The following is a 57,671-nucleotide window of genomic DNA, read 5'->3' as shown; positions in this document are numbered from 1 at the left end:
AGTTTTTGGCTTTAAGGACTCTAAAATTACAAATTATTTATTTTACAGGCTTTATGGAAACAGCAAAACCACCGCTTCGAACCATTTTAAAATTTATTTTAGATTTACTCGTGATTTGCTTTTTGTAGATGTTATAACTTTGAGGATTATCGATATAATCAGCGTCTTTTCCATCTTCATAAATGATTGCTTCGTATTTTTTTCCTTTATCTAAAAATGAAAAATCTACGGTATATTCTCGTTTGTTTTCATCGGTAATTCCACCAACAAACCAGTTTTCTGTGCCTTTTGCTTTTCTCGCTGTGATTACATAATCTCCCGGTTCTGCCGAAAGAATTTTTGTATCATCCCAATCTGCCGCAACATCTTTGATAAACTGGAAAGCATCCATGTGTTTCGCGTAATTTTCCGGTAAATCTGCAGCCATTTGTAAAGGCATATACATCGTTACATACAGTCCCAATTGTTTTGCCAAAGTGGTTTTCACAAAACGTTTATCTCCGGGAAAATAATAATCTAATTTAGTTTGGAAAATTCCCGGCGTATAATCCATCGAACCGCCCATCCATCTTGTAAATGGAAGAATTGTCTGATGATCAGGGTTATTTCCGGCAAACGCTTCGTATTCTGTTCCACGAGCGGCTTCTGCTGAAATATAATTCGGATAGGTACGACTTTCTCCTCCCGGGCGAACTGATTCGTGAGAATTCACCATAATTTTATAGTCATTCGCTTTTTCTACAATTCTGTAATAATGATTGATCGTCCATTGTGAATAATGATGTTCTCCTCTCGGGATTATATCGCCTACATAGCCCGTTTTCACAGAAGTGTACCCGTATTTATTCATCAACTGAAAAGCCTGATCTGCCCATCTTTCGTAATTCGTTGCCGAACCGGAAGTTTCGTGATGCATAATCAGTTTAATTCCTTTTGAATGTGCATATTCATTCAGTATTTTAATATCAAAATCCGGATAAGGAGTCAAAAAATCAAAAACATATTCTTTGGAGTGACCGAACCAGTCTTCCCACCCAATATTCCAACCTTCGATCAACAAACCGTCGAAACCGTTTGCAGCGGCAAAATCAATATATTCTTTAACTCTTGTAGTATTAGTTGCGTGTTTTCCGTTGGGTGTTAATTTAGAAAAATCAGTGACTCCAAGATGCACATTATCTGCTGTAGAATACGCCCACTGCGCTTTTCCGATAATCATTTCCCACCAAACTCCCATATATTTTGTAGGTTTTATATAAGAAGTATCGGTATATTTTGTAGGCTCATTTAGATTAAATAACATTTTTGAGTCCATCAACTCTTCCGCTTTTGGCGAAACAATAATCGTTCTCCAAGGCGTTATATAAGGAGTCTGAATGTAACCTTTTGCACCTTGTCGATCTGCTGTAAGATGCGTTTTAAATTTAAAATTTTGAGCATCAACCTCAAGATGTGAAGCTGCATAATTGAGAACTGCCGCTTCTGCAATATTGATATACAAAGGTTCTTTTCCGTTCTTTTTTAACATCAACGGCGACTGAACTGCATTTTTAATTAATTTCTGGGAAGCATTAGAGTCAAAAGCTTTGTCCCATCTTGCAGGAATTTCAGAGATATTGGTTTCCTGATATCTGTATTCCTGAGAATCGTAATCGGCAACCATCCACCAAGCTTTCATGTCGGTTGGAAAATCAAACTCTGAATCTTCTTCTTTAATGATAAAATAATTCAGATTTTTCTGTTGCGGAAATTCATATCTAAAACCTAAACCGTCATTAAACAGTCTAAACTTTACGACAATACTTCTGTCTGTAGAATTTTGATTCAGCGTAACCGCCAATTCATTATAATGATTGATGTAATTTTTCTTTTCACCTAAAACAGGTTGCCAGGTTTCGTTTTTTGAATCTCTTTTTTCAGAAGTTTTTACGAAGTCATTATTCAAATCAAATTTTGCATCTTCAGTTTTAGTAATTTCTGAGGCAAATGTTACCGAAGTATCTTTAAAAAGCCTTAAACCTAATTTAGAATCTTCAACAACCGTAGATCCGTTGTATTTTAAATTGTAAAAAGGAACTCCGTTTTTGAGCTGGAAATTCATTTCAAATTTTCCGTCCGGAGATTTCAGAGATTGTGCATTCGCACCTGCAAACATCATCGATAATAAAACCGCAGCAACTGTAATTTTCATTTTATTGAATATTTATAAACTTTAAAAATAAAAAATTAGAACCAACAATTGGCATTAATTCAGATAAAGATTCTTTAGTTATAAAAATTGCACACGATATTATAGCGTCTAAATCGGGGAATTTTGGCAGATTATCTTTATCTTTGCAGACTTAAAACTATACTATAAATGTCAAACAGAAAGATGATTACGGCGGCTTTGCCATATGCAAACGGACCGGTTCATATTGGGCATTTGGCTGGAGTTTACATTCCTGCAGATGTTTATGCGAGATTTCAGAGAAGATCGGGAAAAGATGTTGCTTTTATCTGCGGAAGCGATGAACACGGAATTCCTATTACCATAAGAGCTAAAAAAGAAGGTGTTACCCCACAAGATATCGTTGATAAATATCACGAAATCATCAAAAAATCTTTTTCAGATTTAGGGATTTCTTTTGATGAATATTCTAGAACAACATCGGCTAATCACCGTGAAACAAGCCAGGATTTCTTTAAAGTTCTTTATGAAAAAGGGAAATTTTCGGAAGAAATGTCTGAGCAATATTTCGATGAACAGGCTAATGAATTTTTGGCTGACCGATATATCGTTGGAACTTGCCCGAACTGTGGTAACGAAAACGCTTACGGAGATCAGTGTGAGAAGTGTGGTTCTACCCTTTCTCCATCAGAATTGATCAATCCAAAATCGATGTTGAGCGGAAACGTTCCTATTTTAAAAGAAACAAAAAACTGGTATTTACCATTAAATGAATACGAAGACTTTCTGAACGAATGGATCATTGAAGGTCATAAAGACGACTGGAAACCGAACGTTTACGGACAGGTAAAATCTTGGTTGAATGATGGTTTAAAACCTCGTGCGATGACCAGAGATTTGAACTGGGGCGTTCCTGTTCCACTTCCCGGAGCAGACGGAAAAGTATTGTATGTTTGGTTTGATGCACCGATCGGATATATTTCTTTCACCAAAGAATGGGCAGCGAAAAACGGGAAAGACTGGAAAGATTATTGGCAAAGTGAAGAAAGTGATTTGGTTCACTTTATCGGAAAAGATAATATTGTATTCCACTGTATTATTTTTCCTGCGATGATGAAGGCTCACGGAGATTACAAAATGCCGAAAAACGTTCCTGCGTTTGAATTTTTGAACCTTGAAAACGATAAAATTTCAACTTCCAGAAACTGGGCAGTTTGGGCACATGAATATGTTGAAGAATTCCCTGGACAGCAAGATGTTTTGCGTTATGCATTGCTTTCTTCAGCTCCTGAAACAAAGGATAATAACTTTACTTGGAAGGATTTCCAGACTAAAAATAATTCTGAATTGGTTGGAATTTTCGGAAACTTCATCAACAGAGTTGCGGTTTTAATTCATAAATATTATGATGGAATTGTTCCTCAAGGTGATGTAAATGCTCCGGAATTAGCGGAAATCAACAAATCAGCAAAAGAAATTTCAGGATTCTTAGAAAATTATGAATTCAGAAATTCTCTGACGGCTTTAATGAATTTAGCACGTTTCGGAAACCAGTATCTTCAGGCTGAAGAACCTTGGAAAACGATTAAAGATAATCCTGAAAAAGCAGCGCAATCTTTATTTGTCGGAGCTCAGATTGCTGTTGCTTTAGCGCAATTGTGTGAGCCGTTTATGCCTTTCAGTTCTGAGAAATTATTGAACATGTTTAATGTTCAAAAATCAGATTGGAATACTGTTGAAACAAAAACTGTTTTAATTGAAACCGGTCATCAAATCAACGAATCTTCTCTTCTTTTCTCGAAAATCGAAGATGATGTTATCGAAGCTCAGATTCAGAAATTAGAAAATACAAAACAAAGCAATAAAAAAACAAATCCTAACGCCAACCCAATGAAAGAGGAAATACAGTTTGATGATTTTACAAAAATCGACTTGAGAACAGCAACGATTATTGAAGCTGAAAAAGTAGAAAAAGCAGATAAATTATTAAAACTAACTGTTGACACAGGTGTTGATGTAAGAACTGTAGTTTCAGGGATTGCAGAAAGTTTCACCGCAGAAGAAGTGATTGGAAAACAAGTCATGATTTTATTAAATCTTGCTCCAAGAAAAATCAGAGGAATTGAATCTCAGGGAATGTTGCTATTGACGACAAAACCTGACGGAAAATTATCTTTCGTAACACCGGACGACAGCAATGTTGAGAACGGTATTGAGATTGGATAAATTTCTACATTTAGATATAAAAAAAAAAGACGCAAATTTTGCGTCTTTTTTTTGTTCTTGGTATTTCTTTAATTAATTTTCTTCGCCATATAATCGCTTTCATTTCCTAAACGGTCAATCGCTTTTATCGCAATGGCATTCAATTTTTTGCCGTCTTTAAACTTAGGAACTTCTTTTGAAAGGTTATCCAAAGTAAGTATTTCGGTTTCCCAAACTCCGTTGTACTGAGTAAAAAGAACCCAGTGAAAAACATTTCCTATATTTTTTGTACTCCAGCTCGTTTGTATAGAGCTTCCGTTATCATTGATGAATAATGTTGGTTTTTCTAAAGGAACTGCTTTTATCCAAGGACTTTTCGGAGTTAAAGCTTTTTCTTTGTAAGGTCCGTTCTTTAAAGTCGGAAGCATGTTTGAACTTTTCGTTAAACCCGCAATACTCCAATGCACTTCTCCAGCATCATCTTTTAAAATCTGTCTTGATAATTCCACCTGATTTTTAATTTCGCCCGGTCTGTCAGAAACTTTCACTTCAACCGTATTTAAGCCTGGCCAAAGATGACGATTCATTGTATTTTCAGATTTCCACCAATTTAAAAGAGAAGCAAAAGCTTGCCCTTTCGAATCGATCGGCCAATAAAGCTGTGGCGAAAAATAATCTACCCAGCCTTTATTCAGCCATAATTTAGCATCAGCAAACAGTTCGTCATACTGCGAAGATCCTACAATTCCTTCCGGATAACCTGGTTTCCAGATCCCGAATGGACTGATTCCGAATTTTACGTAATTTTTCTCGGCGTGAATTTCCTTATAAATTCTTTCTACAAATTGATTTACCTGATCTCTTCTCCAATCTGGTCTTGAAAGTGTTCCGCCAGATTTTTGATACTCGCTCCAGCTTGCATGATCTGGAAAATCAGCTCCTCTATTGTATGTTGCGTACGGATAAAAATAATCATCAAAATGTATTGCATCCAAGTCATATCTTTTCACCAAATCTTTTACAACATTCGAAACATGCCCTTGTGTTCTTGGATCTGCGGGATCTAACCAATACATCCCATTTTTCAGTTTAATGGTAATATCTGATAGTTTATTCACCATCGACTGTTTTGAAACCGGTCCCCCATTAGAATGATGCGCCCTGTAAGGATTCAGCCAAACATGCAGCTCCATTCCTCTTTTATGGGCTTCTTCAATCCAAAACTGCAACGGATCATAATTTGGATATGGTGGTTCTCCTGTTTTTCCGGTCAAGAAATAAGACCAAGGCTCCAATTCGCTTGTATATAAAGCATCTGCAGACGGACGTGCCTGAAAGATTACTGCATTAAAATTATTGTCCTGAAGCATATTCAACATATTGATTGCTTCTGCTTTTTGCTGATCTACAGAAAGATTATTTCTTGAAGGCCAGTTGATATTCGCAACACTCGCAATCCATACCCCACGGAATTCTCTTTTAATGGCTGGAAGATTAACTTTAAAATCTTCTACAACAGGAATCGCTGCGATAGGTGGAACTGTTTTAGGATCTGGATTTCTAAGCGTATTATTTTTTGAAGTTTTTACTGTTTTTACAGTACTTGATTTGGGTGAGTTTTCTCTCACAGCACATGAAGTACTGAAAGATGCAAACAAACCTAATATACAGACTAATTTTACTTTAGTGATTTTCATATTTGATTCCAAAAAAAAGGATTTCCGAATTGTTAAAAGACAAAACTAATGATATAAAGATAATTTTGGAAATATCAAACTGTAAAATTTAGTTAAAACAAAAAAGTGCAGAAAGATCCTGCACTTGAAAGTATAAAAGTTTAATTAGAATAAAATTTTCAATTAATGTATTTTGATAAGTTTTTTATTTATCACACCCTTTTTCGTTATTATCTTTAAAATATAACTTCCTTTTGGAATATTTAAAGTAGCCATTTCTTTTTTATTTGTTGATAATATTAATGTACCAGAATAGCTGTATAAATCCATTTTTAGTATTGATTTTTCTTCATCTTTAACGGTTATTGAATTACCAAATGGATTATTAACTATAATTGTATCATCTGCATTATTTTCAATGGTGCTTAAAGTAGACTGAGTTTCTGTAATATTATATTTTATAACTGAAATATTATTACCAGTTACCCCAACCACATAAATTGCATTGCCTTTGCTGTAAAGTTTCACATAAGATAAATAGGGAGGGATTCCTGAGTCCGTAAAAAATTGCTGAGAATTTACATTGACTTGATTTCCGTTTTCATCATATGCTAAAAAAGCAGGAGTGGTAGAAGTAGAAGATGGATCTATGAATTTCCGTCCTAATATGAGGTAATTTCCATTGGGAGTATAAGTAAAATCTGTACTACCGTAGTTAAAATTTGGACTTATAGGCAATTCTATATATGCAATATTCCCAAAAGACTCAGTAACAAGATTTTCATCTGTTTTCATTAATCGCACACTTGTATTCATAGAGGGATTATTGGGTGCAGGAGTAAATCTAAAGTAATAAAGACCATAATTATTTTTCGCCTTAGCTCTATAAACTTCATTGAACGAAGTACTGTTGCTATAGATTGAAGCTTCTTCTTTTTCAAGAATATTTGCACTATAAATATCCATTCTCTTTGTACCTGCAAAATTATCATAGTATAATTTATTACCTTTAGTTGCAATAGGCTCTAGAGAATAATAGTTACTATTATTGAATGCAATAACCCCATTATTGCCAATTGCTGAATCCACATTTCCTGATTGTAAATATTTTATGAATCCGTCATGTTTAGCCAATAATAGACCTCCATCTTCAGTTGAGGTAAAATAACCATCACTGATGCCGAAATTATATGAAAATACTCCATTATTGGAGAAAGCAGTATTAATAGTTCCGTTCGGATTATAGCCTACAATATGATTATTTGTTGGAGATGTAAAGGGGTCTGCATAATTAATATAGAATTTTCCCCCTGCACCTTGTAAAAGCCTATTTATAATATTAGAACTATTATCTAATTGAAGGTAGCCATTTTGTGAAAAATTGCTATCTAAAGTTCCGTCTGGTTTTAGTTTAATCAGATATCTATTGAGAACAAGATCATTCATTGGATCATTTGTTACTAATAGAGAATTATCCTCTTGAATAAACATCATTACACTACCATCGCCTCCTTGATTATAAGTAAATACACCATTATTTCCGAAGGAAACGTCTCTTTGTAATTGAATTTGCCCATTAAAAATACTGCAAAGACCAATTACACAGCCAAAAATTAAATATTTTTTCATCGTTTTGAATTTTGATTAAAGTTAAAAAAATTAATATAAAAAAAGTGCAGAAAAAAAATTCTACACTTTTAATTAAATATTGAGAAAAATATCCTATCCTTTTGAAAGCTACTTTTGCGAAATGGATGAATTTGCTGTTTCCATATTGTCTTCATCCGTCAAATCTGTTTTATAGGTTTCAGGAATAAATAAAACGTTAACGATAATAGCAATAATAACTAATAAAATAGGATAAGCCAATCCGATAAAAGGGGTTAAAGCAGCACTTACCACGAATGAAGTTTTAATAAATTCCGTGACGAAAGTTGTCGCTCCACCGATGAAACCGTTCCCCATATTCTGAGCAAATCCCATACTTGTATATCGTATTTTCGTTGGGAAGATTTCCAGCATAAATGCGCCCAGAGGCCCATAAGTTGCAGCTCCTGCTACGGAAAGCAAGAAGCTAATCCCCATAATTTTCAATGTTGCAGCCGTACTGATTGCATGAACTTCCGTTAAACCTTCAGGATTTCCGATTTCCATAAATAAGTAGAATGAGGTTGGAATCAATATTAAACTTGAAATTAAACCACCAATCAATACTTTTTTACGTCCGATTTTATCACTTAAAGCCCCAAAATACTGGTAGAAAAATGCGCTAAACAGTGTTACAACTCCAGTAATTAAAAGCACGGTTGTGTATTCTAATTTTACCGCTCTCTGCATGAAAAATAAGGTCACAAATAAACTGGTCTGCATCACAGAACTTTGGGCAGCATTTCCTCCAAGGATAGCTTTCAGCATTAATTTCACATTCCCTTTTGTGGTAAAAGCCTCTTTAACAGGCGACTTACTTGTTTTACCCGCTTTTTTAAGTTCTTCAAAAACAGGGCTTTCGTGTAATTTTTTCCTGGCAAAATAACTTAACAAAACCAAAACAGAACTTAATAGAAAAGGAATTCTCCATCCATAGCTATTAAAATTCTCCTCAGTCATTACAGAACTTGTCACAAAAATTACACTCAAACAAACCAATAATCCAATTGGAACTGTTGCCTGAATAAATCCTGTATAAAAACCTCTTTTATTTGCCGGCGCATGTTCTGCAACATAAATTACAGCTCCCGCATATTCACCACTAATTGCTAAACCCTGCATCAATCGGCAAACCAAAAGCAAAATCGGGGCTGCCCAACCAATGCTTGAAAAATCAGGGATACATCCAATTAAAAACGTAGAGGCACCCATTAAAATTAATGATAGTAAGAAAGAATATTTTCGTCCTACTTTATCCCCGATATTTCCGAAAATAAGCGAACCAATTGGTCGGAACATAAATGATGAAGCGACTACCGCCAAAGTTTCCAAAAAGTGAGAAGATCCATCTGCCGGGAAAAGATTCACGGCAAGCGAACCAGCTAAAATAATTGCCAGAAACATATCGTACCACTCAATCAGCGTTCCTGCAGATGAAGCAATGATTACCGTAAGGATATTGTTTTTAGGCTGTATTGTATTATCCATATAATTAATTTTTCATTTAAATTGTAGAAATATTTTTTTAGAACATAAAGAATGTAGCCAAATGGAAACGATTGTTTTTTGCATTGTACTCATTGCCAATTCCTCGTCCGTTATTTTGAGCATCACCCCATCTTGCTACGGTATTTTCAACTTCAAATCTCAGTTTAATTGTTTTGCTTAAAGACCAATCTACTCTAGGAACAACTCTCCAAAGCTGGTCTACACTTCTTCCGCCTGGTGTTGCAGAAACGGCTCCCCAAGAAGACGTGACGCCATAAGTTGTCGCCACTCTTCCTTCAACCGGATTATTAGCACCTTTATTCTGTACAATTCCGGCATACAATCCGAAGGCAACTTTCTTTTCGGTAGTTTGTTGAAAATCAATCCAGGCACTTCTTGTATTCATTGTTCTGAACAGGTCATAAGTTCCCGGTACAGAATATCCTACAAAACCACCCAACATTACCAAAGAAGCAGCATTTTGAGCCATCATTGCCGAAGCACTGATTGTTAAAGGTTTTGTAATAACTTTTGCATAGGCCAAAGCAGTAAAACTTTTTACTGTTTCGTTATTTACGATTGGAGGATTTCCAGAAGATAGCTGAGGTCTTAACACTTCATATTGACCTGCAATTCCTGCAACAAATTTTGCCGATTTATATTGAAATTGTAAATGTGAAGAAGGAACTCCGCTATCTCTGTAAGGCGTTGTATTTGGCGTAAAATCTCTCTGTGAATTGATGGCTGCAATAACCTTAAAGTTGTCACTTAATTTCTGAGTCAATCTAATTTGTGGATTTCTGTTTAAGGCAAAAATTGGCGAACCGGTACTGTAATTTACCACATTAGGAAGACAGTCTAAGATTACCATAGGATGCCAATATTGACCAATTCCCAATTGTGTTTTTTCCCAATCTAAAGTAACATAAGCGTGACGAAGTCTTAATTCATTGATTCCGGCTTCTGTCGACCCGAAAAATTCCGCTTCTAAAATTCCGTTAGTTTTTGCGCCTAAAACATCCGGACCTTTTACGTTAATCCCTGCACGTGACAACACAGATAGCATATGAAATTTTGGAGCATCATTAATATCTACTCCATTGATGTCTAAAGCTCTGTCTCTTGGATACAGTGGAACAATATTTTCTCCGGCACCGATATTCTGTCTGGTGTCGTAAAAAGCATCATGCCTTATAAATCCGTAGAAACTTACTTTTACTGCAGTTTCTTTAGGTATTTCTGCTGTTTTCGTCTGAATTGTTGTGAGTGAATCTGATGTTAATTTCTGTCCTGAATTTTGCTGAGCTGCAACGTAGGTTCCAGACAACAGGCTCAAACCGGCAAATAATTGCATAATCTTTCTATCCATTACTAATTTTAAGTTGAGTTTAATTTTCCATTGCTTCGGTTCCAAACATACAATAATTTTTAAAACTAACAACTGTTCGTTAGTAAAACACACCACAACCTATTTATTAACTAATCAACAAAAGCAAATTTATCTTTAAACAATTCACAATTAAAACAACTAAAAGATACTGAAAAACTACCATTTACAAGAATAATCAACAAAAATGAAAACAGAAAATAAAACTATATTAACTTAGCAAAGTTTTCGAAATTTAAATTAAAACAATTAGAAAAACTGACAAAAATCATAAATTTAAGCACAAAAAAAGCCCCGAAAATCGGGGCTTTAGATATATTTAAGAATTTAGATTAAGCTTTTGCTCCTCTTTCAATTCTTTTTCTTTCTTCTTCAGAAAGTACTTTCTTTCTCATACGGATGAAGTTTGGAGTTACCTCGATTGCTTCATCAGCTTGGATATATTCCATACATTCTTCAAGAGAGAATAAGATTTTTGGTGCAACACCTGTATCTTTATCTTTACCTGAAGCTCTCATGTTGTTCAACTGTTTTGCTTCAACGATGTTTACTACTAAGTCTCCTGGCTTGTTTTGCTCACCGATAACCATACCTGCATAAATCTCCTCACCCGGATCAACATAGAATTTACCTCTATCCTGAAGTTTAGCAATAGAATATTCTGTAGCTGGACCTTGAGTCTTAGAAATCAATACCCCGTTGCTTCTTCCTGGAATAGCTCCTTTGAAAGGCTTATATTCAGTGAAACGGTGTGCCATAATAGCTTCACCCGCAGTAGCTGTCAACATCTGAGAACGCAATCCGATCAAACCTCTTGAAGGAATTTCGAATTCCATGTGCTGCATTTCACCTTTAGTTTCCATAATGTGAAGGTCACCTTTTCTCTGAGTAGCTAAGTCGATCACTCTTGAAGCAAATTCTTCAGGAACATCTACTACCAAAGATTCGTAAGGCTCCAACTTCTCACCATTTTCACCTTCTTTCAAGATAACCTGTGGCTGACCAATCGTCATTTCGTACCCTTCTCTTCTCATTGTTTCAATTAAAACTGATAAGTGAAGAATACCTCTACCGAATACCAAGAAAGTGTTTGCATCATCAGTTTGCTGAACTCTTAATGCCAAGTTTTTCTCTAATTCTTTAGTTAATCTTTCTTTTAAGTGATTAGAAGTTACGTATTTACCATCTTTACCAAAGAAAGGTGAATTGTTGATTGAGAAAGTCATGTTCAATGTAGGCTCATCAATTGCAGTTCTTGGCAATGGCTCAGGATTTTCAAGATCTACGAAAGAATCTCCAATCTGGAAAGCATCGAAACCTACTACAGCACAGATATCTCCAGCTTTTACTTCAGTTACTTTTTTCTTTCCTAAACCTTCGAAAACGTATAATTCTTTTACTTTTCCTTTTACAACTTTTCCGTCTGCCTGAGCAAGACCAATCCATTGAGATTCTTTAATTTCTCCTCTGATTACTTTTCCGATTGCAATTCTTCCTAAGAAAGAAGAGAAATCAAGAGAAACAATCTGCATCTGCAAGTTACCCTCCTCTACTTTAGGCTCAGGAACATATTGCAAAATACCGTCTAGTAATGGGAAAATATTGTCAGTTTGCTCTAATGAAGTGTTGAACCATCCTTGTTTAGATGAACCGTAGAATGTTGGGAAATCCAACTGCTCTTCAGTAGCTTCAAGGTTGAAGAACAAATCAAATACCTGATCGTGAACTTCTTCAGGACGACAGTTTGGCTTATCAACTTTGTTGATTACAACCAAAGGTCTAAGACCTAATTCTAAAGCTTTTTGCAATACGAATCTTGTTTGAGGCATTGGTCCTTCGAATGCATCTACCAACAAGATAACACCATCTGCCATTTTCAATACTCTTTCTACCTCACCACCAAAATCGGCGTGACCAGGAGTATCGATAACGTTAATTTTTGTATCTTTATAAGTAACAGAAATATTTTTTGATAAAATGGTAATTCCTCTTTCTCTTTCAAGATCGTTGTTATCCATTATTAATTCTCCACTTTCCTGATTTTCTCTGAAAATGTTTGTAGCATGAATAATCTTATCAACCAAAGTAGTTTTACCGTGGTCAACGTGTGCGATAATCGCAATATTTCTAATGTTTTGCATGAATGATTTTTACGGGTGCGAAATTAGCGATTTTTAATGAATTAACCACTATCAATATTTATTTATTAACAAATTCATAATGAATGAATTCCATTTTAAACATCATTCTACTCTCAAACTCACCAGTTGACAACAGCCTACTTTACAGCTTAGTAAGAGATTATATATTTTTAAAATTGTCTAAAAAGAGAAATTAAATCACATATAATCCTTTAAAATATTCAGTATAAATAATTTTGTCAATTATAAAAAAACTTGAAAACCTCTCTGATAAATTATTAAATCATAAAGTATACTAAATATTTTATCAGGCAAACAGTTTTCACTTAATTTGCATAATATTAATGTAGTAGAACATGAAAAGAATAATTACATTCTGTTTTGTTTTGGCATCTTTCAGCCACATCCACTCACAACAATCTGCCGATAAGGCTCTTCAATATATTAACGAAAATCTTTCACAGGAAAATATTTATATCCTTACAGATAAAGATCTTTATCTTTCGGGGGAAACATTGTGGTTTAATGCTATGGTTTTCAGAAACTTTAGCATATCCGATCTTTCAACCAACTTTTTCATTGAGCTTTATGACAAAAGTAAAAAGCAAATTCTGAAAAAAAGATTTCCTATTTTTAACGGAGTTGTTCAGGGAAGTTTTCAGATTCCTGAAAGTTTGAGTGAAGATGTTTATTTCGTGAGAGCTTACACTCCGATGATGAGTAATCTAAAGGAAGATTTTCAGTATATAAAGCAAATACCTATATACAATCCTTCTTCGCCTAAAAAATTAGTTACAGATAAATCTTCTTCGTGGTCTGCAACAGTGCATCCGGAAGGAAATTCTTTTATTGCCGGAAACCAGACTAAAATAGCTGTGCGTCTTCATAATACCGGAACTCCACCCTCTCAATGGGACGGGTATGTAATTGAAAAAGACCATCCTGAAAAGAAAATCAGCACTTTTAAAGGTTTAGACGGAAATGTTGGCGTTTTCTCATTAAGCCCTGAAAAAGATAAAATTTACGAAGCAATAATTACAGATAATAACGGTTTACAAAAATCTGTCGCACTTCCGAAAGTTTTAGAAAAGGGAGTAAGCCTACAGGTTATCAGTGAAAAAGAAAATATTAAATATAAAATAAAAAACACTGGCGAAAGTATTCCCTATTACACTGTTATCGCCAATATCGGTGATCAGTTGGTTTATAAAGCAAAAGTGAATCAGTTAAAAGATGCATTTCAGGCGATACCCACCAATCAGCTTATCAACGGAGTTTTACAACTTACGGTATTTGATGATAAAGAAAATGTATTGGTAAGCAGAATGTGTTTTGTAATGCCTCAGCATCTAAATATTGCCGCTCCTGAAATAAAGCCTGAAATAGTCAGTGCAGAAAAGAGAGCTTTAAATTCTTTAGAAATTAAGCCTCTTAAGGATATCATCAATTATTCTGTAACCGTATTTGATTCTGAGTTTAAAAAATCTTTGCAGGATGAAAATCTTTTAAGCTCATTATGGCTTACAGGTGTTATCAAGTCTAAAATCGACAAACCTGCACAATATTTTACCGAAAAAAGAAATACAGAAGCACTTGATGCTTTATTGATTTCTGAACAATGGAAATCTTTCGACTGGAAAGAAATCATAGCAGGAAATTACCCTTCTATCATCAATAATCCTTCTAAATACATTTCATATAAAGGAAGAGTAACACTTAATGCAAAACCCGCATCTCAGCAAAATCTGCTCATGCTTATAGACGGAGGTAAATCAGGGAGCGAATTTTTTCAGGTTGAAACAGACAGTAACGGAGAATTTTTCTTCGACAATATGCTTTTCGAAAAACCTATTAAAATCACTTATCAATTAAACGGCGCAAATGCAGCTTTAAAAAGCCGAACCAATGTTTACGTAAATCCTACCAATACTTTTATTCCATTAAAAAAAGAGCTACCAGCTATTGAAGGATATCAATTGGTAGACAGAGCATCAGATTCATCACAACCCGCAGAGATTAATAAAATAATAGCAGCTCAAAAAGCAAAAAAAGAATATGATGAAAAAATAATTACCATTGAAGAAGTAAAATTAAAAGCTAAAAAGAAAAATCTTACGGCTGAACTAAACAACAAACTGAGTAGCCCGCTTTATAGAAGCATGAGTGAGACCGTTTTTGATTTTATCAATGAAAATCAGTCCGCGAGTTCACAAAATATATTACAATGGCTACAAGGTCGCGCTGCCGGATTAACAATTAGTTACGAAAATGGAATTCCAACTCCATACATCCGTCAAGCAAAAGCGAATGTTTATCTGGATGAAATGCTAACTGATGCTAGCACCCTTACTGGCTTATCTTCAGATAATATTGCTATGGTAAAAATTATTAAAGACGGTGCAATTGGTATGAGTGGCGGTGGTAGTGGCGGTGTACTTATCTATACTAAAAGAGGAGATACCAAACCTGTAACCAAAACAAACTCACTTTCAGAAATGGTGAACCTTAACTTTTTTGTTATGGAAGGTTATAATCAATCTGAAGAATACCCTGATTCTGATTACGGAAATTCTGAATTGTCTAAGATAAGCAGTGACTACAGACCTGTACTCTACTGGAATCCCAATATGGAAATAGATTCAGACACTCCTGCAAAGGTTGATTTTTATAATAATGATACTGCAAAAAAATTCCGTTTTCTAATTTTGGGATTTGATGCTGAAAAATACACTCCTGTTTATTACGAAAAGCTTTTGCCTTAATTATTTTAAGTATCAAAAATTTTAACTTACAGTTCTTTAAATTATTTTAAGGAACTTTTTTTATTTTAAAAGTAAAATTGTTTAAACTTTTTATAAAAAACTACCAATATGATTTGAAGAACAAGTATTCCAAAAAACTTTGCAAGAAATATTTTTTTAGAAATCTTATGCCTGAATATCATCATACCCATTACCGCACCCAAACTACCTCCGAAAAAACTTAGCATAAGAAGCGTATTTTCAGAAATTCTTCTTTGATGCTTTATTGCTTTTCGTTTATCTGCAAAAAACACAAAAAAAGTTAAGAGATTGATGACAGTCAGTAAATAAAAAATCATTGGTTTATAATGTTTGTTAAAGATACGTGAATTCGCACAAGAAATTCCATTTCCTAAAGATTGGAAAGGTTTTTCTATTTTTGTAATTCTCAAAAAAATTATGACAATACACGATTTGATAGGAAGTTATTCTATTCAGGGAAGCAATCAGGTAGAAAGTGATGAGGTTACTTACCAAGGAATTCTTACCCTATCTCTGGATGAAAACAACAGAATCATTGCTGAATGGATGATTGATGACCACATCCAAAATGGAACAGGTTTTTATAAAAATGAAATTTTAGTCATCAATTTCAATTACAAAAGTGATGATGAAATGATTTATAAAGGAGTTGCTGTTTACCATTGCATTAATAAAAATGTACTAGATGGCTTCTGGTCTGAGAAACACGGCAACCCACTCTATCTTGGAAGTGAGTACTGCGTAAGAATCAACACCTCTGAATTTTTGAATTAATATTTTAAATATTAAGCGTTGAAGCTTTAATATTCTAATTGCTTTCATTTTTGAGTATCTTTGAGATATAACACAACCTGGCTGAATTACGATTTAGATATAGTTGAGTTGTGAATTGCTTTCATTTTTGAGTATCTTTGAGATATAACACAACTATTTCCAACTACATCAGTACAAGTTTTACGTTGTGAATTGCTTTCATTTTTGAGTATCTTTGAGATATAACACAACAGTGTAGAAGCAATGTCAAAATCGATTTGAGTTGTGAATTGCTTTCATTTTTGAGTATCTTTGAGATATAACACAACCAATCGGCCAACAAAATGTTTATCACTGGTGTTGTGAATTGCTTTCATTTTTGAGTATCTTTGAGATATAACACAACAGAATTTCGTTGAATACATCGCAAAAAATAGTTGTGAATTGCTTTCATTTTTGAGTATCTTTGAGATATAACACAACTTTCAATACCATTGCTTTGAATGATACTGTGTTGTGAATTGCTTTCATTTTTGAGTATCTTTGTAGGGGCATGAAAATAAAAGGTCAAAAATAAAAAACGAAAAAAAACTGCAAAGTCTTTTATTCATAGGTGTTTACAAGAAAAAAAGAGACAATTACAAAAATGGTAAAAAGTAAAATTAAATACCATTATCTACTATTTTACTACCATCCTACAAAGCTTTAAATACCATAATTTAAACGCAAATACCATTATTACAGCAAAACGCCCGAAAACTGCATTATAAATAGTTTACGGGCGTTTTTTTAGTGTTTAATAAACCTTTTAACAGACCTTAAAACAATATTTCATCAACTTTACAAAATATTAAATAGTTTAGTTAATAAAACAACTTAAAGTTACATTAAGGGTTACATTAAGGGTTACAGAATTGTGCAAAAAAATCATTCAGTAAATAGTAAAATCACATAAACAAATTGTGTATTTATATAAAACAATGTTCAGTTGATGGGGGTATGATGAGTTAAAATAATTAAAACAATCAATCAATTACCTGCAAGTCAGTGAGTTATATTTATTAATTTTAATAAAGAGTATTAAATCTAACACTTGCTTTAACAAGAGCTAAAGCTTTAATGCTTTCAACAGGAAATTCGGTACTTTGATGATGTTGATTGTGAGAAATTAGTTCGATATATCCTTCACGAGATGATTTCTTTAGAAATTTACAGAAGAAATACTCATCCCCATTGTGTTCCAAGTAAATTAGATACATTTCACCCCATATAATATTATATTTATCTTGAATTGTCTTATACGCAACAATATCGCCGCTTTTTAAAAGCGGATACATAGAATCTCCTCTAATATACAACGCTCCATCACATTTAGGGAGATTTGGTATTGTTATGTGATCTATTGGCACGCTCTGCGGATTCTTAGTGAAAACTTCAAAAACACCTGCTGTTGCTTCCAAATCATACAAAGGCACTGTATTGCCATAGCTGATATCCGATTCCATACTTTTAGAATGGTGGAATCTTTCTTCAATTGCATATAGATTCGCATTCTTCAACATATTTCCTTTCCCAGTAAGCAACCAATTAGCATCAATCTCTACACACTTCGTTGATATCACTGAATAATCAATACTATTTCTTGATTTCCAATTAGAGAGTGTTTGAGGCTTAATATCTAAAAATTTAGCAAAATCAGAATCAGATTTTAAATTATAGTAAGATTTTATTTCATTAAGAATCAAAGTGTTATCCATAAACATAAACTAATTGTGTATTTTTACTTGTTTTAATAAACATTTTGTGTATATATTTGTCCTATACAAAAGACAAACAAGACAATGAACAAAACTACACAAAAAAAGACAAGCTACAATACGGTTATCCTCAGTGTTCTTGCTAATAAATACGGGTTCTCGATTGATTACATCAGAAAATGCTTGCGTGGTGATCGTACAGGATTGATGCCGGATGAATTGAAAAAGGAATATAATTCTTTAGAAAAAATAGCTAAAGATGCTATTGAAATACAAGCAAATCAATTAAAATAAAAACTATGAAAAAATTATTGCAAAACATTTTTTGTTACAAAAACATTGAAGTAACTGATGCAAATACCGGACGCAAAGAAATTGCACAGTATAGAATGATATTAGGCTTTCCCTTTAAAATCACTTATGCTCCGGTAGATACATCAAAATCATCAGATTATATAATTAATGAAATAACAGTAATTATAAGTAATACTACTCCTGTTTTGGAATAGATTTTTTTGCGACATCGAAATTTTCTTTCGTTTTTTTTAAGATTCTTTCTTTGACTTCATCAGTTGATACATTTTCAAGTTTTGAAACAACCTCACAATAATCATCCAAAATCGCCTTTGACATAGCCCAACCAGTTAAATAACGACTGAATTGCTCTGTAATAGCATCTAAATTACTCATAACTATATTTTTTGTTAGCACTCAAATATAGTGAATTTCCCGCCACGGCTTTGTGTGGTTTCGACACCATAGCGGGAACTAATTAAAAACTATTTAAATACCGTTTAAATAATGTTTGAATACTATAATAACACTTTATGCGTAAAAGGAAACTGGCTTGCTGATGTAGGTATAGTTACTGCTAACAGTCTTAAAATTCTTGCACACAGAGGGCAAATAAAACGTGCGAGAATGGGTAAAGGTCTTGGTAACTGTGCTCTTTACATATATGCAAGCCTTCCAGAGCGGTTCAAAAATATCATTGAACACGATTTAAAAATCAATCCTTATGAGCAAAAAAGCACAATCAATTTTTCAGATTACTTAGAATCGTCTGAGATTGCATTAGCATATTTTTCTAATTACGAGCTTGAAGATGGGAGATATTTATCAGAAGCCAATTCAGACATTGTTGAAGAATACACAGCAAATGTGGTTGTATTTAATGCAATTGAAAAAGTTATCGGAAAAGTAATATCAGCTAATCCAAAGATTAATAAAGCCGAATTGTGGCAAAGAATTACGGATTCTGTTCACTCAATTAGCGATGATTTAAGAATTCGCTATCCTTTTGACCTTCCGGAAAATTCGCAGGCATTAAGAGCGAAATATGAAGCTTGTTTATTAGATAAAACCTCAAAGCGTTATCCACGTCCGGGAATGGAAGGTTTGATTCACAGTAACTATTGCCACACAAACTCACTGAAAATTACGGATGAAGTCGGCGAATGGCTTATAGCATACTACTCACTTCCTATTAAATGCAGTATTCCGGAATTATTAATTGCTTACGAAAAGAAAAGACCAATCACCGGTTTTCCAAAATTATCGGAAAGCGGAGTTTTAAATTTCTTGATGAAGCCTGAAAATGAAAGGATTTGGTTAATGGCTCGTGATGGGAAAGAAGCTTGGTTAAATAGATTTGGTCACACCATCAAAAAGGATAAGGAAACTTTATTCCCGAATGCTCACTGGGCGATTGACGGAACTAAATTAGACACCATTCACGTAAAAGACAGTAAAAACAAAATGGGAGCTGACATGAATATCGATTGTGTAATTGATGTTTACAGTGAAAAAATATTAGGATGGTCATTTTCAGAATCAGAAACACATGTTGATCACTTCAAGGCTCTAAAGATGGCAGTAAATACTGCATGTGCAAAACCATATCTATTTACTTATGATGCGCAATCAGGTCACAAAACAAAAAAAATGCAGGAGTTATATAGCCGTGTAGTTTCAGGAGGAGGTACGCATTATCATCATAAAGTTGGAAGAAAATCAAATCCTATAGAACAGATATTTGATAGGTTTCAAATGCAGGTCATCAACAAAAGGTGGTTTTCAGATAAGCAGAGCATTAAATCGAAAAGAAGTCGCTCACAGGTAAATGTGGATTTCATTAAAGAATTTAAAGGAGCGCTACCTACCAAAGAAGAACTTTACAAACACTTCATAATTATGGTTGACGAATGGAACGCAATGAAGCATCCACGTTATGACAAATCAAGAAATGAAGTTTTTAATATGAAATCGGAACATGAGAGGGAATTAGATGCATTTGAACAGATATCTATGTTTTGGCTGAATGAAACTACTCCGAAAATTTATAGAAGAGAAGGGATGAAGTTTACAAACTTGGGAATAGATTATGAATTTGAGGTTTACGACACTGATGGCAATGTTGATATCGATTTCCGAAGAAAAAGAGTAAATACAAAGTTAATTATTTCCTACGACCCTGAGTATTTGAACGAATATATCAAACTCTACGAGTTAAACGAAAAAGGGCAAAAGGTTTTTGTTGCCTATGCTCAGAAAAAGAGAGAACACAGCCAATCACCTATCATTCGTAAGGCTCAACAGGACGAAAAAATGAGAGCTGATATGAATATTCGAGATATTGAAATGATGCGAGATTGGAATGAATATCAAAAAATAGCAGAACGTACAGGGATTACCCGTGAAAATCTAATTGATGAACAAAATTCAATGATTGAAAATAACTGGGAACTGGAAGCTAAATTGTCTGCTTACACTACTAAAGATGAACAAATTAAGACCAATAAATCAATTTTAGAAAAAATAAAAATAATGTAATATGGAACAACAGGAAAAAATAAAAATAGTTGAACTACTCAGAAAATTTGCCGATAAAAAAGGAAGCCAAAACAAAGCAGCTACTGCACTAAAGGTATCTTCTGCTGTTGTTTCTCACCTATTGAGTGGTAATTGGCAGCCCTACACAGATGAAATGTTTAGAAAAATAGGTGCTCAGGTTGGTCATAATGTTTTCACTTGGAAATTTGCGAAAACGAGTAATTCTGAAAAACTATTAAATGACCTTTATTTTGCTAAAACTTCCGCAAAATTACTGACAATTATCGCACCTGCTGGAAGCGGCAAATCTGAAACTACTAAAAAATTCGCAGAAGAAAATCCAAATGTTTTCAGGGTTGAATGTGGGAAATATTGGGATGCTAAATTTTTCTTAGCTCAAATTCAGCAACAGATGAATATTACATCAGAAAGCAACAACCCTGCTTATATGCTTGAGGAAATATTTCAGAAAATTTTAAAGTTAGAAGACCCTCAAATCATAGTTGATGAAGTTGATAAGCTTAATGACAAAGTATTACCCTATCTCATTACATTTTACAATCGTCTTTTTAAAAAATGCTCTATTGTAATACTTGCAACAAATCACTTAGTAAAAATGATAAATGATGGTGTAAGAAAACAAAAAAATGGCTACAACGAAATAAAATCACGATTCGGCAGATACTACGAATTTGAACAAACGACTGCTGCCGATGTTAAAATTATGTGTGAAACTCAAGGATTAACAGATTCAGATACAATTCAAATTATCGCAAAAGAATCAAGAGGAGATTTCAGGATTGCAAGAGACCTTATTGAGGAGGTAATAGAAGATTATAATAAAAAATTAATAACAGCATCATGACAGAAGAATACAGATACCATCCGGAAATTAATGGTTTAAAAGTAAATCAGGACGGCTCAAAAATACTACTTAATGAATTGCCTGTAGAATTAAAAGTGAGAAAAACCGGAAAGCATCCTTTTAAATTCTTGCTTTTTAAACAACATCAAATAGGTTTAGCAAGATTAGTTTTAGAATGTTGGAGCGGAATGCCACCCGAATGCAGACTAACCGCAAAACATATTGATGGTGATTACACCAATTATCATTACAAAAATTTACAATGGGGAACAAATGGCGGAAACGCTAAAAATTCACCAAAATTAAACCCTCAACAGAAAAAAGAGGTATTACAAAAAATTGCTGAGGGAATTGGAGATTCAGCAATTGCAAAAGAATACGGAACATCCCGAAACGCAATTTTTAACCTCAGAAAAAAACAAGAAAAATAATATGGCAAACGACTTCTTTTCGGTAGATGAAATTGAAAGCACAAAGTTTAAAGAATTTGATTTTACGGGTAAATGGGAGAAGTCATTCGGAAAACCTGCAATGTCCGGTGTTTGGATTATTTACGGGAAATCATTTAATGGGAAATCATCACTAATGATGCAGTTAGCGAAGCAATTTACAGACTTTGTAAAAAATAAAGTTCTTATAAACTCTTTAGAAGAAGGTAAGGTAAAGTCCTTCAAAATGAATATTGCACGCTCCGGAATCAATGCAGTAAAAGATAAAGTATTGTTTGGGAATCGAGTATCGATGGAAAAAATTTGCGATAGACTAAACAAGCAGCGAAGCCCTGAAGTTATTTTCATCGACTCTCTACAATATGCTAATCTGAATATTAAGTCTTTCAAAAAATTAAAAGAAGATTTCCCCCACAAACTATGGATTTTCATTTCACAAGCCGATAAATCAGGTGAACCAAAAGGTTCTTTAGCTGAAGCTATAAAATACGATGCTGATGTAAAGATTAAGGTTGAAGGTTTTAAAGCGTTTCCCGAAAGCCGTTTCGGAGGCGGTGAAGAATTTATTATTGATCCAGAAAGAGCCGCAAAATATCACGCAAAAATTAAATAACCAATGACCTACACAGAAAGCGAAAGATTTGAAAAACTAACCACGGCACTGCAATACGACAGCTATGGTGAAAAGTACCTCACTGCATTTGATAGAATTTTCATTCACAAGGAACGCAGCTCACTAATTAACTCGCAAGTTTATTTACTACCTGCCGATGTTGAAGAGAAAATAAATACAAAATTAATTTTTATAAAATCAAAAAACTGGGAATCTCCCGAAATATGAAATGAGCAAAAAAATAGATTTTTCAATATTTAAGAATTTTCTCCCACTACTTCCCAAGGCATTACAAGCATTCAATTATCAAATTGAAATTCAAACACTAATATCAAAAGAGAAATTCGAGCTTAGGAAATTGAATGTAAGCGATGAAAAAATAGTTGAACTTATTTACCTCGCTCACAAGGAAGCCATCTGTCAAGTTTCAATTAGTAATTCTCAATACATCATTAATTATTTAAGCAACTACAGATACGAAATACTTTTTGCTGAAACACCTGAGATTAAACTTGAAAAAAACATTCAAAATCTCATAGAGCAGCTTAAAAATGTAAGCGACGATACAATAGCAGATAATCTTATTCAAGAAATCAAAGAAAGTAAAAAACAATTACAACAATTAATAATAAACAATAACATATTATGACAACAATTGACATCGCACAATTAACACCGGAACAGAAACAAACAATTGCGGACCAGGTTGCACAGGAGGAAAAAAATAAAAAAGCTAAACTGGCAAAAGATAAAAAATTGCTCAAAGGTTTAGAAAACGACATTGTAATCGGACAGATAGATTATTTCATAGACAAACGTGAAGATATCGAAAATCGAATAGTAACACTTTTCTCCAATATTGAGCCTGTTATTGAGCTTCGTGCTGAAGTGTTCGGAAATAAAAAAAGAGAACAGGACAGCCACACTTTTACGCTTGACGATGGTTCTGCAAGTATTAAAGTTGGTTGGAATATGAAACCTTCTTTTAATGGAACTGAAGCTGAAGGAATCGTAAAAATCCGTGAATATATGACCTCTTTGGCTGGAGAATCAGAAAATGAAAAAGTATTAATGGAAATGATTCAGATTTTCTTGAAAACGGATGCTCAAGGAAATTACGAGCCGAAAAAAGTACGACAGCTTAACACAATGCGAGAAAAAGCAAATTCACCATTATTCAGTGAAGGAATGGATATCATTAACGATGCAATGATTGATATCAGGACAAGCCGATATGCAAGAGGTTACAAAATGGTGGATTTTGGCGATGGTATTATTAAACGTGTGAACTTTCAATTCTCAATAGACTAACAAACAAAACAATATTATGGGAATACTATTAAATAGCTATGGAACTGATGAATTAGCAACTGAAATTAGTGAATTTATCCAAAGTAAAATCAATCACTTATCAAATGAAGATTTCAAAACAGTATTAGGAGATGTTATTAGTGATTTAGAAGCGCAACTCGCTGCGCTTGATGATGATTTAGAAAGTGAATTTAAAAATGCATTAGAAGAGTAAAGTCATGGCAACACTTAAAAAATTAATGACTTTAATGTCAAAAGAAGGAGTGACAAACCAAAGAGCTGAAATAATCAGCTCTTTTACAAATGGTCGGACTGATTCTGCAAAAAACCTCAGTCCTGACGAAATTGATACTCTTTGTGATTTCTACGAAAGAAATTCTAACGAATTATTGAATAAAAAACGCAAACGAGTTATTGCAGCGATTTTTGGAATGTTCAAAAAAATGAATAAAACGGTTACTACCGAATATGTGAAAACAATTGCGTGTAGAGCTTCAAAATATCAGCGATTTAACGACATTCCTTCTACTCGATTAGATTCTCTTTATAGTGCATTTTTAAATGCTCAGAGAGATTTGCATTTCGCAGGTAGATTGGTTGAAGGACATATTTCAGAACAACAACATTATAATTAAAATACTATGAAAATTATTGCGCACAAAGTAGGAAATAAAATAAACGGTGAAGGTGCTGGTATGGCAGACGGTTTACTTCAGTTGGATGAAACAAAAACTGACCTTCTACTAAATTACTTTTTAGGCTCTTTTAAGAGTGAAGAAACCTACCAGTTTTACTCTGATTCTTATTTGGTGAATAATCTTGTTTACAAAACTATCAGTAATGTTTTTGAAGATTCAGAAGCCTTTATTCAAAAATCAAAAGATTTAGCAAGATTACTCTATGATGCAGCCGAAAACCCACGTATTCAGGGAGGTGATTTGTTTGTAGTTTATTTCTCTGCTGATAACGAAAATGATGTTGATAAAATTGGAATTTTTAAAATGGAAAAAAAAGAATCCTTTTTAAAAATATTCCCAAATCAACACGATCCTGTAGAAGTAGATCAGGGTATTAGTTTAGCCAAAATTGACAAAGCAGCTTTAATCTACAATAAAGACGGACAAAGCGGATATGTTCTTTCAGTGGTTGACAACAACAAAAACGGAGATATGTATTACTGGTTTGAGGATTTCTTAAAAGTAAAACAGCGTGAAGATGATTACTATCAAACACAAGAATCAATGGCAATCATCAAAGATTATTTCAAAAAACAGCTTCCAGTTGAGTTTGAAGTTTCTAAAGCAGATCAGGCGGATTTACTTAATAAAGCAGTTAAATATTTCCATGAAAAAGAAGAATTTAACCTCGAAGAATTTGGAAATGAAGTTTTAGAACAAAAAGAAATTATCAACAGTTTTAATGAGTTTAAAACCGATTATGAACAGGATATGCAGATAAATGTGTCTGAAGAATTTCCAATCAACACAACAGCGGTTAAAAAGTCTCAAAAGCATTTTAAAAGCATTATCAAGTTAGACAAGAATTTTCATCTGTACATTCATGGAGATAAAAAGCTTTTAGAAAAAGGAACAGATGAAAAAGGTAATTTTTACAAAGTTTATTTTGAAAAAGAAAGTTAGTGCTAAAAAAAAGAAGGACACCGCTTCATGTACTTTTTGGAGAGCGTGAAGCCATTAGAATATACCCAATAAAAAAATTAACAATGGAAGAAATTGCAAGTCCCGAAATAGAAATCCTCAATCTATTTAATCAAATAACAGGACATAAACACCGAGGTGGTAAATCGAATTTAGCAGGTATTAAGCGGGTTTTAAAAGAAGGTTACACAATAACCGAAATTCAGGAAGTAATTCAGCTAAAAACGATTCAATGGAAGAAAAATGTTGAAATGTGTGCCAATTTAAACCCTGTGACAATTTTCAGAGAAAAGAACTTTGATAAGTATATAAATCAGGTTCTTAATGTTAAAGAAAATCCTAAAATGTATGCAGAACACTTTGCCGCAATTAATAGAGTCAACACCGGAAATAATAGTTCCGGAGCGTTCGACAAGATTGATGCAATGTTTGGTAAGCGAAGATAAGTTTGATCTTATAAACGTTGAAAGGAGCTTAACTATTGAAAAATGCGTTTTAGCTCCTTTACTTATCAATCAAAAAGCTAATGAGACCGAATTAATCAAATCGATTTTTCTAATCGTAAAAAGATTCAATGATCTTGTCAATGTTAGTAAAAAACTCAACGAAGACCAAATGATTGCTTTATCGTCTGATTTATTTGAAAGATTCGCAGGTGAGAGTTTAGAGGATATAATGTTATTTTTTAAGATGGCAAGAAGCGGTGAATTTGGCGATTTATATAGACTTGACTCAATTGTGATACTTTCATGGGTCAATAAGTATTTAGATAAAAAAACGGATGCTTTTCATGAAAACAGAATCAATGAAGAAAACCAAAGAATCAGAACGGAAAATGATGCTGTAAAAAATCATCAGTATTCTGAAAAATCTAAAGAAAAACTCGAAGAACTTTCCAAACTTTTAAAAACAACCACAATCAGCAGAAATACAGGAGTAATAAGAAAAGATAATCCTTTGTTTGATTATGATTCTTATCTCTTAGCTCTTCCTGAAGCTGCAAAAAAAATGGATGATGAAAGATTGCAAACTATGATTGATAATACATCCCAATACTCGCACCCGGAAGTTTTAAAAATACTACAGGCGGAAAACCAAATACGATTAAATGATAAGAATAAGCGAAGAACTCGAAAACGTAATAAAGATGAAAATTGAAATTAATTTCACTCAATCAGAAATCTTTGAGTTTTTACAGAAGAAAGGATATGAGATTAAAAGCTGGTTGTGGGAGTTTACAGATGAAACCTTTCCAAACGGAATTGCATCACATGAAAGCTGGACGTTTACAGCCTGTAAAACTGGCGAAAACCAAAGCGAAGAAAACATCTTTATAAAGGTGTTTGACAAAGAAATACAACAAATTTTAAAACAAATTAAATAGGCTACGGAAAGCCGTATTTTTTTCTAATAACAACTTTATAATTTTACAACATGGCAGAATATAGAATACTTACAGAAAATGAAAAAATAGATGCACTTCTCGAATGTTTTGAAGATAGCATCATGGGTATGGGAATTAAAGCTCTATGCGATATCACAATAGAGAAAGGAGATAATGCATCAACAATGGTTCTGAAGACCAAAGACCCTAATACAGAATTAAAAGCAGCTGAATTTTTCACACTGGGTGTGATGATAGGTACTGATTATTTAAATGTTGATGAAAGAAATCAAAATGTTAAAATGAAAAGGGTTATTAACGCAATAAGATTGAGCGTTTCCTCCTTAGATTAATAAAAATATATTATTTTTGATTTATGAACAATGACAAATATAATTGGGATAACATAAAAATATTTATGGGTGGCAGAGAGTTAGATTTTAAACCTGTTGAAGGTCGCACAGGTGTGAACGTTTTTGAATCTGACATTACAATAACCTTAGAAGAATTAAAGAAATCGACAAAAAACACTTTTAACATAACTGAAAATTATTCACCGGAAAAACACCTCAGACAAAGACGTTTAATTGTTGATGGTGTAATATTCAAAGAAAATGAAACTTTAATAATTGGTGACAATGAATATTTAGTTGTCGCAATTTTAGATGATAAAATTATATTAAAATTAACATCCATCAAACTATGAAAAAACTCTTATTCCTTTTGACCTTGATATCCGGCTTTTTCTTTGGGCAAAATGTGAGTCACTTTGAAAATCTTGATTCCTTGCAATTTACAGATCGTATTGCTGAAGTAGTTATTCTGACCGGAAGAAATTATAAACTTTATGATTCAGGAGAATATAAAAAGAGAAAATATTTTCAATTCTCTAATGCAGACAATAAAGAAGATACTTTCACAGTAACAGGATACAAAGCTTTTGTAGGAGGTAATCCCGCTCTTGAAATCAAAGGAAAGGAAACTTGGGGTTTAAGATCGGTTGCTGGACCGTTTTTGGCCGTCTATCCATTCTGGCTCAAATTTATTGATCCTCAAGCCGACAGAGATAAAATTATTAAAGAAGGAAATGCATATACTCCAAAAGATCGTTTCACGAGAATGATTAAAGATGGTAACTCAGAAAATTACTGGATTATACAATTTTAAACTTTCTGATGCAACAAAAGAAAATCACCTTGTTTGGTGATTTTTTTTGTTTTATTTTTGTGGTTATATGGCAGTTACAAAACAAAGCATCGGGGCAAAACGCAATAGACTTCTTCGTTATCAGCAGGTAATGGAAGAGTTTAACAAGCATGATTGCCGATATACTCCTATTACTGTTATTCATAGAGAATTTATTTACCCTAAATTTCACATTTCCCGTGATACTTTATACCGTATTCTCAACACTCCTGTTGAGGAAGAATTAGTAAAAGTTACTTTACCATCTTTATTTGATTAAACATTATTAGCTTCAAAGCTGTAATAAATTGTATATTCCTGTATACCATCATCTCTTTTACTTCTCGAAAACGTTTTTCTTAGCATCTTAGTACAATTTACATCAGGTGAAAATCCGTGTAGTTTCTCATGTATTTCTTTCATTAATCCAAATATATTCCATGCCGCATCTTTCTGCGATTTTGGTGCTTTAAAACTCGTATTGGTAAGCTTCATATTGGCAAGTGTAAGCCTAACCGATAAAGCTCCATTTTGCCTGTTTACTGGTTTTTTTGATAAATCTCGTCCGATATCGCTGAAGCTACCATCATTCAAATCAATAAGACAGCACGGGAACTGCACAGGAAAATTGGGTGAATAATAATCAAGTTGCCCAGTATCTTCATCTACATATTTTAAAGATGAAATTTCCGCTATTTTATTTTGGATATTTGTTAAAATTGTCTCCATTATCTGTATAATAAAAAGTTGTTTCGAAAATCATTATTTAATTCTTGAAAGTTTCGGTTGATAATCTCTTTAATAATCTTATCTACTTGCTGATGATGCCCCAAAAACTGTCTTTGAGTAATATTCATTCTTGCACCCTTTTTTTGAAGCGCCAAAGCTTTCCATTGTGCAGCTTCATCCGAAAGCTTTTGGTTTCTTGCTTTGTTGGTAGAAGTTTTCTTTACATCATTTCTCATGGCTCCTGAGGTTTTGTAGTACATCGCCCAAAAGAACTTTCTCATTTTATCTGTTACGACAATTACTCCGCCTTCATTTAATAATTTAGCTTGTGGCTGTGAACTGCTCCAAGTGATGCCGTTAGAAACTGTTTTTGGACTTTGGATGGATCTTCTTAGCATCCCCGACCGCATCATTAATGAGCCTCTTTTATTGTGTAATTTCGATGTTGCCCATTTCTTATCAAAGAAAGCTTTTCTTTGAAAATTTTGATCGAACTCGTCACTAAGTTTAATCTTAGTATCAATCATTACCTGTTTTATGAATTCTTTAGGCTGCATAACTTAAATTTTTAATTGCGGTTTCCGCTCCTATTACTTTACTGTAAGCATTATTGGGAGGGAAGATTTTATTTTCCATTCCCGGATTAAACCTGAACATTTCTAAAGTATTTTTGTTGTCTTTATTAATACTTGTCGTTGCTTTTTCACCTATTTCAATTGCTTTTTTGCTATCTGAAACTTTATAATCAACAGCTAAAACTTCAACAGCAACGCATCTGCACCTCCAGCCATTGGGAGGATAAAAAGAAAACCAAAATGGGTCATCTTTGGGTAAAGTTGTACTATTAAGCTGTGCATGACTCGCCCGTACTTTTTCATCTCCTGCTGTTCTATACTGTAAAAAATATCTATCTGTATTGTCTTGTAGATTGCCCCAATTAGCAGCGCTTTGAGACGAAGCGACAGCAAATTCATATTCCGTCTCAAGATAAGTTACATTGTATTTTTCATTGAGTTTTAAAATATCCTGTTCAAATTTGTAGTACGGTTTTATATTACCATTTTCATCGTTTAACAAACTGCGGGCTTCTGTTAATTGCGCATGAGCTTTTAATCCTGAAAAAACAAAAGCATCCTTTTTTAAATATTCTTTCATCTTTTCAGGAACCTCGTGTACAATTGCATCGCTAAAGACTTCACCTGTTGCCTGAACTAAATCTTTATATTCCTGAACCTTTTCTAAATCTTTAGGATTGTATTTTTTTCTTTCAAATAACTTTTTAAACGCTTTTTCAGCAGTGGTTAAAACCCGTTTAAAACCCTTTTTAGGTGTAGATTTACTATTTAAATTTAAAGTTCTGCAAGATTCACAATCGCAGGGCTTATACTGCCGTTCTAAATTTTCATGCAGGGCTAAAAAATATGTTTCTGCAATCTGTTTTTTAGCCCTTAGTCGAAAAAACTTGCAGAAAGTTTTTGTTGTGATTGATTTTCTCGTTCACCAGTTATGGGAACGCCAAATTTGTCGGTAATCCAATTATTGTCAACCTCTTTTCCTGCATTTAGAAGATCTTTTGTGTAGGAAAAAAGTTTATCTAAATCATCAGCTTTGTCGTATTTGTAGAACCACTCCCCTTGAGGAATAAAACCAATCAATTGCAATGATTTTAATATTTTACTATTCCACTCCTGTTCAATCAATGAAAGATCTGATTGTACTAAATCCTCAAGCATATTCTGAGAGGTTTTCTCTTTTGAATTAGAGCCGTTTACTGTATCCTGACCGATAATTGCACCCGATATAGGCATAGATATCTCATTGTTGCAAAGTTGTATCAGATTCTTATAAACGTCTCCATTGGTAGCCACGCCTTGCGCCCATTCAAACTTTTCTGATTCATCTATAATAAACCAAGCTGCAGCACCCATGTCCTTCATCATTGTTTCAGCACGATTAAGCATTCTTTTATCTTGAGTATTGGTTTTCATTACCCTGGGCGGAATTCCATAAATCTCACATAGTTCTGACCAACATGATTGTGCAAAACGCTTGAATAAAACCTGTGGAACAACAGCGTTTATCAATCCGAAATCAGCAGATAAATTAGAATCTCCGAACTCTAAAACCCAAATACCATACTCTTTTACTTCACGATATTTTATGAATTTATCTTCTGTGTAATCCTGATAGACTAATCCTGAATAAGGATTTACATTTTGTCGAGGAATCAATTTAAATTTTAAGCGCTCATCTTCAAAAACCCATTGTCCAACAGAATGTTTTAAAAATTTAGTATTTAAAATCTCTGAATTGACTTCATTCACAAAAATCTGATTTTGTAGTAAATCTGTAATTTCCGGATTCACTTTTCCATCTTTTCCGGTAATTGAAAACGTTTGAGATAAAGATTTGTTACGTCTATTTTCGGTCTGAGATTTTAATAATGGATCTTGCGCCACTTCATCCAATAGGTTATACAAACCCCAAAAGGTGGGATTTTCATCTAACATGGCCATTTGTAAAACTTTGTTCCAATCAACTATGTCTTTTCTTGCTCTTGAAATAGATTTCGGAGCAATCTCAAAAACGTTTTTTGTAGCTTTAATAGCAACCGGCTTATCTTTCAGCCCAAACCAATTAGGAAATTTCATAATTACTCGTGATTAAATTTTGTTCGTGAACCGCTTCTGTATGGCAATGGTTCATCTGTTGTTGTGGTGGTGTCTTCAATAACTAATTCAAGATCAGATAAAGTAATAACACCTTTTGCTAAGTCTTTTAGATAAGCTACAGCTCTGTCGTAATTTTTTTGAGCTCTCTCATACATAATGTCTGCATTACATAAATCTATAAAATGAAATTTTGCAATTGTTTTAGTTTTTTGAAGCAACACAGGATTTCTAAAAATCCCTGTTTTTGCAAAAATTTTTTGCACATCATAATGAGGTCGGCCGTCGCTATATTCTTTTCTGTCGTTTTGAGTAAGATATGATCTAGCCTCTTCAATAGCGGCGGAAATCGCATCGGGCATGGCCTCATCGTTTCCATCTGCGATTTGTTCTATCTGATATTCATATATCGTAGTACCCATGTCTTTTTCTTCTAAAAATGCCATAATTCTTAATATTTTCTACTTGCTCTTTGTCCTGAGCGATAATCATTACTAAAACTGTAAGTCCTGCTTTTTAAAAGCCATACACCCCCTTCTACACCGTCAGGACCATCCATTACCTTCGCATTTGGCGAAACTCCCAAAAACTGAGCTTCCAATCTTTTCATGTGTGGATTATTTTCTTCTTTTTTATTTAAAATCAGATTTCCCAATCGGTTAAGTGGTTCTAATGTGCCTTCAATACGTGTGTATTTTTCAGGTTTACTCCTCGTATCTTCCGTTATTGGTATTCCTATACCTGTGTCAGTAGCTTTCTGTTTTATCAAAGGAGAAAGTACCTGTTCGTAAAAGGGATCTTGAAGTGAATTGTTTTCGATATAATTCCTGTAACTATCACCACCACTTTTGAAAAAGTATGAATCAGCTTCAAAAACACAATCAATGAATTTTGAATTATTCATAACATCTAACCAACAGGTGTAGACATAATATTTTAATCCTTTCCTACCAATCACCCCAACAAATTTTGATGATGGCTGGTTTTTATTAGCTGTACGGTCTTTATTGGATGTTGCCGGATCTGAGTAAACTAATACTTCATCACAATCAGTGATTTTAGGAGTTACGCCCCATGTCATTTCTTTGAATGTACTTCCTTCTATAACAGGATTATTGAAGTATTCCTTCTGATAAGATGCCCATGATACTGTACTTAATACCCTATCTATTTGTGCTTCACTGTTTTTTTGAGGCCAAGTGGATTTATTATTTTTATCTCGAATATTTACTATATCATGTTTATCAGCCTTTTTTGCCATTTCAGTGATACAGCAATAAGTAGCAATTATGTTCCCACAAGCAATAAGTAATAATGGAACTGAAATTGAACGTGTTGGTATTAAAGCCTGTTCTATCCAATTTACAGATTCTTTAATTCTATCAGGGTTCCTGCACTCTTCATCGGTATCAATATCATCAATGAGTATTGTATCAGGTCTTGCTTCATCATTTTTGGCTCCCCTTGGAGATTGTCCTTTTCCTATAGCCCTAAAAGAAGCACCATTTGCCAAAACAAATTTTTCATCTTTCCAATTTCCATAATTAAATTGGTCGCCGTAATCGCTTTTAAGTCTTTCATTTTGTTCAAAAACATTACGATAGGGTTTCAATAGCATTTCAGCATTATCGGATGAATATGACACGAGTAAAACGTTTTTCTTTTTACGAGTCATTACAAGATAAATGATATTCATCATTGTTCTTGTAGATTTTGCTAATTCGCGAGACCATGAAATTACTTCGTACCATTCAGGATTATTTAACACTCTTTTATCATGCGCTAAATGAAAAGGTGCTGCTTCAGCCGTACAAAATTTTGAGAAATACTCTTTTTTCCACTCTTCCGGATTCGCTTCCAGACGTGCGATTCTATTTTTCTTTTCCAAGGGTGTTTCGTCCAAGTGGATAGCATCCTCACGAAAAAGATTATCAGTATTTTGTTTCCAAACTTCTAATAAATGTCCAGTTTTTTTGTCCATCTATTTGATTTTGGTTTGAATGAATGTATCGAAATATCCTGAAAATTGCTTTGCAAATTCAAGATTATGAGGTTTAATAAAATTTAAAAAGGCAATGCCAGTTTCGATAATCTCACCAACATTAGTTTCGGTTTCAAGTTTTTTAATTGCAGCTGTTATTTTAGAAATTATATCAGCTTCAGATGATGTAGGGAAATTGCTAAACTTTATGGGATAATCTAACTCATTATATGTAGGATAATGAATTGATTCTACTTTGCCATCTTTTATTTTTATCGGTTTTTTAAGAGATAACGGAATATCTCTCACTAATGGCCGAGTTTTTATTTCATCATTCAATTTTTCCAATTGATTATATAAATTAACCAATTGACTCTTTTTGGTTACTAAAAGAGATTTTCTTTTTTCAGACCAGCCATATTGAGCTATCCACTTACCGAGTGTTTTTTCAGTAATACCGACTTTTTCAGCAACATCTTTTTGTGAAAGTACATCATCTGAAAGGTATATAGTTTCTGCAAGGTTTTTCAACCTTTTATCTTCTTCTCGGGTGTTTCTTGCCATCGCTTTATTGAAATTTTACGAACAAAATTCCAATTCAAAACGCATAAAAAAAAACAAGTGTAAAATCATCGTACACATTTGTAAAATGCTCTGACAGAACCGTCCGAAGATCTGACAACTTATTTTTTTTAGTAACAAACTCCCCCAATTTTGTCAAAATAATTAGCAATAAATGTCAAAGAAAAGATTTGCTTTTAACGACGAAAAGAAAAAGAATTCCTACGGTTTCTATATTCAGACTGCCGGGATAAATCTCACAAGATTTAATTTGAATCCAGTATGTCTAAATAACCATTTGAATTGGACGGAAGCTGTAATAGGTAATTGGGTTGATATATCTTCCGAAGAAGGTGTTCTTTCGGGTGAGCCCGTATTTGATGAAGCAACGGAAAGTCTTGAGAATAAAGAAACAATCAGAAAGGCGAAAGCTGGATTCATTAAAGGTTGTTCGATGGGAATTTCTTTTGATGAAGCGGATTTTATCAAATTAGAAAATGGTGATCTGATTCTAACTAAATGTGAACTTTTTGAAGTTTCATTGGTCGCTGTTCCGTCAAATGCAAGTTCAGTTACTCTCTACGATAAGAGTGGAAATAAGATGTCAGAAAATGAAGTAAAAACACTTTGTCTCTCATTAGGAAATGCTAATCCAATAATAGATTCAACTAACAATAACGATTTCAATATGAAAAAAATTCAATTGTCCCTTTTGGCTTTTGTGGCTTTGGGATTTGCCAAAAATACAAAAGAAGTAGATGAGGCAGAATTACAGGAAGCTGTTCTAAATCTAAAAGCAGATTTCGATTCTAAAACTTTAGAACTTAAAAAAGCAACGGAAGAGCTTCAGGCTTACAAGGATGCTGAAAAATTAAAACTTACTCAAGAGACTGAAACAATGGTAAATCTTGCCATTCAGGAAGGAAGAATTACGGCTGATAAAAAACAAACATTTGTTGATTTAGCTGCTCAAAACTTTGCATTAGCAAAAGCAACATTAGACAGTTTTGAGAAAAAAATTGATTTGACTGCCGGAATTCAAGTTCCCGGAGGCAAAGAAGCAATGACGGAAGAAAAGTGGCAAACACTAGATCTGAACGCTCAATTAGCATGGAAAGCAGCGAATGCTGAAGAGTACAAAAAATTATTTTCATAATCCTAAAATTAAAAAAATATGCCATTAAATTTTCCTGAAATATGGGCAAAACGTGTTATTAATAACATCGATAAAAATACAACAGCAACCTTTTTAGATGGTATTCCTGAGCTTGACGCTGACGTGACCATGATCAATGAAGGTGATGCAACGGAAATGAATAAAATTTACGTTGCGGTTACAGAATTTGATGTTGATGTATTGATTAACAATACAACCTATCCAATAGCCGCTCAGGTTTACACTGACGGAACGATTGAAATCACTTTAGATAAGCTTCAGACGAAAGTTGTTACTGTATCCGATGATGCTGTAAAAGGTTCTTCTTACCCTAAAATTGATGCTGTGACAAAAGCTCATACCAATTCAATTTCAAAAGCAAAATACAAAAAGGCAATTCACTCAATTGCTCCTGCTGACAACGCTAATTCAAATATGCCGATCATTTTGGCGACAGGTGGCGTTGACGCACTGGCTGATCCTTCAGGTAGATTGAGACTGACTTATGAGGATTTAGTTGCGCTAAAATCTGCTGCTGATACTGCAGGTGTAGCTGAAGACGACAGACGTTTAGTTCTTTGTGAAAATCATTGGAATGATCTTTTATTAGACCGAAAAAATTTCGGGAATCAACTGATTGACTATGTAAAAGGGAAACCCAATCCTAATATTGCAGGTTTTGAACTGCACAAATATGGTGCAAATCCATATTATACTGTAGCTACAAAAGTCAGAAAACCTTACGGTTCTGTTCCTGTTGCTGGTGATAGACAAGCTTCTATCATGTTCGTGAAAACAAATATTGCTAAGAAAACAGGGTCTACGAAACAATATTTCGCTCAGGCAGCAGGAGATCCAGAAAACCAAACAAACCGATTGAATTATCGTCATTATTTCGTAGCGACAAAATTCCAAAACAGAGATTGTGCAGCAATCATTTAATTAAATCATTATGAAACTATCAGAAAAAGCCCTTCAAGTGGCACTTACCCAAAATGGTAAACAAGAAAATCCGCCCGGATCAAATTGGGGTGAACCTGTAAAAACTTACCTGTTAAGTGTAGGAATCGGTTTCCCTGCTGCATGGTGTATGGCATTTGTTTACTGGTGTTTTTTGGAAGCTTCAAAAAGTTTAAAAGTACCCAATACTGCCATAAAAACAGGAGGTGTTCTTGCCGCTTGGAATAAAGCAGACAAAAAAATAAAATCTTCCACCCCAACCATTGGAGCCGTGTTTATCATGGACTTTGGCAAAGGTAACGGTCACACCGGTCTCGTTGAGAATTTCGACACCCAATACATATACACGATAGAAGGAAACACCAATGACGCCGGTAGCCGTGAAGGAATAAAAGTATTAAGAAAAAAACGCCTTAGAAGTACAATTAAAGGCTATTTAAACTATTAACAATGAAAAATATTTCTGTCATAACTTGTTTTTTATTAATTGCATTGGCTTTGGTTTCCTGTATTAGCAGGAAGCCATCACAGCCGGTGGTTATTGAAAACACCAAAACAATTACGGAAGTCGTAAAAGATACGATCTATAAAATTGAAGCCGACAGCTCTTTTTATAATGCGTATGTCGATTGTGTAAACGGAATACCTGTTTTAATCACAAATGAAATGCCCAGTCTCGGCACAAAAACACTCTTAAAACCAAAATCCGGAAAGTATTTAGAAGTTCCCAAAGTCAACCTACAAAACGGTTTACTCACAGTTAATTGCGAAGCAAAAGCGCAGGAGCTATTCAAGCAATGGCGGGAAAAATATATTAATGAAAACTCCAAAGAGACTGCAACTGTTTACGTCGAAAAGCCTTTAAAATGGTTTCAAAAATTGCTTATGTGGACAGGGGTTTTATGGTTGTGCTTAATTGGTATCAACATCATTAAAAAATTCATAAAATAATTCTAAAAATCAAAACAATGGATCAAATTTTTAAAGACAACCCGAAGGTTGATATCTACTATAAAACATCTGACGATACCCCTTTTTTCTCTAAGAATGCAGCTCAGAACCATGCCAAAACTTTAGAGCAAAAAAACCTTGAAACAATTGTTAGAGGTTCTGTGAAAAATTCTGAAGGTGAAAAAGGTGCTGAAGTAGCAAAGGCTCTAAACGATGAACCAAAGTTAACACCGAAACAGCAGTTGCAAGCTGATTACGAAAAGAAATTCGGAGAAGTTCCGGCTGAAGAATTTACAAAAGCTGAACTTTCAGAAGCTATTGAAAAAGGAGAAAAATTAGTTGCAAAACCTAACACCGACCAATAATGAACGGAGTAAAATTTGTCAGAGGTAATGGCGGTTTATCCCGTACATTATCCGGCAGCGATCACATTTCCGGAATGATTGTTTACGGTGAATCTGATGTTGCACCAGCATTAGTCCTTTCAATAGAGGATTTAGACAATGATATTACAGCGGTTTCAAACCCTGTTTTACATTATCATGTTTCTGAATTTTTCAGAATCAATCCGGGTGCAAAATTATACGTTCAGTCGGTTGAAGAATCAGACGGAGTATTTATTGAAGTAAAAACACTTCAAAATTTTGCAGGCGGTGAGTTGAGACAAGTTGCCGTGTGCGACTTCACAACGCCTGTTGCTTCACTTGCTGCAAGAATGGCAACACTTAATCAAATTGCTTTGGATTTAGGAAATCTGAATATCCCAGTAAGCTTTTTATATTCTGTAAAAGTTGGCACATTAGACATTGCATCTCTTCCAAATATGCACACTCAAAATGCGGATCGTGTAACGGTAATTATCGGACAGGATGCTGGAGGACGTGGAAAGTTTTTAGCGGAAACAAATCCGTCATTATCTTGTATCGGTGCTGCATTAGGTGCTGTTTCTAAAGCAATGGTGCATGAATCTATAGCGTGGGTAGAAAAGCAAAATCTTATTTCTACAGCATATCCAAAAAGCTTTACTGGAGGCGCAGAATTGGCTCGTGAAATGGATGTTGTTGGCTTATGTGATGGTTCATTAATCACCGATTATACACCACAACAATTACAGGCGATTTCAGAAAAAGGATATGTTTTCGGTGTAAAATATACCGGAAATGTAGGAACATATTTTAACGACAGTTTCACAGCAACAACACTGGAAAGTGATTATGCTTATCTCGAAAACAACAGAACCATCGATAAAAGTATTCGTGGAATCTATAAAGCTCTATTGCCGAGAATTTCCGCTCCTGCTTATGTTGATTCTGATACTGGGTATTTAGATGTTTCAACAGTCAGCTCCTTAGAAGCTTTATGCGATGATGTTTTAGATCAAATGCTCAGAGACGGTGAAATCAGCGGTTATAAGAACTACATAAATCCTGCTCAGCAGATTTTAAGAAATTCAAAACTTGAAGTGGTTTCAAAAATAGTTCCTGTAGGTACACTAAGGGAAATTACAGTAAAAATCGGTTTAACCTTACAAATTAATCAATAATGGGTTTAGAATTAGAACCGCTAATTAATGGGCGGGAATACGGATGGGCAGACATTGTCGTAACCATCGGAGGTGTGCCAGTTACAGGAATCCGAGCTGTAAAGTACGATGAAGAAATGGAAAAAGAAAATATTTATGGTGCGGGTAGAAATCCTGTAAGCCGTGGATATGGTAGAGTAAAATCCACTGCCTCAATTACCCTTCTTTTCGGTACTATAGTGGCTTTGAGAGCCAAAGCACCTAAGGGTCAATTATTCAGAATTGCGCCATTTTCAATTACGATAAGCTACCAACCGGAAGCCGGACCAATTGTGACACACATCCTAAAAAATGCTGAATTTAAAAAATCAACATTCGACTGGAAAGAAGGAGATATGAGTAAGGAGATCGAATTGGAACTTATCATTTCTCATATCGTAGACAAATCAATTTAATACTACAAAAATGGATAAAAAAAATATTTGCGGGCTTAGTGAAACTGAGCTTGAAGAATTAAAAGAAAAACATGGTTTTCTAATTGTTGGAACTATTTCACAGGGAGAATCCCAGTATAATGCAATTTTTAAAGAGCCTGATTTTAAAACATTAGAAGCTACAGGATCAATTGCCAAAAACAATGAAATCAAAGGTACAAAGGCTTTATATGACAACTGTATTGTCAAAGCAGATCACGAAATTGAAAACAGGGATTTTCTAAAATTAAAGTCTGTAGAATGTGTGGCAAATCACATGAATAGCTTTTCTACGTCAGTAAAAAACTTGTAAGCTCGTTAAATGACGAGCATTCCGAACACGAACGCTGGAAAGCAGATGCGTTGATACGCTCGAATTTCCATGTTGATCCTGAAAAATTACCATTAAGTGAATGGAGTAAGTTAAATGCTCAGGCTCAATGGCTGGAAAAATGGAGACTTGAAAATCAGGCGGAATTACTTTCGTCTTTGATTGAATCAGCTTTCGGCTAATTACCTTTTCTGATTCTATTAGCAAAATTCATTATAGCAATAAACATCCATACTGCTAAACAAATTCCAAAAAAGATAGGATTGATTAACGAAATCAATATGCTGATTAAAAACAGCCATCCTAAACGGGTGATCTTATAACCAAAAATTATCATTTCCAAAAGCTTTAAAACGAAGTTACAGAATGTCAACGAATACTGCAACATATAACATTAATTTCTCCACCAATGGTGGACAAATTTTTCCTCAAATCAATCTTGGTTTGGATGGTGTTAATGATGCAGTCGGTAGAACTACAAGGGCTTTTGGTGATTGCTACAAAGCATTATTGTCTGTAAATCTTGCAGCTGAAGGTATCAACTCTTTGAAGCGTCAGATGGATGATCTGATTGCACCAGGTGTAAAATTAAATACCAACATGGCTGAGCTTTCCGCCATTACTGGAGTTACTGGTCAAGGGTTGAAAGATATCGAAATGGCTGCAAGAAGCACAGCAAAAACCTTTGGTACAGACGTTTCTCAAAACGTAGAATCTTATAAACTCATTCTGTCACAATTAAGCCCTGAAATCGCTCAAAGCGCTGAAGCAATGAAAATGATGGGTGAAAATTCAAACATCCTTTCGAAACAAATGGGTGGTGATACCGTTGCTGCGACCAATGTACTTACAACATCGATGAACCAATTCGGAGTTAGTACAAAAGACCCGATTGCAGCAGCTAAGATCATGGCGGATATGATGAATGTTATGTCAGCTGGTGCGCAGGAAGGTTCTGCGGAACTTCCACAAATACAGTCTGCATTAGAGCAGGTCGGAATGGTTGCCAAAACAACCGGTCTTTCCTTCGTAGAAACGAATGCGCAAATTCAGCTATTGGATAAAGCGGGTAAAAAAGGAAGTGAGGGCGGTATCGCACTGAGAAACGTTCTAACAACATTATCAGAAGGTCGTTTCGCTTCTAAAGATGCCACTGCCGGATTAGCTGCTGCCGGAATTTCTACGGAATATCTTGCAAATGCTTCCATTCCTTTAACTGACAGATTAAGAACGCTTAGAAAAATTCAAGGTGATACCGCATTAATGACAAAGGTTTTCGGTAAAGAAAACATGGCAGCGGGTATAGCAATGATTCAGGGAGCTGATGCTACTGACGAAATGGCTAAAAAAATGGTAAATACAAATTCAGCAGCCGATCAGGCGACTGTTATTATGGGAACCTATCAGGAGAAAATGAATCGTGCAAAAGCAATCATTGATGATTATAAAATTGCCATATTTAACGCTACTGAAGCTTACTTACCATACATCCAACATACAGTTATGGCTATTAATGCAGCCGCTGAATTTGCTAATTCTATAACAGCCATAAAATCCGTTTTGGAAGCGTTTTTCCCAAGACTTTTTGCCAGTACAACAGCTACAGAAGCCAATACAGCCGCACAAACTCGAAATACTACAAGTAGGGGTATAGGAGCTATTGTAAATCGTATTTACGCATCTACAATTACAGCTATCGGAAATGGTTATTTAAGAGCAACTTTAGCCGTGAATGCATTTTCTCTGTCAATAATGAACATTCCTGTTATCGGATGGATCATTGCAGGTATTGTGGTTCTTATTGCAGCAATAAAATTATTATGGGATCACTCAAGAAAGTTTCGTGAAATTCTCTTTGGAGTTTGGGAAGCTGGAAAAGCGGTATTCTACAATATCGGGGTTTTTGTGACCCGGCTTTGGAATTTGATTTTAAAACCGATAGCCATGTTTATTTTCAATATCTACAAATCGATATTTCTTTCTATATGGGAAGTTTTAAAAGTTGTTGTAAGTGGCATTGGTGACGCAATTTCGTGGGTTTGGAATTCAATTATAAAGCCTGTTGCAGAGTTTATTTATACAGCTTTTGTTAATTCATTCATGCTTATTTGGAACACCGTAAAAACCGTATTTAACTGGGTTGTTGGGGTTATCGGAAAAGTCTGGAACTGGATAAAAAATCTACTTGGAGCTTTCGGTGTTTGGATTGCGGAAACAATCATCAATCCTATACGTGATGCGTTTAGTGGAGTTTGGAAATGGATTGTTGAGTTATTGGATAAAATTATGAATAAACTTCAAGGAGTTCTAAAGCCTATCAAAGATTTATGGAATAAACTCTTTTCCGGTGACGGGATGAAAAATGTTTCAGTTGCTTATACTGAAGGTGCTTTAAAAGGTGCTGCAAGTTTTGATAAAGATCAGGCAGAAAAAAACAAAAAAGACGAAAAAACAGATGTTCCAAAAGACGATAGTCATAAATCAATATTTGACGTGGCGAAAGGAAGTCCAATGAAGCAAACAACTTTTGGTGATGATGCCGCTAAAAAAGCAAAAAAGAAAAAGGATGGTGATGGTGATTCCGGCAATAAAGTTAGAAATCTAAATATTACCAAGCTTGTAGAGAATCTTAATATCTATAATCAAAACGGTACTACCATGAGTAAAGAATCAATCAAACAAATGGTACAAGAAGCATTATTAACAGCTTCTGCCGATTTTACACTTGCTGAATAATGGAAATAGTAAGATATAGTTTTCCCAATGCTGAACAGTTGGTAAGAGGTACAGCAGTGAATTTAGCTTTCCGCTATGGAATGCAAACCGCAAAACCTTTTAAAGTCTCTGAAACCATAGGAAATGAAGGGAATCCAGTGTTTCAAAGCCTGAAAGAACTTGAAGGGCAAAGCTGGTTGACTTCTTTGGCTTTACGTTATATAGATGAGGTAAACAAAATTATAACTGAATTTGAATTTATAGAATGTATTATCACGGTTACTCAAGAAAAAAATATTGTTAGTACGGCTTTACAGGGAAGAAATGGAACAATTAAAGAATACATTTCAGACGGTGATTATTCAATTACAGTTGATGCTGGGATAAACAATTATACTGAAGGCGATGATACAGGTGCAAGTTTGGAATATCCTATTGATAAGGTTATTGAACTACAGAAAATATTGAATCTTCCGGAAACGCTTGAGGTACAATCAGACTTTTTAAAGATTTTTAATATTGATTCCGTAGTAGTTAAAAGTTTTTATCTCACTCAAGAAACTCACAGTAACAGGCAGTCAATACAAATGATTTTATTGAGCGATAAACCTTACGAAATTAAATTAAAACCGGAAGACAATGTTAAAGTTACGCAGTGAAATTACAATTGAAGGCGATAAAATATGGCGTTTCAATGAGGTTTCAGAATGTCTTTTAGTAGAAGATATTTCAAATCTTACAGATACCTGTGAACTTAAACTTCCTAAAAAAATTAAATGGGAACAGGCGGTTACGATAAACGGAAAACCTCCAGTAAAAAGAGGTGATAAAATCACTGTTAAATTAGGTTATGACAATGATTTGCAAGTGCGTTTTACGGGGTATGTACGTAGTGTAGATGCTAAAGTGCCAATCACGATAAAGTGTGAAGATGGAATGTTTCTACTTAAAACACAAAAGGCAAAACCGAAAGCGTTTAAAAACGCATCGCTAAACGATATTCTTAAACATCTTTTGGATGCCACAGGAATAAAATATACGCTAATCGATAAATCTATTATGGTTGGCAATTGGCGAATAACGAAAGCAACGGTCGCCGAAGAATTACAGGAATTAAAAGAAAAGCAAATGCTTTCTTCTTACTTCAGAAGGATTAATAACCAAAGTGTTTTATACGTTGGTTTAGCTTATCCGGCTGACAATAGAAAAAAAGTAAAAATTATGTACGGTAAAAATCTCATTACAGAAGATTTTGAATACCGTGACAAAGCAGATATCCGTGCAAAAGTTGAAGCGCAAACCTTCAACGCTAAACATAAAAAAACAGAGATTGAAATCGGTGATAAAGACGGGGATGTTTTAAAAATAAGAATTGACGGAATCACAGAAACAGAATTAAAAAAATATGCTCAACAGGCTTTAGACAGGTATAAGCAAAGCGGTTTTAAAGGGAGTTTTGAAACCTTCGGACAACCAGAAATTTACAAATGTGATATGGTCGATATTACAGCCAGTGACGGCAATAGTGGTGTTTACTTAGTGAAGAAAAACGAAACCTCTTTTGGAATGTCAGGTTACAGACAAAAAATTGAGTTGGGGCAACCACTGAGCTTAAAATAATGAAAGAAATTATCCAAAAATTAGCGAGTAATGGAGACGAGATTTACGCAAAAATATGCGAGGTCATGTCAGTTGATGAGGAAAACAAAACAGCTGATTTAAAACCGTTAGATGGTAGTTCAGAAATATTTGATGCCTATCTGGTGACCGATGATGAAAACGGAAGTTTGTATTTAGAACCAAAAACAGGATCATTGGTATGTGTGGTTTTTGTAACCAAAACAATAGCTGTCGTCGTTAATCCTTCCGAGCTTTTGAAATTCAGACTGAAAATATCAGGTGTTGAAATGCAGATTGATAAAGATGGTTTTCTATTAAAAAAAGAAAATGAAACGCTTAAAAAATTAATGGGCGATTTTATAACCGCTTGCCGGAATATGGTATTTCAAACCAATTCCGGAATCACCATCAAATTATTGACGGATATGGATTTTAAACAGCTTGAAACACGATTTAATAACTTTTTAAAATAGTTTTAAAATGCCTTTAACAGAAAATCAAGTAAAAGCAAACATAAAAGCTAAACTACAACAGGCTCGTAATAATATTACTTCAGCGGATGAATCTTTGGATTTTCTTGTAGAGGCAATTTATGAAGTTGTAAAATCTCTATTACAAGATGCAACTGTGACCGGAATTTGTCCTCCAAATGGCGGAATCTTAACACAGGGAAAAATTACATAATGAATGATTTATTATTAACACAGGACTATGATCTCGATATTAAAAACGGAGATTTTGTAATTGGCGACAGTCAGGAGCAATCTGTAGAATTAATGTTGATGAGTAAGCAAGGCGAGTTTAAATTAAATCCCGAAGCGGGTTGCAATATTTTATCCGCCAAAAACGGAGTAATCGGAAGATTATTAGACAGGGAAATCAGAGTGCAATTAGCAGCGGACGGCTTCCAGTTGGAAAATTTGAAAATAACAGAAAACGGAATCGATGTCAGTGGTCAATACATATAAAGTTTATGAGAATCAAAGTTGGTTGGATGTATCAATTGCTCTCTATGGTTCTGTAATCTTCTCTTTTGAATTAGCAATATTAAATAATTCTTCACCTTCAGAAGCATTAAAAGCAGGTCAGGAAATTATTTACAACGATAACGAAAAAGACGTCTTGGTTTTAAAAAGTCTTTATGGTCGTAACAGTATTCCTGCAACTGGTTTAACACCGGCACAAAAAGAACTAATACCACAGCCTAAAGGAATAGGCATAATGAAAATTTCAAACAGTTTTAAAGTTGGATAATGGAAAAAATATTTTTAGAAAACTTCGGTCTTTTGATAGCCGGTGTAGCAAGCGGGGTTGGTGGTTGGTTTTTCGGAAGAAAGAAAGCTAATGTTGATGTAGACAGCGTGCAAATTGACAATTTCGATAAGGGACTACTCTATTATCAAAAATTAGTTGATGATCTTGGTGTACGTCTTGAGAGAGCTATTTCCGCTCTTCATCTTTCAGAAATTGAAAAACAGGAAGTAATCAAAAAATTCTCAGAAGCAACTGATCAGATTCACGAGCTTGAAAGAAAGGTTGAAAACCTTACAAGAGAATTAGGAAAATATAAACAGCTTAACGGTAAATCATAGATATGAATAAAACATTTGAGCAAATTTTAGCCGAATTATTAGCCGAAAAAGCAAAGAAAACAGCTCTTGTAAGTTTAGATAGTACTTCTAAAACTTCAATGTGGAGCCAATTGTTTCAGGTGTTCGCTTGGGTGCTTTATAATTTCTCATTAGCAGCGATGCTACACCTTCAGGAGATCAGAGAATTAATTGCTAATCAAAAAGTTTTCAATTTGCGAAGATATCGCTTCGAAGCTTTACGATTTCAATACGGCTTTGATCTCGTGGAGGACAGCGACCAATTTAAAAACACCTATATCGAAAACGATGTAGAAGTTGTGGCAAATGATGAAAAAATTGAAGAATCAAAAATTGTCAAATATGCCGCTTGTAGCCGTGTAATTGACAACGGACGTGCTAAAATTGTTTTAAAAATTGCACCTGAAGATTTGAATGCAATTTTTCCTAACGATGTGATGATTGCATTTTCTAAATATATAGAAGAAATTTCGCCCGCTGGCGACCATGTAACGGTTTTAAACTATAATCCTGATATGCTAAAATTTGCTTTTAAAATCAAAGTTGATCCTTTGGTATTAAATGCATCCGGAATGGCAATTTTGACGGCATCTTATCCCGTACAAGTTGCAATTGAGAACTTCCTGAAGAATCTCCCATTTGATGGAGAACTAAGCATACAAAAGCTTGAAGCTTCAATACTGGCAGTCGATGGGGTTATTGATTTGCAAACTCTACAAATTGAGTCCAAATGGATTGATCCCGCTTTAAATGGGTATGGCTTGTACCAACCTGTTTCGATGGCAGTAATTCCAGCGTCCGGAAGATTTAAAATAGAAGATTTTACAGCCTTACAATATGTATCATGAAAGATGAAGTATTTAATATCGATTTTAGAAAACTTGCGATTGAGTGGCTTCCGACATTTAACAGAATGTCAGTTTTTACGGCAATTGTTTTAGTCATGATTGCGCCTGTTGAATTACTCTTTAATGAGTTTTTAAAAGCTCGTAAACAGAATTTAATTCGCTTAAAAACCACCTGTCAAAAGTTTTCAATGCAAAAAAGGCTTAATGATATTTTTGACCCGTTGGAACGAAGGATTGAAATTGTGAAGGCGGTGTTGTTTGATGAAAAATATCTCTACACTGAGGCTGAAGACGATCAGTTTAAAACAAAAACAAAGTGGCTGTTTGGGGATGAAAACCCAATATACTTATACACTGAAGCTGAACTCTATTCTGACTTTGATTTTCTTGTTAAAATCCCAAACTCCGGAATAAACGAACTTCAGTTGAAGGCAGAAATCGAATATTATATGCTGCAAAGCAAACAATACAAAATACAAATAGTTTAATATGAAACTTAACATTGAATTCCTTCAAACTGGCGGTGTACCGTTGACAAATAATCTAATGGCTCAGATTGTTGACTCAATAAAGCTTTATGATGCAATTGGAGATTTGGCAGGACACATGACAATTATCTCAGGGTGTGATTTTGTTTCAGGTTCAACAACAACGGTTAATTCAGGTGTGGTTGCAATTAATGGCGAGATATTAGTTTTTGAAGGTGGCTTAATAGATACTAATGTATTTATCCATGAAAGTCAGGTTTATAAAACATTTCAAGATCAAACAAGCAAGGTTTTGGTGAAAATAAAAACCGTAAAATTCGGAAATGCAGTTGCTCCCAATCTTTTTCCGTGGACTGAATTTGTAAAGCTTCAAACAATCAAAAGCCTTCAGGCAAGTTTAGCAGGAAAAGCAGACAAAATTACGCTTGAAGCACTTGAAAAAAGAGTGAAAAAAGTGGAATTTAAAACCGCTCCCATTGAAAATGGCGGTGTTGCTTTTATCTTTCGGAAGCCCGCTTCTGAAATTCCTTTGGGTTGGAAAGAATGTACTGATTTAAGTGGGAAAACAGTTTTCGGTTATAATCAGTTTGATCCTGATTTTTCAAGTTTTGGACTTTCATTTGGTTCCAAAACGGTCACCTTATCAAAAAACAACCTGCCGAAATTTAAAGTCAGAACATCGATTTTGCAGCCGTATGGTGGTAATCAAGGATTAGGAGGTTTTGACGGAGGCGGAAACCAATGGAACTGGAAGAACATCGAATCTGAACAAGTAGGAAACGATGAAGCCTTTAAAATTCTTCCACCTTACGAAATTGTAATTTTTATAGAACCAAACTTTCAATAGCATGGCATCATTAATAGAGATTTTCGGATGGTTTGAGACCGGAGATATTCCAACTCAAGACCAATTTAGAACAACATTTGCCTCATTCAGGCACAAAGAAAACAAAATCCCATTAAACGAGGTTGAAGGACTTGCAGCTATCTTTGAAAATACTGTTACCAATAACATTTTCAACGGATTTAAAGACGATGTAAATTCAAAAATAATAAATCTTGCAAAGAAGGACGGTAGTAATTTATTACCTGCAGATGTTATCAGCTGGAAAAAAGCTTTAGGACTTGCGAATATTGCAGTTGTCGATTCCGAAGATGATGACGAAACAGTAATCATTGGCAATGTATATACGAAAAAACAGGTAATAGGCATGCTTGAAGTGTTCCGTGAGCAAGTAAATGGAAGCTATCAAACTATTGAAGAAATCAAAGAAATGCTTGTATCTAACGATTTAGACCTCGACGAGCTTCAGGAGATAGTTAATTTCATTAAGAAAAACCGTGAAGACATAGAGTTGTTAAAGCAAATTTCAGTTGGAAACACGAAAGATGATAAGGTCGAGCTCGTAGCCAATTATGCTCGCTGGGGAGCTTTGAATCTTCAAAATCAATTTAATGATGTAGTCTACGATAAAATTCAAGCAATTGAATCAGGAGCTGGAACACGGGAAACGATTATCATCACGGACGATTCATTTTTTACGCATAACCTAAACAGCTATGATTTTGTTTGCGAGGCGTATGACACTGTAACACTGTACAAACTCCCATTAAAAATCAAAATAGTAGATGCTAACAATATCTATATAGCCTTTGACAGCAAGCCTACAAACAATATTAACGTTACAATCAAAAAAATATAAAAACGAAAAATCATGAGCGATATTAAATATGCATATTACCGAACTTCTGTAGGTTATAAAATTGCTGGCAAAACAGATGATGACATAATCACCGCTGATGGTGGGACAAAAAGTTTAGCTTCATTTTGGCACGATGGGAACTTCACGCCTGCAAACTACGTTCCGACAACAAGAACGATAACTATAAACGGTACAAGTTATGATTTGTCAGCAAACAGAGCATTCACAACTCCTGACACGGTAACAAGAATAAAAGGCGGTGCTGCCGGAGCTTTTACTTCTGGTGATATTACTTTGGCAGCCGGGGCAAACATGGCAATTACGCAGACAGCCGGAACAATCACTTTAGCGTCAACAGATACGACCTATACAGCAGGTAATGGTTTGACATTGACGGGTACTTCATTTTCATTGCCTGTTACAACTTCCGGAACAGGAAACGTTGTTACAGGAGTTACTCAGACTGCTAATGGTATTACTGTTTATCTTGGTTCTATGCCTACAACAGCAGATTTAGCCAACTATATTCCTATCTCACAAAAAGGTGTTGCCAATGGCGTTGCTACTTTGGGAGCAAACGGACAGATTCCAGCTGATCAATTGCCATCTTATGTAGATGATGTTATCGAGGCTGCAACTTTAGCTGCTTTGAACGCTTTACCAGCTTCAAAAAAAGAAACCGGAAAAATCTACGTTGCGCTTGATACGAACAAAACGTACAGATGGTCTGGAAGTACATTTGTTTACATTACTTCAGGAGCGGTAGATTCTGTAAACGGACAACAAGGAGTTGTAGTCCTTAGTAAATCAGATGTTGGTTTAGGTAATGTTGATAATACGGCAGATGCAGCAAAAAGCGTTCTTTCGGCAACTAAATGGACTACACCGAGAACGATTACCCTATCAGGTGTTGTAGCCACCACGCAAACGATTGACGGTACCGGAAACGTGACAATACCTATCACCGCTGTTCCGGCTACATTATTAACAGGAACAGCTGGTATAAATACAACTGGGTCGGCTGCAAAATTAACAACACCAAGAACAATCGCTGCAACAGGTGATGCTACTTGGTCAACAACTTTTGACGGATCGGCAAATGTAACTTCAGCATTGACCTTAGCAGCAACAGGAGTAACAGCAGGAACTTATGATGAAGTTACAGTAGATGCTAAAGGACGTGTTACAGCAGGAACGAATACTACAAAGAGCTATACGACATCAATTTCCGGAACTGCAACAATTACGCATAATTTAAACACGCTAAACGTGGAAATTCTAATGCGTGATACGGTAACGTTGTACAAGGTTTATGGAAGAATAAAACCTATCGATAATTTAAGTTGCGCTATCGAATTTGACTCAACACCACCAAATCCAATCTCAGTTTTTGTTAGAAATTTAGAAGTATAAAAAATGGATGTAAAATATTCTTATTACATATCCTCCAAAGGATTCAAAATCACTGAAGGAACAGCAGTTCAGTTTTTAAAAGGCGATGGTTCTGTTGATAATAACAGCTATGTGACGACAAATACGGCTCAGAATATAATCGCTCAAAAAACCTTCACACAAAGCCCTGTTATCCCTGATGGAATGTTAGGCAATCACGCAGTTAATCTTAATCAACTAAATAAAAGTGTTACATATACTGGTGCTACTTCTGATTTAACACTGGCTGATAAAAACTTAAATTTTACATCAGGCTCTATCTCAAAATTTGAAAATGGAATGCGTATTTTTAATAACGTTTTTCAAAAATCAAATCCAAATGTTGGCCAAAATGGAATTTTATCTTTTAAATTCCCTCAGGCAAGCACTGCGGCGACTATGTTTACTGTTGATATCAATTTCTGTGATTATAGTAATCGAATATTGGGAAAACTTAGAGTCGCGTTCTACAAATCTACAGGCACGACAATAAGTACTACAGGAAGAGTGGCATTGTGGGAATGCACAGATAATCTACCATCAACAGTCATTAATGTAGGCATTGATATCTCTGGAAATGTGTGTATTAATCTTGGAGAGATCAACACAGTTTGGGGGAGCTATACCACTTTTGAAGTGATAAGAGTTCAAGCGTCTTTATCAAACACCGCAATAGATTGGTCAAAGGGGTGGTCACAAACATTAGAAACTTCAAATCCGACAGTTCCTGATACGTATAAATCTTTGGTGAACATAGTGCCTGAAATAATAGCAACTAGAAGTTGGGTTGATAATAATACAATTGGTTCAATACCAAAAAATCCAATACTTTTATTAGCACAAAATTTAGATACGATTATAACCCCTGGTTTTTATATACAAGCCAACACTAGTAATGCTACTATTGCTAACAGTTACCCAACTACAGTAATTGGAAGTTTAAAGGTATATCAAATTTCTATTACAACACTTAGAATAATTCAAGAATATACAGATAATAATCTAACAACTTTCATAAGAAGATACAATGGTACAAATTGGAGTACTTGGAGAACTATTTTAAATAGTATAGATACAATTCCTCAGTTAGCAAATTATATACCTCTATCTCAGAGAGCTGTTGCTAATGGTGTGGCTACATTAGATGCCACAGTCCAAATACCTAATGCTCAAATACCACAAAGACTTACAAACAAAGTACTTGCTATAGGTGGCGAGATTGCAGATACATCTTTTACAGGGTTATATGATAGAAACATGTTGGCTCTTGCGGATAAAGAACATACGGTAACTTCAATTTTAAGCGGCTCAGGGTCATTTAACGGAGGTTTAGGTTTCTTCAATAGCATTCTTTTTAATCAAAAGCCTGATTTTGCTAGAATAAATGGAGCTGACATAACTACAGAGCTTGTTGTTACTATTACTTTTGCATCAATTTTAGATAATTACAGTAGAGGGCTTTGGCAACCATTCATACAGACCAGATTAAGTGCTGGCAGCCAGTTTAGAAATTGTGCTGTAGAGGTAATGGATATAAATAATGTGTGGTACGCACCATCCGCTTATACTGTTCAGAATATGTCTCTGATTCCTCAGAGTGGGTTGTTTTTATTCCCCGAAAGTTCGCCAGGTACTGCTTCTATAAAAGCGGTTAGATTTAAGCTTTCAAACGCCTCCCCGGAAAGTGGATTGATATATCTGTCAAATATAGGGTTTCGTCACGTATCTCATAGTTTTGCGCCACAATTTCCACATAGAGGGGAGAACAATCAATTTTATGGGATTAATACATTTAATGCATCACCCAGAGTACCTAATGCTACTGTAGCTGACCAAGCCGTTAATTTTGGGCAAATTACGGGTAAAGTAAACCAGTCTGATTTAAATACGCAATTGGCTGGCTATGCTACTTTGGCAGGTGTGCAAACTTTCACGAATACTAAAACCTTTTTACAAAGTCCAGTTGTTCCAAATCCGACATTATTGCCTCACGCTGTCAACTTAGGTTATGTTAGTGCAAACTTTGTAACAACTAATACTGCTCAAAGTATTACGGATTATAAAACTTTTGAGGCTGGAGCTGAACTTCTTTTAAAAGGTGACGATCAAAACTTAATACAATCACTAAAAACAGGTAATCAATTAGGCGGTAATATAGTTGCGGGTTGGTACTACAGACATTATTCAGCTATATGGAAAGCTGGTTGTATAAGAAATAGTGGTCCATTATCGGAAGGCTTTGGTTTTGATTTATCAAATGATGGTGGTACTACTTTTGAAAGAATTTTCAGAATACAACACGATAGTAATTTAGTTACAAGAGATTTTGGTCGTTCAGACGAATGGTATGATGCTTATTTATGGGGCAACCATGCTCAGGCTGGTTACGTGAAGTTAGACGACAATGGTAATATTTCAGCAAAAGGAATCATCCATCCAGATTATCCCAATGATAATAATCTTGCATTTATGGCAGATGGTGGAATCAGGGATATTAATGATTTTGCCGGAACTTTGGTTAAATACATCGAAGTTCAGGCAGGAGCTGCATTTACTCCATCAACAGATGATACGCATTTAGATGTGTATGCAAGAGGTGACATGGAGCTATACTTGACAAGTGCTAATCATATTCAAGGAAAAAAAATTACTGTTTATACTAACAACAATCTTTCAGCCGTGGTTAAAGTATATCGTGATGGTAATTTGGTGACAACTATACAAAGTGGTCGAACTACTGAATTCATTCTAACTTTTACAGGGTGGACTATGACAGATATAGGCTCAAGTACATTTATTTAGAAATTAAAATTCCAATGGAGGAAAGGAATTAAAAAACGTCCTCCAAATTAAAAACTTCCTACAGTATTTTAATAGCAACAAAGCCAGCCATGGAGGACGAAATGTCTTCTTTGGCTGGCTTTGTTGTTCAGTACTGTAGGAGGTGCAAATTTAAACAATATTTATGGAGATTAAAATAATAAGTAAAAATTTAGGCGAATTAGTTATAAAACTAATCAGTAAACAAAAAGCAAAAGAGTTAATTATAAATAATCATTACTCGAAAAAATGGAATAATGCGAGTTTTGGGATGTACAATTTTGGCATCTTTCACGTAGGTTCAGAAGATGAAAATGATTGTCTTGGAGTGGCAAGTTATGGGTATATGAAGAATGCAAAGGCAAAAATATTCTATCATCCCAATCCTGATGCAATGATGATAGAATTAAATAGAATGTGGATATCTGATAAGTTGGGAAAAAATGCTGAAAGCATTCTGATAGCACACTCTTTAAAAGCCCTCAAAAAAGAAAATCCAGACATAGTGGCGGTACAATCATTTGCTGATGGTCGTTTAGGCTGTGGAACTATTTATAAAGCGTCTAATTTTAAATATTTTGGAAAGCACCAAACAATCTTTTTGGAAAACAAACTCACTGGAGAAATCACACATCAACAAAACTTAACTAATTCAACATCTAAATCGAGATACATTCGTGATAATATTGCATTTCTTTTAGGTGACTTTAAAACGTTTAAAGTTGATACATATAGGTATATATTCCCATTGTGTAAGAAGTTTCAATTTAAAACGCCTCAGGTGCCTTATCCGCCTTACAATAAAGGTCAGATAGAATTTGAATGGGTTAGAGATAAGAAAGTAATCAAAGAAAGATTGATAAACTTTATAAATAGCATTTAAAAGGCATTTAAAAAAGCATTAAAGCATCCAAAACGGATGCTTTAATTATTTGATTAATCGTGTTTTTTTTGACCTTTTAATTTAATTTTTTTGACCTTTTAATTTGCCGTTTATATTTGAGATATAACACAACCCGGAGTTTTTATTTTCGTTCAAAACTTACGTTGTGAATTGCTTTCATTTTTGAGTATCTTTGAGATATAACACAACCTCAAAATTTAACCCATTGTTTTCCAATGGGTTTTGTTTGTTTTTAGGATTCTAAATTTAAAATAATTCAAGCTGTTGGAAGGTTGGTGGTGGTTCTTCTCGATTTCTGGCAAAAAAGATTTCTATGTCTCCGAATTGTTTATCAGTGATGCACATGATGGCTACTTTCCCTGCTTTGGGAAGCATAAATTTTACTCTTTTGATGTGTACTTCGGCGTTTTCTCGACTCGGGCAATGGCGGACATACATTGAAAATTGGAACAATGTAAAACCATCATCAATGAGGCCTTTGCGAAATTTGTTGGCATCCCGCATATTGGTTTTGGTCTCGGTTGGCAAATCGTATAGTACTAAAACCCACATAATTCGGTAAGCGTTAAATCTTTCGGCATTCATTCGTTTTTTTGAAATGGTTGTTTCTTGGCTTTCTTTTGTTTTTATCTGTGAGTTGCAGCCCGACCTGAGTGGAGCTCTTTTATACTTTTTCCTCAGAAAAAGTATAAAAAGCGGGAACGGAGGGCGGAAAAGCTGCCCAAATTAATTGTTTTATTATATTAATTCGGGATAGGAAATCAATCGTTTTTCGCCGGTGTAACATTTGTACAACGAGGAAGCAGTAGTTTTTACGGCGATGAGCAATGGGCGTGTTTTGTCATCTATTTTTACGTCTTTGGTGGCAATCTGCAGAATATGGGCTTTGAATTCTTTGGTAAGTTCTTCGTTTTCGGGATTTTTTTGCAACCACTGCATCACGAGCAAGTCTACAAAGGGACGATATGGCTCCATTAAATCGTCGGCAAGGCAGTATGGATTGTATTTATTTTTATGGAAAATACCGAGAACAGGAAGAAGTCCGGTCTCTACAATCGCTCTCGCGACAATGCTTCGAAGCACGGCGTATCCGAAATTGAAAAACGGATTGGGCGACTCCCCGAAACGTTGCCTGAGGAAATCGAGACTGATGAGGTATTTCCAATAATGTTTCGCCGCAATGCCTTCCATATTGGTAATATCACCACTTTTTACGTTGTTTTGATAGTCAATCATGGGTTCGTAATAATTTCCCAACCTCATCAAAACTTGTTTCTGGTTTTCAATTTTACATTCGATGGTTTGTTTCCAAAGTTGTTTTTTCAAGGGTTCGCTGGCTTCTAGTTGGTCTTTCACCCTGTCGGAATGTTCGGTATGGCCATAAATCGGAAGCATAATCCCGTGTGGCAAATGGTGCGCGTCACAACTTACAACGACTACATTGTTTCCCATCATCTTTTGTATCAGCTGATGGGAAATGGTGATCTGAAAATGGTCTAACATCAGAAAACCCAGGTCTTCCACCGGAACTTTGCCTTTCATTTCTTTCGTTTCCGGACAAAGAATATGCATTTGCTCGTCTTTGAGCTTGAGGTACGCGGGATTGCCGATGTAGATGGAGCGGGTAATCATAAGGTTATGTTTTAATATTCTCCGATTTTTACAATATCTCCAAGATGATTGAGACGGACTTTTATAATGTCTTTTAATCTCGCAGGTGTTTGAATATAATGATACATTACTCCCGACAATTCTTTTTTTGTTTTTAAAATTTCTCCAGAAATAGCAACAGTCTCTAAATGATTGTTAAACATATAATCTTTACTTGAAATTTTCTGCACTCTAAACAAATTTGGGCTAATCTTTTTCTTATTTTCCGCATCTAATAAATCAATTTCTTTAGGATTAAATCCTGTTTTTTCATTAGAGAAAACAAAATATTCATTTTGTTTCATCGTAAATAAAAATTGCCAGCCCAAACCTTGATTATACGTTTTGTCAATCACTGGTTCTCCTGAATTAACAAGCTGTACCGCATCAAACAAGGATACTACTCTTTCCTGAAGATTTCCTTTTTCGTCTCGGTAAATAGCAACGTGATGATTGTTTCCAGTGCTCACAAAATCGACTGAAATTTTCTGACCATTATCATCTAAAATTTCATTTCCAAAATGGTCTTTTTTATAATGTAAAAATTCAGCATTTTTCACTCCGGAAATTGTTACTCTTTTGATGGAAATTCTTTTTTCTTCATTGAGCCAAATTGGATTTTTCTCTAAATCTGAAAATGCTTTTTTCGGGTCGTTATCAAATTCATTTAGTCTGCGGAGTAAAATTCTCTTAACACCTTCATCTAATATTTTTTCAATGGTTTTTACATCTTTAAAATTATCTGGTGTTATATCTTTTCGAATAGAATAATCTTCTTCCAGCCAAGTTAATTTTACAATTTCAGGAAGTGTTTCTGTTTTTTCGTCATTCAGGTGAATAGGATTTTTAGTCAGAACGTTTTTCCCAGCAAATGCTTTTTTCGGGTCGTTCTCATTTTCTGATAACCTTTGAAGCAAAAGATTTTTATAAATAGGATGAGCTACTTTACTTATAATTTCTTCATTGAATTTCGCACTTATTTTTTCATCTTTATTGATGTAATATTGGTACTTTCCGTAAACGGTTTCTTTGTGCAATTGTCCTCGTGGCGTCAATTCAACTTTAGTTCTTTCGCCGTTTTTAGATTTGGTCTTATTTTTATTTTTTGTTACGACTTTATTTTTCGCTTTATGGGAAACCAAAATATTTTCCAAATGTTCTTTTGCAACTTGTCGGAAGTTTGGAATAGGTAATTTGAAAACTCTTTTTTTATTTCCATCATCATCTTTTTTCCAGGTCGTTTCTTTGTCTTCGATGCCTATAATAACGTTATGCTCTTTATGGGTTTCATTTTTTCGGGCATTCAGAAAATTAAGATATTGAATATGATTATGTTTGGTAAAAGCCACCGTTAAAGCATCCATTGCGTGGTGACGATGGTCGTTTCTTTTGCTCCAGTCTACAATTCTCTCTTTGAAACTTCCATCTTTTTTCTCCACCATTTCCGTCAATCCTAAAGCTTTGAATTTGTCAAAATTAAGTTCCTGCATAATATTGACCAAATCCCAATCTTCCCGTAATCTGGCTGTAACACTTCCCGTAGTTGGCGTCACTACTCTACAGATTTCATACAAAAGATTTCTTGCTTTTTTGGCAATATATTGGCTGTCGCGTAAATCTCTATCGATAAAACCATCACCAATTTCAGATTCTTGTTTTAATAATTTTTGATATTTGGCTTTAGTTATTTTCTTTTCTTTAAATAATGTTTCTACAATTGATAAATATTTTTCAAGATTTTCAGCTGATTTATTAGACATAAAATCATAAGCCGTTTTATTTCCTTTATCTAAATTTGATTGTCTCGGAACCAAAACTTTATTAGAAAAACTATCATCAAAAACTTTAGACTGAGGAATAATGTGGTCTATATCGTAAGTTTTGCTATAAAGCTTTTCGTAATCAATTTTTTCATCTGTATATAAATTTTTGAAAGCATTATAAGACAATTCCTGATACAACTTGTATCTTACGATATCATTTTTACTTGGATTTTTTACATGAGGAAAATCTTTTTTTATAGTAGCCCTTATTTTCTCATTCTCAATTTTGGAAGCATTGATATTGGTTGTTAATTCTGCTCTTTCCTTCGCATTTTTCTTCAAATCTCTTGATAATTCTACCCGAATTTCATCAAATTTGAAATACTTAGTTATTTTTTATGTATATCCGTAATCATCCATAATTTCGTATATTTGTTTGTTATATAATAAGTTAGATGGATATATTTAGTTTTACGGCTGAT

64 protein-coding genes, 1 pseudogene and 1 CRISPR repeat array are annotated in these 57,671 nt (G+C 34.5%); of the genes and pseudogenes, 46 read left to right on the top strand and 19 right to left on the bottom strand.

Annotation, left to right across the window (positions count from 1 at the left end):
- Window positions 1-37: 37 nt before the first annotated feature.
- Window positions 38-2,191, bottom strand: a complete 2,154-nt coding sequence (locus AB671_RS12930) for a glycoside hydrolase family 97 protein (protein ID WP_066679612.1) — start codon at window positions 2,189-2,191, stop codon at window positions 38-40.
- A 168-nt stretch (window positions 2,192-2,359) separates the two neighbouring features.
- Here AB671_RS12930 and metG point away from each other — a divergent pair, with 168 nt between their 5' ends.
- Window positions 2,360-4,396, top strand: a complete 2,037-nt coding sequence (metG, locus tag AB671_RS12925; protein WP_066679611.1) for a methionine--tRNA ligase — start codon at window positions 2,360-2,362, stop codon at window positions 4,394-4,396.
- Window positions 4,397-4,464: 68 nt separating this feature from the next.
- Here metG and AB671_RS12920 read toward each other — a convergent pair whose 3' ends face one another.
- The 5 genes from AB671_RS12920 to typA all read right to left on the bottom strand — a co-directional run bounded on the left by AB671_RS12920 (window position 4,465) and on the right by typA (window position 12,714).
- Window positions 4,465-6,072, bottom strand: coding sequence for a glycoside hydrolase family 10 protein (locus tag AB671_RS12920; RefSeq protein WP_066679610.1), 1,608 nt, complete (start codon window positions 6,070-6,072; stop codon window positions 4,465-4,467).
- Window positions 6,073-6,234: 162 nt separating this feature from the next.
- A complete protein-coding gene (locus tag AB671_RS12915; protein ID WP_066679609.1) occupies window positions 6,235-7,680 on the bottom strand; it encodes a T9SS type A sorting domain-containing protein in 1,446 nt (481 codons plus the stop codon).
- 108 nt (window positions 7,681-7,788) lie between these two features.
- Entirely contained in the window at window positions 7,789-9,186 is a 1,398-nt protein-coding gene (locus AB671_RS12910; RefSeq protein WP_066679608.1) for an MFS transporter, read from the bottom strand.
- 37 nt (window positions 9,187-9,223) lie between these two features.
- Entirely contained in the window at window positions 9,224-10,555 is a 1,332-nt protein-coding gene (locus AB671_RS12905; RefSeq protein WP_066679664.1) for a DcaP family trimeric outer membrane transporter, read from the bottom strand.
- A 350-nt stretch (window positions 10,556-10,905) separates the two neighbouring features.
- Window positions 10,906-12,714, bottom strand: coding sequence for a translational GTPase TypA (gene typA, locus AB671_RS12900; protein WP_066679607.1), 1,809 nt, complete (start codon window positions 12,712-12,714; stop codon window positions 10,906-10,908).
- 356 nt (window positions 12,715-13,070) lie between these two features.
- Here typA and AB671_RS12895 point away from each other — a divergent pair, with 356 nt between their 5' ends.
- Window positions 13,071-15,476, top strand: a complete 2,406-nt coding sequence (locus tag AB671_RS12895) for a hypothetical protein (protein ID WP_066679606.1) — start codon at window positions 13,071-13,073, stop codon at window positions 15,474-15,476.
- 65 nt (window positions 15,477-15,541) lie between these two features.
- On the opposite strand, the gene AB671_RS12890 is transcribed toward AB671_RS12895, so the two are convergent.
- The gene (locus tag AB671_RS12890; protein WP_228390959.1) at window positions 15,542-15,907 is read right to left on the bottom strand and encodes a DUF1294 domain-containing protein; all 366 of its coding nucleotides are present in this window, start codon (window positions 15,905-15,907) and stop codon (window positions 15,542-15,544) included.
- Window positions 15,908-15,914: 7 nt separating this feature from the next.
- On the opposite strand from AB671_RS12890, the gene AB671_RS12885 reads away from it, so the two are divergent.
- Window positions 15,915-16,271 carry a hypothetical protein gene (locus AB671_RS12885; protein WP_066679663.1) on the top strand — a complete coding sequence of 119 codons (357 nt, stop codon included), beginning with the start codon at window positions 15,915-15,917 and terminating at the stop codon, window positions 16,269-16,271.
- A 30-nt stretch (window positions 16,272-16,301) separates the two neighbouring features.
- Window positions 16,302-16,733: a CRISPR direct-repeat array (repeat unit 47 nt; unit sequence GTTGTGAATTGCTTTCATTTTTGAGTATCTTTGAGATATAACACAAC).
- 584 nt (window positions 16,734-17,317) lie between these two features.
- Here AB671_RS12885 and AB671_RS12880 read toward each other — a convergent pair.
- Entirely contained in the window at window positions 17,318-18,007 is a 690-nt protein-coding gene (locus AB671_RS12880) for a S24 family peptidase (RefSeq protein WP_185114105.1), read from the bottom strand.
- Window positions 18,008-18,091: 84 nt separating this feature from the next.
- On the opposite strand from AB671_RS12880, the gene AB671_RS12875 reads away from it, so the two are divergent.
- Window positions 18,092-18,301, top strand: coding sequence for a hypothetical protein (locus AB671_RS12875; protein WP_066679603.1), 210 nt, complete (start codon window positions 18,092-18,094; stop codon window positions 18,299-18,301).
- Between the two features lie 5 nt (window positions 18,302-18,306).
- Entirely contained in the window at window positions 18,307-18,516 is a 210-nt protein-coding gene (locus AB671_RS12870) for a hypothetical protein (RefSeq protein ID WP_066679602.1), read from the top strand.
- On the opposite strand, the gene AB671_RS12865 is transcribed toward AB671_RS12870, so the two are convergent.
- A complete protein-coding gene (locus tag AB671_RS12865; protein WP_066679601.1) occupies window positions 18,497-18,697 on the bottom strand; it encodes a hypothetical protein in 201 nt (66 codons plus the stop codon). The two genes, AB671_RS12870 and AB671_RS12865, sit on opposite strands and share 20 nt — an antisense overlap.
- A 111-nt stretch (window positions 18,698-18,808) precedes the next feature.
- Here AB671_RS12865 and AB671_RS12860 point away from each other — a divergent pair, with 111 nt between their 5' ends.
- The 17 genes from AB671_RS12860 to AB671_RS12780 all read left to right on the top strand — a co-directional run bounded on the left by AB671_RS12860 (window position 18,809) and on the right by AB671_RS12780 (window position 28,584).
- On the top strand, window positions 18,809-20,839 hold the full coding sequence (locus AB671_RS12860; protein ID WP_066679600.1) for a hypothetical protein: 2,031 nt from the start codon (window positions 18,809-18,811) through the stop codon (window positions 20,837-20,839).
- Between the two features lies 1 nt (window position 20,840).
- Window positions 20,841-21,704 (top strand): ATP-binding protein, encoded by an 864-nt coding sequence (locus AB671_RS12855; protein WP_066679599.1) that lies wholly within the window; start codon window positions 20,841-20,843, stop codon window positions 21,702-21,704.
- Entirely contained in the window at window positions 21,701-22,135 is a 435-nt protein-coding gene (locus AB671_RS12850; RefSeq protein WP_066679598.1) for a hypothetical protein, read from the top strand. Before AB671_RS12855 ends, AB671_RS12850 begins: the two co-directional genes overlap by 4 nt.
- 1 nt (window position 22,136) lies before the next feature.
- On the top strand, window positions 22,137-22,766 hold the full coding sequence (locus AB671_RS12845) for a hypothetical protein (RefSeq protein WP_066679597.1): 630 nt from the start codon (window positions 22,137-22,139) through the stop codon (window positions 22,764-22,766).
- A 3-nt stretch (window positions 22,767-22,769) separates the two neighbouring features.
- Entirely contained in the window at window positions 22,770-22,994 is a 225-nt protein-coding gene (locus AB671_RS12840) for a hypothetical protein (protein ID WP_066679596.1), read from the top strand.
- Window position 22,995: 1 nt separating this feature from the next.
- Window positions 22,996-23,415 carry a hypothetical protein gene (locus AB671_RS12835; protein ID WP_066679595.1) on the top strand — a complete coding sequence of 140 codons (420 nt, stop codon included), beginning with the start codon at window positions 22,996-22,998 and terminating at the stop codon, window positions 23,413-23,415.
- Complete coding sequence (locus AB671_RS12830) at window positions 23,412-24,077, top strand: hypothetical protein (protein WP_066679594.1); 666 nt, start codon at window positions 23,412-23,414, stop codon at window positions 24,075-24,077. The genes AB671_RS12835 and AB671_RS12830 overlap by 4 nt, the downstream gene beginning before the upstream one ends.
- A gap of 16 nt (window positions 24,078-24,093) precedes the next feature.
- On the top strand, window positions 24,094-24,291 hold the full coding sequence (locus AB671_RS12825; RefSeq protein ID WP_066679593.1) for a hypothetical protein: 198 nt from the start codon (window positions 24,094-24,096) through the stop codon (window positions 24,289-24,291).
- 4 nt (window positions 24,292-24,295) lie between these two features.
- Complete coding sequence (locus AB671_RS12820; protein WP_066679592.1) at window positions 24,296-24,712, top strand: hypothetical protein; 417 nt, start codon at window positions 24,296-24,298, stop codon at window positions 24,710-24,712.
- 6 nt (window positions 24,713-24,718) lie between these two features.
- Window positions 24,719-25,717 (top strand): nucleoid-associated protein, encoded by a 999-nt coding sequence (locus tag AB671_RS12815; protein ID WP_066679591.1) that lies wholly within the window; start codon window positions 24,719-24,721, stop codon window positions 25,715-25,717.
- Window positions 25,717-26,181 (top strand): conserved phage C-terminal domain-containing protein, encoded by a 465-nt coding sequence (locus AB671_RS12810; RefSeq protein ID WP_066679590.1) that lies wholly within the window; start codon window positions 25,717-25,719, stop codon window positions 26,179-26,181. The genes AB671_RS12815 and AB671_RS12810 overlap by 1 nt, the downstream gene beginning before the upstream one ends.
- Window positions 26,084-26,893 (top strand): hypothetical protein, encoded by an 810-nt coding sequence (locus AB671_RS12805; RefSeq protein ID WP_185114104.1) that lies wholly within the window; start codon window positions 26,084-26,086, stop codon window positions 26,891-26,893. The genes AB671_RS12810 and AB671_RS12805 overlap by 98 nt, the downstream gene beginning before the upstream one ends.
- Entirely contained in the window at window positions 26,883-27,119 is a 237-nt protein-coding gene (locus AB671_RS12800) for a hypothetical protein (protein WP_082987306.1), read from the top strand. The genes AB671_RS12805 and AB671_RS12800 overlap by 11 nt, the downstream gene beginning before the upstream one ends.
- A 50-nt stretch (window positions 27,120-27,169) precedes the next feature.
- The gene (locus AB671_RS12795) at window positions 27,170-27,472 is read left to right on the top strand and encodes a hypothetical protein (RefSeq protein WP_066679587.1); all 303 of its coding nucleotides are present in this window, start codon (window positions 27,170-27,172) and stop codon (window positions 27,470-27,472) included.
- 23 nt (window positions 27,473-27,495) lie between these two features.
- A complete protein-coding gene (locus AB671_RS12790; protein WP_066679586.1) occupies window positions 27,496-27,825 on the top strand; it encodes a hypothetical protein in 330 nt (109 codons plus the stop codon).
- Window positions 27,822-28,286, top strand: coding sequence for a hypothetical protein (locus AB671_RS12785; RefSeq protein WP_066679585.1), 465 nt, complete (start codon window positions 27,822-27,824; stop codon window positions 28,284-28,286). Before AB671_RS12790 ends, AB671_RS12785 begins: the two co-directional genes overlap by 4 nt.
- Before the next feature lie 67 nt (window positions 28,287-28,353).
- Window positions 28,354-28,584: a hypothetical protein gene (locus AB671_RS12780; protein WP_066679584.1), complete on the top strand. Its 231-nt coding sequence runs from the start codon at window positions 28,354-28,356 to the stop codon at window positions 28,582-28,584.
- Here AB671_RS12780 and AB671_RS12775 read toward each other — a convergent pair.
- The 7 genes from AB671_RS12775 to AB671_RS12745 all read right to left on the bottom strand — a co-directional run bounded on the left by AB671_RS12775 (window position 28,581) and on the right by AB671_RS12745 (window position 34,247).
- Window positions 28,581-29,033 carry a hypothetical protein gene (locus AB671_RS12775; protein ID WP_066679583.1) on the bottom strand — a complete coding sequence of 151 codons (453 nt, stop codon included), beginning with the start codon at window positions 29,031-29,033 and terminating at the stop codon, window positions 28,581-28,583. The two genes, AB671_RS12780 and AB671_RS12775, sit on opposite strands and share 4 nt — an antisense overlap.
- Window positions 29,033-29,590 carry a hypothetical protein gene (locus AB671_RS12770; RefSeq protein ID WP_066679582.1) on the bottom strand — a complete coding sequence of 186 codons (558 nt, stop codon included), beginning with the start codon at window positions 29,588-29,590 and terminating at the stop codon, window positions 29,033-29,035. Before AB671_RS12770 ends, AB671_RS12775 begins: the two co-directional genes overlap by 1 nt.
- Entirely contained in the window at window positions 29,580-30,188 is a 609-nt protein-coding gene (locus AB671_RS12765) for a phage minor head protein (protein WP_066679581.1), read from the bottom strand. The genes AB671_RS12770 and AB671_RS12765 overlap by 11 nt, the downstream gene beginning before the upstream one ends.
- Window positions 30,189-30,481: 293 nt before the next feature.
- The gene (locus AB671_RS12760) at window positions 30,482-31,684 is read right to left on the bottom strand and encodes a DUF935 family protein (protein WP_066679580.1); all 1,203 of its coding nucleotides are present in this window, start codon (window positions 31,682-31,684) and stop codon (window positions 30,482-30,484) included.
- Window positions 31,685-31,686: 2 nt separating this feature from the next.
- On the bottom strand, window positions 31,687-32,148 hold the full coding sequence (locus AB671_RS12755) for a hypothetical protein (RefSeq protein WP_066679579.1): 462 nt from the start codon (window positions 32,146-32,148) through the stop codon (window positions 31,687-31,689).
- A 5-nt stretch (window positions 32,149-32,153) separates the two neighbouring features.
- Window positions 32,154-33,683, bottom strand: coding sequence for a hypothetical protein (locus tag AB671_RS12750; protein ID WP_066679578.1), 1,530 nt, complete (start codon window positions 33,681-33,683; stop codon window positions 32,154-32,156).
- A complete protein-coding gene (locus AB671_RS12745) occupies window positions 33,684-34,247 on the bottom strand; it encodes a helix-turn-helix domain-containing protein (RefSeq protein ID WP_066679577.1) in 564 nt (187 codons plus the stop codon).
- 172 nt (window positions 34,248-34,419) lie between these two features.
- On the opposite strand from AB671_RS12745, the gene AB671_RS12740 reads away from it, so the two are divergent.
- The 24 genes from AB671_RS12740 to AB671_RS12625 all read left to right on the top strand — a co-directional run bounded on the left by AB671_RS12740 (window position 34,420) and on the right by AB671_RS12625 (window position 53,755).
- A complete protein-coding gene (locus AB671_RS12740) occupies window positions 34,420-35,400 on the top strand; it encodes an HK97 family phage prohead protease (protein ID WP_066679576.1) in 981 nt (326 codons plus the stop codon).
- Window positions 35,401-35,418: 18 nt separating this feature from the next.
- Entirely contained in the window at window positions 35,419-36,342 is a 924-nt protein-coding gene (locus AB671_RS12735) for a hypothetical protein (RefSeq protein WP_066679575.1), read from the top strand.
- A gap of 10 nt (window positions 36,343-36,352) precedes the next feature.
- On the top strand, window positions 36,353-36,808 hold the full coding sequence (locus AB671_RS12730; protein ID WP_066679574.1) for a CHAP domain-containing protein: 456 nt from the start codon (window positions 36,353-36,355) through the stop codon (window positions 36,806-36,808).
- Window positions 36,809-36,810: 2 nt separating this feature from the next.
- Window positions 36,811-37,311, top strand: coding sequence for a hypothetical protein (locus AB671_RS12725; protein WP_066679573.1), 501 nt, complete (start codon window positions 36,811-36,813; stop codon window positions 37,309-37,311).
- Window positions 37,312-37,328: 17 nt separating this feature from the next.
- On the top strand, window positions 37,329-37,676 hold the full coding sequence (locus AB671_RS12720; RefSeq protein ID WP_066679572.1) for a hypothetical protein: 348 nt from the start codon (window positions 37,329-37,331) through the stop codon (window positions 37,674-37,676).
- Window positions 37,676-38,854 (top strand): DUF2586 family protein, encoded by a 1,179-nt coding sequence (locus tag AB671_RS12715; RefSeq protein ID WP_066679571.1) that lies wholly within the window; start codon window positions 37,676-37,678, stop codon window positions 38,852-38,854. The genes AB671_RS12720 and AB671_RS12715 overlap by 1 nt, the downstream gene beginning before the upstream one ends.
- A complete protein-coding gene (locus AB671_RS12710) occupies window positions 38,854-39,288 on the top strand; it encodes a hypothetical protein (RefSeq protein ID WP_066679570.1) in 435 nt (144 codons plus the stop codon). The genes AB671_RS12715 and AB671_RS12710 overlap by 1 nt, the downstream gene beginning before the upstream one ends.
- Before the next feature lie 10 nt (window positions 39,289-39,298).
- Entirely contained in the window at window positions 39,299-39,619 is a 321-nt protein-coding gene (locus AB671_RS12705; RefSeq protein WP_066679569.1) for a hypothetical protein, read from the top strand.
- 50 nt (window positions 39,620-39,669) lie between these two features.
- On the top strand, window positions 39,670-39,819 hold the full coding sequence (locus AB671_RS22295; protein ID WP_157444211.1) for a hypothetical protein: 150 nt from the start codon (window positions 39,670-39,672) through the stop codon (window positions 39,817-39,819).
- A gap of 184 nt (window positions 39,820-40,003) precedes the next feature.
- Complete coding sequence (locus tag AB671_RS12695) at window positions 40,004-42,373, top strand: phage tail tape measure protein (protein WP_066679567.1); 2,370 nt, start codon at window positions 40,004-40,006, stop codon at window positions 42,371-42,373.
- Window positions 42,373-43,011 (top strand): DUF6046 domain-containing protein, encoded by a 639-nt coding sequence (locus AB671_RS12690; RefSeq protein ID WP_066679566.1) that lies wholly within the window; start codon window positions 42,373-42,375, stop codon window positions 43,009-43,011. Before AB671_RS12695 ends, AB671_RS12690 begins: the two co-directional genes overlap by 1 nt.
- Complete coding sequence (locus AB671_RS12685; protein ID WP_066679565.1) at window positions 42,992-43,972, top strand: hypothetical protein; 981 nt, start codon at window positions 42,992-42,994, stop codon at window positions 43,970-43,972. Before AB671_RS12690 ends, AB671_RS12685 begins: the two co-directional genes overlap by 20 nt.
- Window positions 43,972-44,445: a hypothetical protein gene (locus AB671_RS12680; protein WP_066679564.1), complete on the top strand. Its 474-nt coding sequence runs from the start codon at window positions 43,972-43,974 to the stop codon at window positions 44,443-44,445. The genes AB671_RS12685 and AB671_RS12680 overlap by 1 nt, the downstream gene beginning before the upstream one ends.
- Window positions 44,446-44,452: 7 nt before the next feature.
- On the top strand, window positions 44,453-44,656 hold the full coding sequence (locus AB671_RS12675) for a hypothetical protein (protein WP_066679563.1): 204 nt from the start codon (window positions 44,453-44,455) through the stop codon (window positions 44,654-44,656).
- Complete coding sequence (locus AB671_RS12670; protein ID WP_066679562.1) at window positions 44,656-44,940, top strand: hypothetical protein; 285 nt, start codon at window positions 44,656-44,658, stop codon at window positions 44,938-44,940. Before AB671_RS12675 ends, AB671_RS12670 begins: the two co-directional genes overlap by 1 nt.
- Window positions 44,918-45,226, top strand: coding sequence for a hypothetical protein (locus tag AB671_RS12665; protein WP_066679561.1), 309 nt, complete (start codon window positions 44,918-44,920; stop codon window positions 45,224-45,226). Before AB671_RS12670 ends, AB671_RS12665 begins: the two co-directional genes overlap by 23 nt.
- Window positions 45,226-45,564, top strand: a complete 339-nt coding sequence (locus AB671_RS12660) for a hypothetical protein (protein ID WP_066679560.1) — start codon at window positions 45,226-45,228, stop codon at window positions 45,562-45,564. Before AB671_RS12665 ends, AB671_RS12660 begins: the two co-directional genes overlap by 1 nt.
- 2 nt (window positions 45,565-45,566) lie before the next feature.
- Window positions 45,567-46,430: a hypothetical protein gene (locus AB671_RS12655; RefSeq protein WP_066679559.1), complete on the top strand. Its 864-nt coding sequence runs from the start codon at window positions 45,567-45,569 to the stop codon at window positions 46,428-46,430.
- Window positions 46,427-46,918 (top strand): hypothetical protein, encoded by a 492-nt coding sequence (locus tag AB671_RS12650; RefSeq protein ID WP_066679558.1) that lies wholly within the window; start codon window positions 46,427-46,429, stop codon window positions 46,916-46,918. The genes AB671_RS12655 and AB671_RS12650 overlap by 4 nt, the downstream gene beginning before the upstream one ends.
- Before the next feature lies 1 nt (window position 46,919).
- Window positions 46,920-47,765 (top strand): hypothetical protein, encoded by an 846-nt coding sequence (locus AB671_RS12645; RefSeq protein WP_066679557.1) that lies wholly within the window; start codon window positions 46,920-46,922, stop codon window positions 47,763-47,765.
- 1 nt (window position 47,766) lies between these two features.
- A complete protein-coding gene (locus AB671_RS12640; RefSeq protein WP_066679556.1) occupies window positions 47,767-48,621 on the top strand; it encodes a hypothetical protein in 855 nt (284 codons plus the stop codon).
- Window positions 48,622-48,633: 12 nt separating this feature from the next.
- A complete protein-coding gene (locus tag AB671_RS12635) occupies window positions 48,634-50,034 on the top strand; it encodes a hypothetical protein (protein ID WP_066679555.1) in 1,401 nt (466 codons plus the stop codon).
- Between the two features lie 3 nt (window positions 50,035-50,037).
- A complete protein-coding gene (locus tag AB671_RS12630) occupies window positions 50,038-52,854 on the top strand; it encodes a pyocin knob domain-containing protein (protein ID WP_066679554.1) in 2,817 nt (938 codons plus the stop codon).
- A gap of 163 nt (window positions 52,855-53,017) precedes the next feature.
- The gene (locus tag AB671_RS12625) at window positions 53,018-53,755 is read left to right on the top strand and encodes a hypothetical protein (protein WP_066679553.1); all 738 of its coding nucleotides are present in this window, start codon (window positions 53,018-53,020) and stop codon (window positions 53,753-53,755) included.
- A 267-nt stretch (window positions 53,756-54,022) separates the two neighbouring features.
- On the opposite strand, the gene cas2 is transcribed toward AB671_RS12625, so the two are convergent.
- The 3 genes and pseudogenes from cas2 to cas9 all read right to left on the bottom strand — a co-directional run.
- The gene (gene cas2 / locus AB671_RS12620; RefSeq protein WP_066679552.1) at window positions 54,023-54,361 is read right to left on the bottom strand and encodes a CRISPR-associated endonuclease Cas2; all 339 of its coding nucleotides are present in this window, start codon (window positions 54,359-54,361) and stop codon (window positions 54,023-54,025) included.
- A 153-nt stretch (window positions 54,362-54,514) separates the two neighbouring features.
- Entirely contained in the window at window positions 54,515-55,408 is an 894-nt protein-coding gene (gene cas1, locus AB671_RS12615; protein ID WP_066679551.1) for a type II CRISPR-associated endonuclease Cas1, read from the bottom strand.
- A gap of 11 nt (window positions 55,409-55,419) precedes the next feature.
- Window positions 55,420-57,570: pseudogene (gene cas9, locus AB671_RS12610) on the bottom strand (type II CRISPR RNA-guided endonuclease Cas9); the annotation flags it as partial.
- Window positions 57,571-57,671 lie beyond the last annotated feature (101 nt).

Origin of the sequence: Chryseobacterium sp. BGARF1 (assembly GCF_001677955.1) — a bacterium.
Lineage (GTDB): Bacteria > Bacteroidota > Bacteroidia > Flavobacteriales > Weeksellaceae > Chryseobacterium.
Note: the sequence above shows the minus strand (reverse complement) of the source record. Positions and strands in the feature narration are given on the sequence as shown.

Bases quoted from the DNA above. Each gene is read 5' to 3' on its own strand.
- AB671_RS12930 (WP_066679612.1), bottom strand. From the start codon at position 2,191: ATGAAAATTACAGTTGCTGCGGTTTTATTATCGATGATGTTTGCAGGT.
- metG (WP_066679611.1), top strand. From the start codon at position 2,360: ATGTCAAACAGAAAGATGATTACGGCGGCTTTGCCATATGCAAACGGA.
- AB671_RS12920 (WP_066679610.1), bottom strand. From the start codon at position 6,072: ATGAAAATCACTAAAGTAAAATTAGTCTGTATATTAGGTTTGTTTGCA.
- AB671_RS12915 (WP_066679609.1), bottom strand. From the start codon at position 7,680: ATGAAAAAATATTTAATTTTTGGCTGTGTAATTGGTCTTTGCAGTATT.
- AB671_RS12910 (WP_066679608.1), bottom strand. From the start codon at position 9,186: ATGGATAATACAATACAGCCTAAAAACAATATCCTTACGGTAATCATT.
- AB671_RS12905 (WP_066679664.1), bottom strand. From the start codon at position 10,555: ATGGATAGAAAGATTATGCAATTATTTGCCGGTTTGAGCCTGTTGTCT.
- typA (WP_066679607.1), bottom strand. From the start codon at position 12,714: ATGCAAAACATTAGAAATATTGCGATTATCGCACACGTTGACCACGGT.
- AB671_RS12895 (WP_066679606.1), top strand. From the start codon at position 13,071: ATGAAAAGAATAATTACATTCTGTTTTGTTTTGGCATCTTTCAGCCAC.
- AB671_RS12885 (WP_066679663.1), top strand. From the start codon at position 15,915: ATGACAATACACGATTTGATAGGAAGTTATTCTATTCAGGGAAGCAAT.
- AB671_RS12880 (WP_185114105.1), bottom strand. From the start codon at position 18,007: ATGGATAACACTTTGATTCTTAATGAAATAAAATCTTACTATAATTTA.
- AB671_RS12875 (WP_066679603.1), top strand. From the start codon at position 18,092: ATGAACAAAACTACACAAAAAAAGACAAGCTACAATACGGTTATCCTC.
- AB671_RS12870 (WP_066679602.1), top strand. From the start codon at position 18,307: ATGAAAAAATTATTGCAAAACATTTTTTGTTACAAAAACATTGAAGTA.
- AB671_RS12865 (WP_066679601.1), bottom strand. From the start codon at position 18,697: ATGAGTAATTTAGATGCTATTACAGAGCAATTCAGTCGTTATTTAACT.
- AB671_RS12860 (WP_066679600.1), top strand. From the start codon at position 18,809: ATGTTTGAATACTATAATAACACTTTATGCGTAAAAGGAAACTGGCTT.
- AB671_RS12855 (WP_066679599.1), top strand. From the start codon at position 20,841: ATGGAACAACAGGAAAAAATAAAAATAGTTGAACTACTCAGAAAATTT.
- AB671_RS12850 (WP_066679598.1), top strand. From the start codon at position 21,701: ATGACAGAAGAATACAGATACCATCCGGAAATTAATGGTTTAAAAGTA.
- AB671_RS12845 (WP_066679597.1), top strand. From the start codon at position 22,137: ATGGCAAACGACTTCTTTTCGGTAGATGAAATTGAAAGCACAAAGTTT.
- AB671_RS12840 (WP_066679596.1), top strand. From the start codon at position 22,770: ATGACCTACACAGAAAGCGAAAGATTTGAAAAACTAACCACGGCACTG.
- AB671_RS12835 (WP_066679595.1), top strand. From the start codon at position 22,996: ATGAGCAAAAAAATAGATTTTTCAATATTTAAGAATTTTCTCCCACTA.
- AB671_RS12830 (WP_066679594.1), top strand. From the start codon at position 23,412: ATGACAACAATTGACATCGCACAATTAACACCGGAACAGAAACAAACA.
- AB671_RS12825 (WP_066679593.1), top strand. From the start codon at position 24,094: ATGGGAATACTATTAAATAGCTATGGAACTGATGAATTAGCAACTGAA.
- AB671_RS12820 (WP_066679592.1), top strand. From the start codon at position 24,296: ATGGCAACACTTAAAAAATTAATGACTTTAATGTCAAAAGAAGGAGTG.
- AB671_RS12815 (WP_066679591.1), top strand. From the start codon at position 24,719: ATGAAAATTATTGCGCACAAAGTAGGAAATAAAATAAACGGTGAAGGT.
- AB671_RS12805 (WP_185114104.1), top strand. From the start codon at position 26,084: ATGCAGAACACTTTGCCGCAATTAATAGAGTCAACACCGGAAATAATA.
- AB671_RS12800 (WP_082987306.1), top strand. From the start codon at position 26,883: ATGAAAATTGAAATTAATTTCACTCAATCAGAAATCTTTGAGTTTTTA.
- AB671_RS12795 (WP_066679587.1), top strand. From the start codon at position 27,170: ATGGCAGAATATAGAATACTTACAGAAAATGAAAAAATAGATGCACTT.
- AB671_RS12790 (WP_066679586.1), top strand. From the start codon at position 27,496: ATGAACAATGACAAATATAATTGGGATAACATAAAAATATTTATGGGT.
- AB671_RS12785 (WP_066679585.1), top strand. From the start codon at position 27,822: ATGAAAAAACTCTTATTCCTTTTGACCTTGATATCCGGCTTTTTCTTT.
- AB671_RS12780 (WP_066679584.1), top strand. From the start codon at position 28,354: ATGGCAGTTACAAAACAAAGCATCGGGGCAAAACGCAATAGACTTCTT.
- AB671_RS12775 (WP_066679583.1), bottom strand. From the start codon at position 29,033: ATGGAGACAATTTTAACAAATATCCAAAATAAAATAGCGGAAATTTCA.
- AB671_RS12770 (WP_066679582.1), bottom strand. From the start codon at position 29,590: ATGCAGCCTAAAGAATTCATAAAACAGGTAATGATTGATACTAAGATT.
- AB671_RS12765 (WP_066679581.1), bottom strand. From the start codon at position 30,188: ATGAAAGAATATTTAAAAAAGGATGCTTTTGTTTTTTCAGGATTAAAA.
- AB671_RS12760 (WP_066679580.1), bottom strand. From the start codon at position 31,684: ATGAAATTTCCTAATTGGTTTGGGCTGAAAGATAAGCCGGTTGCTATT.
- AB671_RS12755 (WP_066679579.1), bottom strand. From the start codon at position 32,148: ATGGCATTTTTAGAAGAAAAAGACATGGGTACTACGATATATGAATAT.
- AB671_RS12750 (WP_066679578.1), bottom strand. From the start codon at position 33,683: ATGGACAAAAAAACTGGACATTTATTAGAAGTTTGGAAACAAAATACT.
- AB671_RS12745 (WP_066679577.1), bottom strand. From the start codon at position 34,247: ATGGCAAGAAACACCCGAGAAGAAGATAAAAGGTTGAAAAACCTTGCA.
- AB671_RS12740 (WP_066679576.1), top strand. From the start codon at position 34,420: ATGTCAAAGAAAAGATTTGCTTTTAACGACGAAAAGAAAAAGAATTCC.
- AB671_RS12735 (WP_066679575.1), top strand. From the start codon at position 35,419: ATGCCATTAAATTTTCCTGAAATATGGGCAAAACGTGTTATTAATAAC.
- AB671_RS12730 (WP_066679574.1), top strand. From the start codon at position 36,353: ATGAAACTATCAGAAAAAGCCCTTCAAGTGGCACTTACCCAAAATGGT.
- AB671_RS12725 (WP_066679573.1), top strand. From the start codon at position 36,811: ATGAAAAATATTTCTGTCATAACTTGTTTTTTATTAATTGCATTGGCT.
- AB671_RS12720 (WP_066679572.1), top strand. From the start codon at position 37,329: ATGGATCAAATTTTTAAAGACAACCCGAAGGTTGATATCTACTATAAA.
- AB671_RS12715 (WP_066679571.1), top strand. From the start codon at position 37,676: ATGAACGGAGTAAAATTTGTCAGAGGTAATGGCGGTTTATCCCGTACA.
- AB671_RS12710 (WP_066679570.1), top strand. From the start codon at position 38,854: ATGGGTTTAGAATTAGAACCGCTAATTAATGGGCGGGAATACGGATGG.
- AB671_RS12705 (WP_066679569.1), top strand. From the start codon at position 39,299: ATGGATAAAAAAAATATTTGCGGGCTTAGTGAAACTGAGCTTGAAGAA.
- AB671_RS12695 (WP_066679567.1), top strand. From the start codon at position 40,004: ATGTCAACGAATACTGCAACATATAACATTAATTTCTCCACCAATGGT.
- AB671_RS12690 (WP_066679566.1), top strand. From the start codon at position 42,373: ATGGAAATAGTAAGATATAGTTTTCCCAATGCTGAACAGTTGGTAAGA.
- AB671_RS12685 (WP_066679565.1), top strand. From the start codon at position 42,992: ATGTTAAAGTTACGCAGTGAAATTACAATTGAAGGCGATAAAATATGG.
- AB671_RS12680 (WP_066679564.1), top strand. From the start codon at position 43,972: ATGAAAGAAATTATCCAAAAATTAGCGAGTAATGGAGACGAGATTTAC.
- AB671_RS12675 (WP_066679563.1), top strand. From the start codon at position 44,453: ATGCCTTTAACAGAAAATCAAGTAAAAGCAAACATAAAAGCTAAACTA.
- AB671_RS12670 (WP_066679562.1), top strand. From the start codon at position 44,656: ATGAATGATTTATTATTAACACAGGACTATGATCTCGATATTAAAAAC.
- AB671_RS12665 (WP_066679561.1), top strand. From the start codon at position 44,918: ATGTCAGTGGTCAATACATATAAAGTTTATGAGAATCAAAGTTGGTTG.
- AB671_RS12660 (WP_066679560.1), top strand. From the start codon at position 45,226: ATGGAAAAAATATTTTTAGAAAACTTCGGTCTTTTGATAGCCGGTGTA.
- AB671_RS12655 (WP_066679559.1), top strand. From the start codon at position 45,567: ATGAATAAAACATTTGAGCAAATTTTAGCCGAATTATTAGCCGAAAAA.
- AB671_RS12650 (WP_066679558.1), top strand. From the start codon at position 46,427: ATGAAAGATGAAGTATTTAATATCGATTTTAGAAAACTTGCGATTGAG.
- AB671_RS12645 (WP_066679557.1), top strand. From the start codon at position 46,920: ATGAAACTTAACATTGAATTCCTTCAAACTGGCGGTGTACCGTTGACA.
- AB671_RS12640 (WP_066679556.1), top strand. From the start codon at position 47,767: ATGGCATCATTAATAGAGATTTTCGGATGGTTTGAGACCGGAGATATT.
- AB671_RS12635 (WP_066679555.1), top strand. From the start codon at position 48,634: ATGAGCGATATTAAATATGCATATTACCGAACTTCTGTAGGTTATAAA.
- AB671_RS12630 (WP_066679554.1), top strand. From the start codon at position 50,038: ATGGATGTAAAATATTCTTATTACATATCCTCCAAAGGATTCAAAATC.
- AB671_RS12625 (WP_066679553.1), top strand. From the start codon at position 53,018: ATGGAGATTAAAATAATAAGTAAAAATTTAGGCGAATTAGTTATAAAA.
- cas2 (WP_066679552.1), bottom strand. From the start codon at position 54,361: ATGAATGCCGAAAGATTTAACGCTTACCGAATTATGTGGGTTTTAGTA.
- cas1 (WP_066679551.1), bottom strand. From the start codon at position 55,408: ATGATTACCCGCTCCATCTACATCGGCAATCCCGCGTACCTCAAGCTC.